Raw genomic sequence first — 56893 nt, 5'->3', positions numbered from 1 at the left:
TCGGCGACGTGCTGCGGACCAAGGACGGTTCGTTGCCCGCGCTGGTGCACACCCACCCGACCGAGACCGTCCGGGACGCGATCGAGATCCTGCACGAGTTCGGTGTCTCGCAGATGCCGGTGGTCGGCGCCGAGCCCCCGGTCCGGATCGGGGAGGTCGCCGGTTCGGTCTCCGAGCGGGATCTGCTGGACGCGGTGTTCGCCGGGTCCGCGCAGCTGTCCGACCGGGTGGACCGGCACATGGCCGCCCCGCTGCCGTTGATCGGTGCCGGGGAGTCGGTCGAGTCCGCGCAGAAGGCGTTGCAGTCCGGTGACGCGCTGATGGTGGTCGACGACGGCCGTCCGGTGGGGGTCCTGACCCGGCACGACCTGCTGGCCTTCCTCACACGCTGAGGCGCTCTACCCCTCATTCCACCGGCTCCTGACGCTCAGACTTGGGCGTTTCAGCACGTTACGGGTGGCCGAATACCTCACGCTTCGACACAGTGCGAGGGCCGATTGTCCCGAACGAGCAAAGGAGCTCAGGCATGTCGCAGGCAAGCGCGCCCGCACGGTCGTACACCCCGGAGGAGGAACAACAGATCCTCCGCGCCGACGACGGCGTCCCGGTCGGGGTGGTGCCGAAGCAACGCTGGACGCCGGGCCGGATCGTGCTGTGGGTGGCGATCTCGCTGGTCGGCGCGGTGGGCTGGACGATGCTCGCCGTGGTGCGCGGCGAGCAGGTCAACACCCTGTGGTTCGTGGTCACCGCGGTCGCGACCTACGCCATCGCGTACCGGTTCTACGCGCTGTACGTGCAGCGGCGGATCATGCGGCCGGACGACCGGCGGGCCACCCCGGCCGAGCGGGTCGACAACGGCCGCGACTTCGACCCCACCGACCGCCGGGTGCTGTACGGGCACCACTTCGCGGCGATCGCCGGGGCCGGTCCACTGGTCGGGCCGGTGCTGGCCGCACAGATGGGGTACCTGCCCGGCACGCTGTGGATCATCTTCGGCGTCGTGGTCGCCGGCGGGGTGCAGGACATGCTGGTGCTGTTCTTCTCTATGCGCCGCGGTGGCCGGTCGCTCGGCCAGATGGCCCGGGACGAGATCGGCAAGTTCGGCGGCACGGTGGCGATCATCGTCGTCTTCGTGATGCTGATGATCGTGCTGGCCGTGCTGGCGATGGTCTGCGTGAACGCGCTGGCGGAGAGCGCCTGGGGCGTGTTCTCGGTCGGCTGCACCATCCCGATCGCCCTGCTGATGGGGCTGTACCTGCGCTTCATCCGGCCCGGCCGGGTCACCGAGGTGTCGGTGATCGGCTTCGTGCTGCTGATCGCCGCGATCGTCGGCGGCCGCTGGGTCGCGGAGAGCTCCTTCGGTGAGCACCTGCACCTGTCGCCGGTCACCCTGACCTGGGCCGTGGTGATCTACGGCTTCTTCGCCGCGGTGCTGCCGGTCTGGCTGCTGCTCACCCCGCGCGACTACCTGTCCACCTTCATGAAGGTCGGCACCATCGTGGTGCTGGCGCTGGGCATCCTGCTGGTCCGGCCGATCGCCCAGATGCCGGCGGTCACCGAGTTCGCCTCCACCGGGGAGGGCCCGGTGTTCGCCGGGTCGCTGTTCCCGTTCCTGTTCGTCACCATCGCCTGCGGCGCCCTGTCCGGGATGCACGCGATGGTCTCCTCCGGCACCACACCCAAGATGGTGCAGAAGGAGTCGCAGGTCCGGATGATCGGCTACGGCGGGATGCTGATGGAGTCCTTCGTGGCGATCATGGCGCTGGCCGCGGCGGTGTCGCTGAACCAGGGCGTGTACTTCTCGATGAATGCGCCGGCCGCGATGACCGGCGGCACCACGATCGGCGCCGAGGCCGCGATATCCGAACTGGCGGTGACCGACACCGCCGGGAACCCGGTCACCATCGAGTGGGACTCCGAGGACGCCGACGGCAACCCGGTGACGCTGACCGGTGCCGAGGCGCTGGAGCAGGTCGCCGCGGACGTCGGCGAGCCCTCGGTGGTCTCCCGGACCGGTGGCGCGCCCACCCTGGCGGTCGGGATGGCGAACATCCTGCACCAGGTCGGCGGCGGTGCCGGGATGATGTCGTTCTGGTACCACTTCGCGATCATGTTCGAGGCGCTGTTCATCCTGTCGGCGGTCGATGCCGTCACCCGGGTGGCGCGGTTCCAGCTCTCCGACGCGATCGGGAACTGGGTGCCGCGGTTCTCCGACCCGTCCTGGCGGGTGGGCGGCTGGCTGAGCACTGCGGTGGTGGTCGCTGCCTGGGGTTCGCTGCTGCTGATGGGCGTCACCGACCCGCTCGGTGGCATCCGCACGCTGTACCCGCTGTTCGGGATCGCGAACCAGTTGATCGCCGCGGTGGCCCTGCTGCTGGTCACGGTGATGGTGGTCCGCAAGGGCTATGCCAGATGGGCCTGGATCCCGTTGATCCCGCTCGCCTGGGACACCGCGGTCACCTACACCGCGTCCTACCAGAAGGTGTTCTCGGACAACCCGGAGATCGGCTACTGGGCGCAGCACCGGCTGTACCGGGACCGGATGGCCGCCGGGATCGACGACCCGCAGGCGCTCGCGGACGCCCAGGCGGTGATCCGGAACACCGCGATCCAGGGCACGCTGTCGATCGTGTTCGTGCTGCTGGTGTCGCTGGTGTTCGTCGCGGCGATCCGGACCGTGGTCCGCGCGTTGCGCACGCCGGGCGGGATCGGCGACAGCGAGGACCCGGTGGCGGTCTCGGAGTTCTACGCCCCGACGCACCTGCTCGCCTCGCCCCTGGAGCGCAAGGTGGAGGCCGAGTTCGCCGAGCTGCGGCCGGAGCTGGCCGGTCGATCGGGCGGGCACTGATGACCGCGCTGGCCCGGGCGGCGCGCGCCGTGCGCTGGTACGTGCGTGAGCTGATGGGCGATACCGCCTACGACCGGTACCGCGCCCGGCACCAGGCGGTGCACCCGGCCGAGCCGCTGCTGTCGGAGCGGGAGTTCTGGCGCCGCCGCCAGAACGACCGCGCCACCGGCCCCGGCTGCTGCTGACTGACGGTGGTGGCGCCCGGCTCGCCGGGCGCCACCACCGTCAGTCCAGACCGTGCCGGGTCAGGAAGCCGTTGCCGAACACGCGCTCCGGGTCCAGCCGCCCGCGCAGCGCCCGGAAGTCGTCCCAGCGCGCCCAGCTCGCCGGGCCGTCCACCGCGTGGAACAGCTTCCCCCAGTGCGGGCGTGCCCCCAGCGGGTAGAGCGCCGCCTCGATCGCGGGCAGCACGGCCTCGACCTCCGCCTGCCGGGGCTGCCAGGTCAGGTGCAGGCCCACCCGGTCCCCGCCGGACGCGCTGCTCAGCCACAGGTCGTCCGCCGCGACGGTCCGCACCTCGGAGACCTGCAGCAGGGGCGCGATCACCGGTCCGAGTCCGCGCATCGCCTCGATCGCCGGCACCGCATTCGCCCGCGGCACCAGGTACTCCGACTGCAACTCCTCGCCGTTGGACGGGGTGAAGTCCAGCCGGAAGTGCGGCAGCCGCTGGTGCCACGGCCCGGGCACGCCGAGCTGCTCGGTGCAGTGCACCGGGTCGATGCCGGGCAGGGGATGCACCGGTCCCGGGGCGGGCCGGGCGCCGAACAGGTCGGGCCGCCGCCGGTACTCCCCGCCGCGGGGCAATCGGGTCTTGCGCCACACCTGCCGGACCGCCGGGCCCACCCAGTCGGTGAACAGGCTGACCGAGTCCGCCGATCCGGTGATCGCGTCCAGGTCGTCGAGCACCGCGGCCCAGGGCAGGTCCAGGTGCACCTCCTGCGCCACGTCGTAGGCCGGTTCGATGTCCAGCAACACCCGGACCGCCACGCCCAGCGCGCCGAGCCCGACCACCGCCCCGTCCAGCAGCCCGTCGCCGCGCCGCAGCCGCAGCAGCTCACCGTCCGCCGTCACCAGGTCCAGGCCGGCGACCGCCGCGGACAGGTTCCGGGACCGGTCGCCCGAACCGTGGGTGCCGGTGGCGACCGCCCCGCCGACGCTGATGTGCGGCAGCGAGGCCAGGTTGCCCAGCGCCCAGCCCTGCCGGTCCAGCTCCTCCGCGACCGTCCCGTACCTCGCGCCCGCCGAGACCAGGACGGTCCTGGCCTCGGCATCGACCTCGAACTGGGGCGGCAGTCCATGCAGCTGCACCAGGTCGCCGGTGGTGTCCGCCAGGTCGTTGAAGCTGTGCCGGGTGCCTAGCGCCCGGATCCGGTCGCTACCGGCCACCACGTCCTGGAGCTGCTCGATGCTGGTCGGCCGGTGCAATCGGTCGTGGTGGTAGGCCAGGTTCCCGGCCCAGGTGGTCAGCGTCATCGCCCGCCCTCTCGTTCGCCCTCGTCGGCTGCCCGACGCTAACCCGGGCCCGCCACCCCGGGCCATCGCCGCCGCCCGCGGCGATGCGTTCGCGGCCGGGGGTGCCGAGCGGGCAGGATGGACGGCGACCGTGCGCATCCGATCCCGCGAGGAGCACCCCATGTCCGCCACGCTGCCCCAGGCCACCGGTTCGTTCGGTGAAAAGCCGACCCTGACCTTCCCCGAGGGCGACGCGCCCGCCGAGCTGGAGGTGCAGGTCCTCGAGCCCGGCACCGGTGCGCTGGTCGAGGCCGGCGACGAGATCGAGGTGCACTACCTCGGCCAGAGCTGGAACGGCGGGGTGTTCGACAACTCCTACGACCGCGGCTCCTCGATCAGCTTCCCGATCGGCGTCGGCGCCGTGATCGGTGGCTGGGACGAGGGCCTGGTCGGCCAGCCGATCGGGTCGCGCCTGCTGCTGTCGATCCCGCCGCACCTGGGCTACGGCGACCGTGGCGTGCCGCAGGCCGGCATCCGCGGCGGCGATACCCTGGTGTTCGTGGTCGACATCGTCGCCACCCACTGACGCCGTGGCCACCCCGCACATCGCCGCGGAGAACGGCGACTTCGCGCCCGACGTCCTGATGCCGGGCGACCCGCGCCGTGCCAAGCGGATCGCGGAGACCGTGCTGGAGGACGCCCGCCTGGTGACCGAGGTGCGCGGCATGCTCGGCTACACCGGCACCTACCAGGGCCGGCCGGTGTCGGTGATGGGCTCCGGCATGGGCATCCCGTCGATCTCGATCTACGCCACCGAGCTGTTCCGGTTCTTCGGCGTCGAGCGGATCATCCGGATCGGCACCGTCGGCGGGATGGCGCCGCACCTCAACGTCGGCGACGTGGTGATCGGCACCGCCGCCCACACCGACTCCGACGTGCTGCGCCGGCTGGTGCCGGGCGCGTACTACTCGGCGACCCCGGACTTCGGGCTGGCCACCGCCGCGTACGCCGCCGCCCAAGGGCTCACCGACGGCGCCGGTGGTGCGGTCTACGCCGGGGCGCTGTTCAGCTCGGACTCGTTCTACAACAACGAGCCGGAGATGCGGGCCGGGCTGGTCGAGCACGGCACCCTGGCGGTGGAGATGGAGGCCGCCGGGCTCTACGCCGTCGCCGACCGCGAGCACAAGAAGGCGCTGGCGATCTGCTCGGTCTCCGACCTGCTGTTCCGGGCCGAGGAGCTGTCCGCCGCCGAGCGCGAGCGGCTGTTCGACCGTGCCGTCCAGCTCGGGCTGGCGGCGTTCGCGCAGGCCTGATCCCGCTGGTCGCGGCGCCCGGTCACCCGGTCAGGGTGGCCGGGCGCCGTCGTGTTCAGGAGCCGGTCGCGGTGGCCACGATCCGCCGCACCGCGGGCAGCAGCTGGTCGAAGGAGACCCGGTAGCGCGCGTCGTCCCCGCCATAGGGATCGACCACGTCGTCGTCGGCCGGGTCCGTCACCGGTGCCCGCCGGGCCGCGGCCAGGGGCACCGCCGCCCGTAATCGTGCGCCCGGACCCGCGCCGGCCGGGGGCAGTGCCGCCGGGTCGACCGCCGCCAGCAGCCGGGCGAACTCGCGGAGGGTGAAGGTCCGCCGCAGCGCCGCCGGGGCCAGCTCGACCACCGCGCTGCGGTGCGCCCGGGTCAGCGCCAGCACCAGATCGGCCTCCCGCGCCATCGGGGCGGTCAGTTGCCGCGCGGCGAAGCCGGCACCGTCCACCCCGGCGGCGGTCAGCAGGGCGACCATCGGCGGCTGGATCGGGTCCCCGGTCATCGCCCGCACACCCGCGGAGCCGATCTCGACCCCCGCACCGAGCCCGGCGCGCAGCAGTCGCTCGACCGCCGGTGACCGGCAGATATTGCCGGTGCAGACCGTCAGGACGCGGAACGCTCCCGGATTCTCGGGGCACGTGATCGGGGGCACCCGGCCCATGATGCACGACAGGTCCGTCCGTGACGGGGCGACCGGCGACCTACCGTCGCGGCGTGCTGCTCACGGGAGGGTCCTGGCGTGACGGCGCGGGGTGAGACCGCGGGGTCCACGGCCGTGCCGCCGGTTCGCCATGCCCGCGGCCGGGTCCGGCACACCCGGGGACGCCGGAGATCGCCCCGCCGGGCGGTGCTGTGGAGCATCGCCGGGCTGCTGGTGCTCGCCCTGGGTGCCCTCGGCTGGACCGCCGTCGACCTGTGGCGGATCAAGGGTGAGCTGACCGAGGCGGGCGACCAGATCGCCACGCTCCAGCGCCAGGTGACCGACCGGGACGCGGTCGAGGCCGCCTGGACCCTGACCACCCTGCAGGAGCACACCGGCCGGGCGCATGAGCTCAGCTCGGGCGTGCACTGGCGGCTCGCCACCGCCCTGCCCTGGATCGGCGACGACCTGGCCGCGGTCCGTACCCTCGCCGAGGTCGCCGACGACCTGTCCCGCACCGGGCTGCCGTCGCTGCTGACCGCCGTGGAGGTGGTCGACCCCGCCGACCTGCTGCTGCCAGACGGCCGGGTGGACCTGGAACCGCTGGCCGGGGTCGCCGACCAGGTGGTCGACGGCGACGCGGCGGTCCGCTCCGCCCTGGACCGGATCGAGGCGCTGGACACCGACGCGCTGCTGCCCCAGCTCGCCCAGCCGGTGCGCCAGCTGCACGACCAGCTGGCCGGCGTCGCCGGGACCACCGCCACCGCCGCCCGAGCGGTGCAGCTGCTGCCCGCCATGCTGGGCGCCGACGGTCCGCGGGACTATCTGCTGCTGGTGCAGAACAGTGCCGAACAGCGCGCCGCCGGTGGCATCCCCGGCGTGGTGCTGCTGCTCCGCGCCGAGGGCGGCACGATCCAGATCCTCGACCAGCGCTCCGGTGCCTCGGTCGCCTCCGCCGAGCCGGTGCTCCCGCTCACCGAGGCCGAGCAGGTGCTGTTCGGCACCGAGCTGGCCACCGACCTGCGCAACGTCACCTCCACCCCCGACTTCCCGCGCACCGGCGAACTGGCCGCCGCGCTCTGGCAGCAGGACACCGGGCAGCAGGTGGACGGCGTGCTCGCGGTCGACCCGGTGGTGGTCGCCGCCCTGGTCGGCGTGACCGGGCCGGTGACCCTGGCGGACGGCACCGTGCTGCAGTCGGAGGACACCGTCGAGCAGCTGCTCAGCACCGTCTACCAGCGGTTCGACGACCCGGCCGCCCAGGACGCGCACTTCGCCACTGCGGCCGCCGGCGTGCTGGACGCGGTCACCGGCGGCACCGCCGACCCGGCCGGGCTGGTCAGCGCGCTCGCCGACGCCGCCGGACAGGGCCGGGTCCTGGTCTGGTCCGGCCACCGGTCCGAGCAGGAGTTGCTGACCGGCACCATGTTGTCCGGGGCGATTGCCGGCGCCGAGCAGATCGGCATCTACCTCAACGACGGTACCCAGGCGAAGCTCGGCTACTACCTCGACACCGAGGTCACCCTCGACCCGGACTGCGCCGCCGGCGAGGTCGCCGTCACCGTGCGGCTGACCTCCACCGTGCCCGCCGATGCCGCCGACTCCCTGCCGGCCTACGTGCTCGGCGGTGACGGACCGGCCGCCCCCGGCGTGCTGCAGACCAACGTGCTGATCTACGCACCCGCCGGGTCGGGACTGTCCGGGATGCAGCTCGACGGCGCCCAGGCGGGCGGCGTCACCACCCTGCACGACGGCCGGTCGGTGTTCGCCACCACCGTCACCCTCGCCCCCGGCGACAGCACCGAGCTCACGCTCACCGTCGCCACCGACCCCGACCGTGCCCCGGCCACCGACCTGCGCGTCACCCCCGGCGCCACCGCCGCCACGGTCCACACCACACGTCCGGCGTGCTCGCCGTGAGCCGCCGTTCTCCCCGGGAAGAAGGAAGACACGATGAACATCCGACGCAGTGCCGCCGCGGTCGCCACCGCGGCCGCGATCTGTCTGCTGCCCGCCACCGCGGCGTTCGGCTACGGCAGCGACGCCTACCCGACCGGCGTCGCGGTGTCCGACACCCGCCCCGCCATCGGTGAGGAGGTGACCGTTTCGCTCCAGGGTGGCCCCGCGAACACCCTGGTGATGCTCACGATCACCTCCGAGCCCGCCTCGCACCCCGACTCGGTGATCGCCATCGCCGGCACCCGGTCGCACACCCGGACCACCGACGCCACCGGCGCCGCGTCCTGGACCGTGACGCTGTCGGCCGCCGGGACCTACCAGGTCACCATCACCGACACCGTCTCCGGCGCCGTGCTCGGCACCGACACCCTGGTGGTGACCGACGTCGCCACGGCCGACACCGCCGGCCTTGCGATCACCGGCTCCGCGGCACTGCCCGCCGCAGGTGCCGCCGCCGGTCTGGTGCTGGCCGGTGTGGGCACCGTGCTGGTGGTGCGCCGCCGCGCCGCGGCCCGCGGGCACTGACCGGGGGACTGAAACCCGGCCGGTGCGGCTGTCCGCCGCCGCACCGGCCGTACCAGGGTGGACACGGGCCCCGACCCCGTGACTGCCCCAGATCCCAACAGTGCCCGTCCCGCTCTTGTGGAGCAGGACGGGCACTGTTGGCGTGCCTGGTGGGGAACGGGCGGGCGCGGCGAGGCGGCGCTGGGGCAGTTCCCGGGGTGCGCGCGAGAGCCGCGGACCACGCACACCAGGGACGGGCCCCGATCTGAGGGCGACCAGAGCCTGCTGCTCGTGCGCTGACCCGCCCAGCGGCCGGACGGTGGAGCTGCGGGCTGCCGAGACAGACTCATACCGCGGTGTGAATGATCGCGCGGTCCGTTCGGTGACCCGGCGCGTCAGTCATGTGCCGGGTCGGGTCCACTCTCGCGCCGTTGCGAGGGGGCGGGAGCCCTCCGGGCCGGTTCGCCCGCGTCTAGCTGCCCCGCCGTTCGCCCTGCTTCGCGCCGGGCGCCGTGACGCCCAGCGGCTCGCCCGGCCAGAGTCGTGGCTCGGTGCCGTCGGACGCGGGCGGGAGGGCTGCGGGCATCGCCGGCAGCACGGGCTGTGCGGCGGTCGGCTGCGCGGGCTCGACCCCGGCGCGGCGGGAGCGGCGTCCGGACGCGGCGCGGGACTCCTGGCGCTCGGCGCGGTGGCCACCGGAGCGGCTGGCGGGTGCGGCGGGCTCGGCGGCGTAGGAGCCGTAGGCGTCGGAGTCGCCGCGGGTACGGGCCCGGTTGAGGACCACGCCCAGCACCCGGGCGCCCACCGCCTCCAGGGCGGCCAGCCCCTCGCCGAGCTGCTGACGGTGCACCCGGTGGCTCTGGGCGACCAGCAGGGTGCCCTCGGTGAGGGTGGACAGCACCACCGCGTCGGCGACCGGGAGCAGCGGCGGGCTGTCGATCAGGACCACGTCCACCCGCGCGGTGAGCTCGGCCAGCAAGGTGGACATCGCGCGGGAGCCGAGCAGTTCGCTGGGGTTCGGCGGGATCTGGCCGGCGGTGAGCACGGTCAGGCTGGTGCCGCCCCAGGGCTGCAGGACGTCGTCCAGCTGAGCGCGTCCGACCAGGACGGTGGTCAGGCCGGCCGACCCCTCCAGGCCGAGCTGGTCGGCGACGGCAGGACGGCGCAGGTCGGCGTCCACCAGGGCCACCCGGACCCCAGCGTCGGCCAGGGCCAGGGCGAGGTTGATCGTGGTGGTGGACTTGCCCTCGCTCGGCAGGCACGAGGTGACGGTGACCGAGCGCAGCGGCCCGTCCACGTCCAGGAACTGCACGTTGGTCCGCAGTCGCCGGTACTCCTCGGCCCGCCGGCCCTGGCGGTCGCGGCCGAAAACGAGCGGGTGGCGCGGGGCGTCCGGGTCGGCGGTGATCGAGCCGACCACCGGCACCTCGGTCACCCGGGCCAGATCCGACTCGGAACGGACCCGGGTGTCGAGGAGTTCGCGCAGGACGGCGATCGCCACTCCGGCCACCAGGCCGAGCAGCAGGCCGAGGACCAGGTTGGTCCGCAGGTCGGGGGAGCTGGCGCCGGTGGGTTCGGTCGCCTCGCGCACCACGGTCACCCGGACCGGCGACTCTCCGCCGGTGGTCGGCGCCTCCAGGTCGTCGATCACCTCGATGAACTGCTCGGCGACCGCGTCGGCGGTCCGGGCAGAACCGGCGGCGTCGGAGTCGCTGACGGTGATCGTGATCAGCGAGGTGTTGACCGGGGACTCGGCGCGCACCCGCGCGGCCAGCTCCTGGACATCGTCGGTGAGGCCGAGCTCGGCGATCACCGGTTCCAGGACCAGGGGGCTGCCGGCGAGGTTGGTGTAGGAGGTCACCTGCTGGCGGGTGAAGTTCGCGCCCTGCGCCAGGTCGTTGCTGGTGGTCCCGCCGCGCACCGAGACGTAGAGCTGCGCGCTGGCGGTGTACACCGGGGTGGCGACCATGCTGAGCGCGACGGCTGCCGCCAGGCCCAGGGCTGCGCAGGCGGTGATCGACCACCAGCGGCGACGGACCAGGTCCAAGTGTGCGCGCAGATCCACGACGGTTCCTCAGCTCGGGGGATGGCCCTGCTGCGGGAGGACCGCCGCGCACGGGCCGGTGCGTCCGCGATGTCCGGACGGGCGTGGTTGTCGGACCGTGCGCATCGCCGGGGTCTCGTCGCGGTCTCCCCAGAGTGGGGGATCCGTCGGCGACTCCCGACCGCTGAGTGGTGACCGGCGCTCGATGGCGGGCAGGAGTGCCATGCGCTGAGTGGTGAGGGCGTGATTCGGGGTGCGCGTTGAGTGGTGGGGAGTGGCGTCGGACGGTGGCGGACTCGCCCGAAAGGTGGATTCAGCCAGATTCGGAGGAGTACCGGGGCGGATCGCCCGCACTGCCGGTTCCGGGCCCCGCATTCGGCTCCGGCGGACCCCCGGTCGGTGACCGCCGGTCCGCACCCGTGACCGATCCCGCCGTCAGCCGGGGCGGCTCCGGTTCGACTAGCGGAGCCCTTGCCCTCCCGCCCCAGCGAGGCCCTCATGTCCCAGTCGCCCCGGTGCCCCCTCGCCGCGGAGTCCACCCGATGACCGCCCACGCCGAGCCCCGGACATCTGACCTGCAACCCGCTCCCGTCACCGTCCCGGCCGGCACGACGCCCGATCCGATCGCGGTCTACACCCGCCGGGTGCTGCTCACCGACGTCGCCGCCGTGGTGGTGGCCGTCGCGGTCGCCTACGTGATCCGGTTCGAGGGCAACGTCCTGGCCGTCGTGTCCGGCGGGTTCTCGCCGAGCTACCTCGCCCTGTCGGTGGCGCTGGCGGTGATCTGGATCGTGCTGCTCGCCGGGCTGGGCAGCCGGGACCCTCGCCTGATCGGCAGCGGGCCGGCGGAGTACCTGCGGGTGCTGCGGGCGAGCGGTTGGCTGTTCGGCGGGCTGGCGGTGTGCACCTCGGTGCTGCAGATGGAGATCAGCCGCGGGTACATCGCGCTGGCCGCTCCGCTCGGCATCGCGCTGCTGCTGACCGGTCGGTACGGCTGGCGGTGTTGGCTGCGCCGTCGCCGGCGGGCCGGCTGGGGACGCCCCGGCGTCCTGGTGGTCGGTCCGCGGGACAAGGCCGCCGACCTGATCGAGGAACTCGGCCGCGCCTCCGGGTACGACGTGCTCGGGGTGTGCACCACCTGCGACCGGACGGCCGGGGACCTGCTCGCCGGGGTGCCGGTGGTCGGTGGGCCGGACCAGGTCGCCGACGCGGCGGTGGCACTCGGCGCGCGGGTGGTCGCGATCTGCGGTGCCGACGCGATGACCGCCGGCCGGGTGCGCGATCTGGGCTGGGACCTGGAGGGCACCGGCGTGGACCTGGCGGTCGCCCCGTCGCTGACCGGGGTCGCCGGTCCGCGGATGCTGGTGCAGCCGGTGGCCGGGATGCCGCTGCTGTACGTCTGCCCGCCCAAGTTCACCGGCGCGCGCTACGTGGTGAAGTCGGTCGGCGACTGGCTGGCCGCGGCCGTGCTGGTGGTCCTGGCATCGCCGGTGCTGCTGGTGCTGGCCGCCGCGGTGAAGCTCACCTCGCCCGGGCCGGTGTTCTACCGCCAGCAGCGGATCGGCCGCGACGGCCGCCCGTTCCCGATGATCAAGTTCCGCTCGATGGTGGTGGACGCGCACAGTGCGCTGGCCGAGGTGCTCGCCGCCGAGGGCCACACCGAGATCCCGATGTTCTACAAGCTCAAGGACGACCCGCGGGTCACCCGGATCGGCAAGGTGCTGCGCACCTACTCGCTGGACGAGCTGCCCCAGCTGTTCAACGTGCTGCGCGGGGAGATGAGCCTGGTCGGCCCGCGCCCGCAGATCGACCGGGAGGTGGCGCAGTACGACCGCGCCGCCCGGCGCCGGCTGCGGGTCAAGCCCGGGCTGACCGGCCTGTGGCAGGTGTCCGGGCGCTCCGAGCTGAGCGCCGACGACGGCATCCGGGCCGATGTGTACTACGCGGAGAACTGGACGCCGCTGACCGACCTGCTGATCCTCGCCCGCACGGTGAAGGTTGTCCTGCGGGGCGACGGTGCCTACTGACCGAGGACGGGTGCTGCACGTCACCGAGTGCGCCGGTGGGGGAGTGCCCCGGGCGATCCGCGACCTGGCGGCTTACACCCCCGAGTTGGAGCACCACGTGCTCTGGCCGGTCGCCAACGGCGTGGACGGCTTCGCCTCCGCACGGGCCTGGCCGGGGCACTCGCCGTCGGCCCCCGGGCTGCTGCGGTCCGCCGTCGGGGAACTACGCCCGGACCTGGTGCACCTGCACTCGAGCTGGGCCGGGGTGTACGGGCGGCTGCGGCCGCTCGGCGTCCCGGTGGTCTACCAGCCGCACGGGTTCCGCTTCGAACGACCCGGCCTGCTCGCCGCGGCCACCCGCCCGGTGGAACGGCTGCTGGCCCGGCACACCGCGGCGCTGGTCGCGCTGTCCCCGCACGAGCACCGGCTGGCCACCGCGATCGCCCCGGCTGGGATGCCGGTCCCGGTGCTGCCGAACATCGCCTCGGTCCGGCCCGCGCTCGCCGGCGGTGACCGTTCCGGCCCGCCGCTGGTCGTCATGGCCGGCCGGGTGTGCGCCCAGAAGGACCCGGACTACCTGATCGCGGTCGCCACGGCCGCCCGGTGCGCGGCCCCGGAACTGCGGTTCCGCTGGCTCGGCGCCGGGGAGCCCGCGGCCGAGGAGCGGCTGGCCGCCGCCGGGATCGAGGTCTCCGGCTGGCTGGACGCCGGGGCACTGGCCGACGCGCTGGCCGAGGCCGATCTCTACCTGCACACCGCCCGCTACGAGGGCTTCCCGCTCAGCGTGCTGGACGCGGTCGCCACCGGGCTGCCGGTGCTGGCCCGGGACATCCCGGCGCTGCACGGCTCCTGGTTGCCGCTGGTCGGCGATCCCGAACCGGCCGCGCAGGCCGTCGTCCGGGCGCTCACCGACCCGGCCGAGCTGGAGCGGGTCCGGGCGCGCGCCGCCGCACTGGCCGCCCGGCACACCCCGCAGGCCCTGCACGACGCGGCACTGACCCTATACACGCCAATCCTGGAGAACCTCCGATGAGAGTCCTCATGCCCGGTCGCATCCTCGACCGCCACGTGGGTGGCAACACCACCTACGCCCGCCGCCTCGCCGACGGCCTGGCCGCCGAGGGGGTGACCGTCGACCGGATGCCCTACGGCCGCCACCCGCTGTTGACCGCCTACCAGGAGACCCGGACCGCCACCGCGGCCGGCGAACCCGGCGACGTCCTGCACTACACCGCCGACACCGGCCCGCTGCGGGACACCGTGCGCCCGTCGGCAGTCACCGTGCACGGGGTGGCCAGCCGCTGGGCGCCCGGAGTGCGCAGCCCACTGGCCGAGCGGATCTGGCGCGGCCGCGTCGCGCAGGCGATCCGGCACTGCGACCGGGTGCTGACCGTCTCCCAGGCGGGCGCCCGGGACGTCGCCGCCGTGTTCGGCATCCCGGAGGAGTCGATCACCGTCATCCCGCACGGCATCGACCACGCCCGCTTCGCCACGCCGGAGGTGCTGTCGCCGGAGCTGGCGGAGCGGGTGCCGGAGCGCTTCGCGCTGTACGTCGGCAACATCGAGCCGCGCAAGAACATCGCCGACCTGGTCCGTGCCTTCGACCGCCCGGAGCTGCGCGAGCTCGACCTGCCGCTGCTGATCGCCGGCAAGCCGGCCTGGGGCTTCGAGGAGGCGCTCGCCCTGATCGAGCGCACCGACACCGTGCACAACCTCGGCTTCGTGAGCGAGTCGGACAAGATCGCCCTGATGCAGCGCTGCACGCTGTTCGTCTTCCCCAGCCGCTACGAGGGCTTCGGCTTCCCGGTGCTGGAGGCGATGGCGGCCGGCGCCCCGGTGGTGACCTCCCGCGAGGGCGCGCTGGCCGAGGTCGCCGGGCCGGCCTGGGAACTGCCCGGCCTGGACCCGGCCGCGATCGCCGCCGGGGTCCGTTCCGCCGCACTCGCGCAGGAGTGGCTCACCATGTCCCGCTCGACCGGCCCGCAGTGGGCCGGGACCTTCCACTGGGAGCAGAGCATCGCGGCCCACCTGGCCGTCTACCGGGAGCTGGCCGGATGACCCGGGTCCTGGTCCTGCACGGCTACAGCGCCCACAACGCCGGGGACGGCCTGCTGGTCGACCTCACGCTCGACCTGGTGCGCGAGGCGCTGGGCAACGACGCCGACATCACCCTGATCGCCTCCGATCCGGAGTCCTTCCACGAGCGCCGGGTCGACCGGCTGCTCTGCTCCCAGCCGACCCGCCGCGGCTGGGACCCGGACTACCGCCGCGCCCTGCGCCGGATCCGGGATTACGACCTGGTGGTCGCGGTCGGCGGCGGCTACCTGCGTGCCGGGCACCCGGTCGAGACCGCCAAGATGGCCCTGGTGCACGGCCCGCAACTGCTGGCCGCGATCCGCCGCGGCTCCGGCACCGTGTACCTGCCGCAGAGCATCGGCCCGCTGCGCTGGGTGCCGCCCCGGCTCACCGGCCGGCTGATGTCCCGGCTGGACGCCGTCCTGCTCCGCGACCCGCGCAGCATCGCCGAACTCGGCAACCGCCCGGTGCTGCACCGGGTCCCGGACCTGGCGATCAGCGCCGGTTCCTACGCCCGCCGCGACCCCGGGCAGATCGACCCGATGCCGATCCTGTCCGTCCGCGCGGTCCGCGGCGAGGTGCCCGGCCCGATGCACCAGCTGGCCGACGCACTCGGCGAGTTCGACGGCTACGTGCAGAGCGCGGTGCGCGGGAACGACGACACCGGCCCGATGGACTCTCTCGGTCCGCGCCGGGTGGTCGGCCGCGCCGAGCTGGTCAATCCGCCCGCCTCCGCACCCCGCCGGGTGGTGGTCGCCATGCGGCTGCACGGCGCGCTGATGGCACTGGAGGCCGGGCACTACGTGATCCACACCGCCTACGAGCGCAAGGGCTTCGGCGCCTTCGAGGACCTCGGGCTGCCGGAGTACGTGCACAACAGCCGTGACCTCAACCCCGAACTGGTCGCCGCCCAGGCCCGGGCGCTGCTGACCGACCCGCGGGTCCGGGAGGAGTACGACGACCGGCTGATGGCGCGCCTGGAGCGGATGCCGTGGGTCCGGGTGGAGCTGGTGGAGCGGCTGCGGGCGGCGGCGGGGCGGCGACAGCGGTCATGACGATGCTGCGGTCCGGTCCTCGGCCGACCGCCCCGGCGAACCCCGTCGAGCCCGACGGCGGCCCGGACGCGGCGACCCTGGAGCTGAGGCTTCCCTGGTGGGCGATGCCGATGGTGCCGGTCGTGCTGCTCGCCCTCGGCGTGGCCTGGTGGACGTTGCGTGCTCCGGACAGCTACTTCGCTGTCTGGGAGGTGAACCGGGTGTTCGGGCCCGAGCACATGCGACTCCAGGTGGTCGGGGTCGCCGCCCTCGTGCTGGGCTTCGTCCTGGTCACCGGTCGGGACGGCCTGGTCCGGCACTGGACGGTGCGCATCCCGGCGAGGGCCGCCCGGGCACTGCAACGGCTCGAACTCTGGCTCGCTGTCCTGGTGATCGCTGCCTACGTGATCTGGGTCGGTTCCGCCGCGCTCGGCGGCGCCACGGTGGACCACGTCGCGGCGGTCCTGGCGGGGGAGCCCGGATCGGTGACCGCCCTCAAGCGGGTAGCCCGCCCGATCACCGGACTGACGACCTTCACCCAGTTCGCTCCGGTGGCGGTCACGCTCTCGGTGCTGCTGTGGCGGATCGGGCGATCACGACGCCGCTGGGCGATCCCGGTGATGCTGCTGCTGGCCCTCGGGCGCGCCCTGCTCTACGCCGAGCGGCTGGCCCTGATCGAGTTGGCGGTTCCGGTGGTGCTGCTGCTCGCGATGACCGTCCCGGCGCACCGGCGCGGACGGCGGATCGCGATCGGCCTGCTGCCGGTGGCGGCCGTGCCGGCGTTGTGGGGTCTGTTCGCCGTCTTCGAGTCGACCCGGAGCTGGACGTCGCACGCCGACGGTGGTCGCGGCACCTTCACCGAGTACGTGACCGCCCGGCTGCTCGGCTACTACGGCACCGCGGTGAACAACAGCGCGGTCTACCACGATGCGGTGGCCGACCGGACACACCTGATGTTCTACCCGGTCGAGGGGATCTGGGACATGCCTGTCGTGGGCAGCCTCGCGCGCGTCCTGCTGGGCGACCCGTCGTTCGGCGGTGTGAGCGTGCCGGACTGGTGGATGGGCCTGATGGAGCAGCAGAACAACCCCGAGTTCGTGAACACCGGGACGTTCGTGGTGGTCGCCGGAGACGTCGGCGTGGCCGGTCTGGTGCTCTGCTGCGCCGCGCTCGGGATGTTCCTCGGAGTCGTCGTCCGGCGGATGGTGCGGGGCGGTCCGGTCGCGCTGATCGTCTTCGCCGTCTCCTATGTCGGCCTGCTCGAGATCATCCGCCTGCCCTACTTCGGGCAGGGCCGGTTCCTCGTGACCCTGCTCGGGTGCCTGCTGGTCGCCCTGGTGCTCCGGCGCGCGACCGGGAGCTCGGAGGTGCGGCGATGAGGCTTCCCGCCGGACTACGCCGGGCCAGCATGTGGTTCGGCCTGACCGACCAGGCTCTGGTCAGCCTCGGTTCGGTGATGGTCGTCATCGTCGGTGCGCGGGCGCTGACCGCGCCGCAGATGGGTGCCCTGTCCGCTGGGCTGGTCACCGGGCAGACTCTGGTCGCCGTGCTGCGGGGCCTGATCGGCGAACCGCTGATCCTGCTGCGGGGACGTGAGGCGGGGGAACCCGATCACCCGGACCGGGCGGCACTGGCCGCCGCGGTGCTGCTCTGCCTGCCGTTCCTCCTGCTCGGGCTCGTGCTGCTGCTGGTCGGTGGGTCGGATGCCACCCGGGCGATCGGTGTGGCGCTGATGGTGTTGCTCGGTCCCGTGGGCCAGGACGCGATGCGGCACGGATGGCTGCGCACCGCCGCGGTCGGCCCTCTGGTCCGTTCGGACGTCCTGGTGGTGGCGGGTCAGGTCGCCGGGATCGCCGTTCTGGCGCACTGGACCGGCGATCCCGTGCTCTGCGTGCTGGCCTGGGGCGGAGCGCCACTGATGGTCACGCTCGCTCGGTGCGTGACCCTGCGCCTCCCCTTGTCCGTCCGGCAGGCGCAGGTGTGGTTCGCCGCCGCCTGGCGCTCGGGATCGGCGTTCGTGGTGGAAGCGATCGTGGGCGCGGTGTCGCAGTGGGCGGCGATGGCCTTCGTCGCCCTGTCGGCGTCTCTGGCAGACGTCGGGGCGTTCCGGTCACTGATCACCGTCTTCGGCGCCACCAACGTGGTGTTGGCCTTCTTCCGTTCCTCGGTGACTGCCTGGATGGCCGACCACCCCGGCGATCGGCGCGCGGAGCGGCGAGCGATCGGCGCGATGCTGGCGCTCTCGTTCCTGGTGGTCGGGGCGATGACTGCCGTGTTCGCGCTGCTGCCCGACTCCTGGGGGGTTGCACTGCTCGGTGACACCTGGTCCTACGCTGTCGTGCTGATCTGGTGGTGCGGGCTCAGCCGGCTGGCCGCCGCCATCGCTGTGGTGCCCGGGGTGGTGCTGCGCGCCCGCCGTGTCACCTGGCAGGCCACCCGGGTTCGCTCCGTCATGGGCCCGGTGACCATCGCGTGCGCAGGGGCGGGGGCTGCCCTCGGCGGGGCGCGTGGTGCGTTCGTCGCGCTGACGATCGCGTCGCTGATCACCGCCGCTTCACTCAGCGGTCTGGCGGCGCGGATGTCCCGGGCCGACACGGTGCCGGGCCGGTGACTGTGTCCCGGACCGGAGTCGCGCTACTCGCTCTGGGGCTGGCGCTCACCGGCGGCGCGCTGGTGCTGGGCAGCGCGAACAGCACCGGCGAGCCCGGCCCGGGCAGCATCGACGACCCGCACCAGTACGCGGAGGTGCTCACGGATGCGGTGGCCGCGGTGCGGGCCGGACACGACCTTCCGGTCCTGGCCCGATCCGCCTGCGCCGCCGACGCGGCGGTCACCCGGGCCGACGGCCTGATCGGCGCGGATCTGGTGCACGCCCCGCTCGACGATGTGCTGTCGGACTGCGGGGCTGCCCTCGCCGCGGAGAACCTCAGCCGCACTGCAGCCGCGCCGGATGACGTGGTGCAGGCCTGGCTCGCCTCACCCGGGCACCGGGACAACCTGCTCGACCCGGAGCTGACCGGCGCCGGAGTCGGCTGCGTGCGCGACGGGGACGAGCTGCTGTGCGCGCTGGTGCTGACCGGGGACTGAGCCTCGCACCCCAGGCCTCATCGGCCCGCGCGCGGGGCAGCGCCGCCCGCGAAGCCGCGAACACACCTCCGCACCCGGGAGGGCCGGCCACCGCGCCGACGCCTCCGCTGCTTGGCTCGAAGCGCCTCGTGCACCCTGACCTGCGCTGATGCGACGGGGCTCCATGTCATCACTCCGAGGGGATCCGCGATGCGGCAGACCACCGTCCCACCCGTTCCGACCCGGCGCCGGAGACTCCGGCCGCTGTACGCCGCCCTGGTCGCGGCGACCCTGACCGTCCCGCTCGCAGCGGGGGCCTCCGCCACCGAGCCGGCCCAGCTCCTGGGCGGCGACGACATCGTGGCGCCGTCGTCGCCGGCCGGCCGTTCGGCCGCGATCGCGCCGCTGTCGGCCCCGGTTGCCCCCACCGACCAGGGCTTCTCCCTCGTTGACCCGGCGATGGTGGAGAACTACTCGCACTACACCGTGGCGCTGGTGGCGGAGCCCGACGAGGCCTACGACATCACGGAGCTGCGGGACGAGATCGCCGAGGCGATCGAGGTGGTCAACTCCACCGGCTACGTCACCCTGACCCTGGCCGATGAGACGCTCGACCCGATCGAACCGGCCGGGTTGGACGGCGATGCACCGCGGGGCACCATCGCGGTGGAGGCGGAGCCCGCCAACTCGGTCTGCGGCAGCTCCACGACCGTGCTCGGCTGCGCGCGGCCGGAGTTCGGCTGGTACCGGACCGACGGGGCATGGGGTTCGGACAAGGGACGGGTGTGGGTCGTCCCGCCGGGCTTCGAGACCGACTCGGTGACCGCGCGGCAGCTGTTCGTCCACGAGTTCCTGCACGTCCTCGGTCTGGGGCACTACAGCACGGAGTACCAGGGCGAACTGCAGGTGATGTACGAGTACATCCACCGGGACGGTTTCGGTGCCGGGGACCTCAACGGGCTCGCCTGGCTCGCCGCCAACCGTTCCTCGGCGGTGATCGGGGACGTGCAGTTCGAGGCCCTGTCCGCAGACCAGGTCCGGGTGTCCGGCTGGGCGCTGGACCAGAAGGCGAGCACGGCCATCGAGGTCTCGGTCACGGTGAACGGACAGGCCGTCACCCGGAGCACCGCCTCGTCGACCTACACCGGGCTGAACGCGGAGCACGGTCGAGGCGATCGCCACGGCTTCGACCTGACGGTCCCGGTCGGGTCGGAGGGGCAGCAGGTCTGCGTGGTCGGGCACGGGATCTGGGAGCACGACCAGGACGTCACCCTCGGCTGCACCGACCTCGGCGTGACCGTCTCGCCCACCGAGCTGACCATGGTCGGTTACTCCCGCACCGCGGTCGTCGATGTGACCACCGCGGGGGATGCCGAGTGGTCGGTGGCATCCCTGCCGGAGTGGCTGTCGGTCGGAGGAACTGCCAACGGCAGGCTGACCCTCCGCAGCGCGCAGAACATCGGGCCGGCCCGCACCGGCGAGGTCGTGGTCCGTTCCGGGGACCGCTACGCCGCGATCACGGTGACCCAGCGCGCGGACCACTGCGGTGGCAACGAGCCCGGTGACGCATGCGACCTGACGCTGCCGACGGCCGGGTCGGTCACCATCGACGGCACGATCGAGACCTCGGGTGACATCGACACCTACGCCTTCGTCCCGCCGGTGTCCGGGGAGTGGATCGTCAACACCGGCTCGGCGACCAGCGGGTTCACCCCGATGAGCCGGGTCAGCGCCACCCCGGATGGTGACGAGCAGATCGGCACCAGCCGCCGAGCCGGGAACGGGTGGGTGAACGAGGCGGAGCTGGTCGCCGGGACCACCTACTACCTGGTGGTCGAGCGCTACGAGAGCGCCGGCGGGGGCGGTGACTTCACGGTCGCCGTCACGGCGCCGGAGCTGATCACCGTGTCCGACACCGAGCTGCTCATGGTCGGCTATGCCCGCACCGCGGTGGTCACGGTGGCGGGCCAGGGTGGTGCGCCCTGGACGGTGGTGTCGGCACCCGAGTGGACCCGGACCAGTGGGTCGGGGATGCAGCTGACCATCTGGACCACCCAGAACATCGGTGCCGCCCGTACCGGCGAGGTGGTGGTGGAGTCCGGTGGGCAGCAGGCGGTCATCACCGTGACCCAGCGTGCCGACCAGTGCGGGGGCAACGCCGCGGGCGACGAGTGCGACTGGGCGCCGGCGGCCGATCAGGTCACGCAGCTGACCGGGACGCTCGAGACCTCCGGCGACATCGACACCTACCGGTTCACCGCGCCGGCGGACGGGGAGTGGACCTTCACTGCGGACACCGCCTCGGCCGGATTCACCCCGCAGGTGCGGGTGACCACCGAGCCGGGTGATGTCGGCCCGATCGGTGCCGGTCAGGCCACGGCCACCGGCTGGGTGCACACTGCCGACCTGACCGCCGGCCAGACGTACTACCTGGTGGTCGAGCGCCACCAGAGCACCGGTGGGGGCGGGGCCTTCACGGTCACCGCGGCACCGCCCGGTCGCTGATCGACCAGGCACAGGAGCGGCCGGGTGATCTGCCCGGCCGCTCCCGTGCGCGCTCAGTCGCCCAGCACCCGCCGCAGCCGCGACTTCTTCCGGTTCTCCCGCACCACCCAGGCCACGTCCGGGTCGGCCACGTTCTCCAGCGCCAGGAACCGCGCCACCCCGGGCTCCGGGGCACCGGCGACCGCCACGCTCCAGCAGTAGCCCAGCCCCTGGCGCAGGGTGCGCACCGCGGGGTCGCGGCGGTGGTCGGCGGGGACGGCGACCAGGCCGTCGGTGGCGGCGGCGCAGGCGTCCAGGGCGGCGACGGCGGTGTCCGGGTCCTTGAGCAATCGGGGTTCGCAGATCCCGGCGATCGCGGCGCGGCGGACCAGCGGGTCGTCGTCGTGGGACCAGGTCTGCACCAGCGCGCGCATGGCGGCCGGGTCGGCGTCGCCCAGGCGTTGCAGCGCCATGGCGGTGGCCTCGCGCACCCGCCAGGAGTCGTCGGCGGCGCGGGTGTGCAGCAGGGCGGCGACGTCGTGGCCCTCGGCGATCAAGCGGCCCAGGGTGGCGGTGCCGCAGGAGCGCAGGTACTCGTCCGGGCGGTCGGCCAGGTCGAGCGCCAGTGCGGGGGTGGCCTCCTCGACCAGGGCGGCGATCAGCTCGAGGTTGCCGCGCGGACCGGGCAGGCCGGAGTGGGCGGTCAGGTAGCCGGGGACCTCGGACTCGGGCAGTCCGCGCAGCGCCGCGCGGTGCTGGTCGGTCTTCATGGTGGTGACGGTAGACCCGGGTCCGGGCGCCGTGGGGGGACGCCGGACCCGGGCCGGGGTGCTCAGGCGGAGGCGACGCCGTCCACCGGGCGGGGGCAGGACACGCCGGTCCCGCCGAGACCGCAGTACCCGTTCGGGTTCTTGTCCAGGTACTGCTGGTGGTAGTCCTCGGCGTAGTAGAACCGCCCGGCGTCCTCGGCGCTGCGGATCTCGGTGGTGATCTCCCCGAAGCCGGCCGTGCTCAGCCGCTGCTGGAACGCCTCGCGGGTCTCCTGGGCGGCGGCGGCCTGCTCGGGGGTGGTGGTGTACACCGTCGAGCGGTACTGGGTGCCGGCGTCGTTGCCCTGCCGGAAGCCCTGGGTCGGGTCGTGCGCCTCCCAGAACGCCCGCAGCAGGTCGGCGTCCGAGATCACGGTGGGGTCGTAGGCCACCAGCACGACCTCGGCGTGACCGGTCAGGCCGGTGCACACCTCCTCGTAGGTGGGGTACGGCGTGAAACCGCCCTGGTAGCCGACCGCGGTGCTGACCACGCCGGGCAGCTGCCAGAACACCCGCTCCGCACCCCAGAAACAGCCGAGGCCGAGCACGAGGGTCCGGGTGCCCTCGGGCCAGGGGCCCTGGATCGGGGTGCCGAGCACGGTGTGGGTGCTGGGCACGTGGTAGGCGTAGGCGTCGCGGCCGGGCAGGGCGCGCTCCGGGGTGACCATGGTGGTCTTCAATGCGGAACCGAACAGCCAGTTCATGGGGGCTCCCCTCCTCGCGGGTCCGTGTCGCTCAACCGGCGGGCTTGCCGTGTCATTCCCCCGCCGAGCGCCTAGCCTGTGCGGGTGACGAACGACGAGCAGGACTGGTCCGAGGCCGGCTTCTCCACCCGCGCGATCCACGCCGGTCAGGCACCGGATCCGACCACCGGAGCGGTGGTGCCGCCGATCTATCAGGTGTCCACCTACGCCCAGGACGGGGTCGGCGGGCTGCGCAACGGCTACGAGTACTCCCGTTCGGCGAACCCGACCCGCACCGCGCTGCAGGAGGCGCTGGCGGCGGCGGAGCGTGGCGGGGCGGCCTTCGCCTTCGCCTCTGGGCTGGCCGCCGAGGACACCCTGCTGCGGGCGGTGCTGCGGCCCGGCGACCACGTCGTGGTGCCGGACGACGCCTACGGCGGGACCTACCGGCTGATCGCCCGGGTGTTCGGCCCGTGGGGGATCGAGCACACCCCGGCCGACCTGTCCGACCCGGAGGCGGTCGCCGCCGCGATCCAGCCCGGCCGGACCAAGCTGATCTGGGCCGAGACGCCGACCAACCCGCTGCTCGGCATCGCGGACATCGCCGGGCTGAGCGGCCTGGCCCGCGGTGCCGGCGCGCTGCTCGCGGTGGACAACACCTTCGCCACTCCGTACCTGCAGCAGCCGCTGGCGCTCGGGGCGGATGTGGTGGTGCACTCCACCACCAAGTACATCGGCGGGCACTCCGACGTGGTCGGCGGCGCGCTGGTCGTGGCGGACGGGGCCCAGCTCCCGGTCGGGCTGACCGGTCCGTCCGGCGGCACCGCCCTGGCGGACGCGCTGGCCTTCCACCAGAACGCCTCCGGTGCGGTGGCCGGACCCTTCGACGGCTGGCTGACCCTGCGCGGGTTGAAGACGCTGGGCGTGCGGATGGACCGGCACTGCGCGAATGCCGCGGCGGTGGCCCGGTTCCTGGTCGAGCGGGACGACGTGCCCGCGGTGATCTACCCCGGCCTGGAGTCGCATCCGCAGCACGAGCTCGCCGCCCGGCAGATGACCGGCTTCGGCGGGATGGTGTCCTTCCGGGCCGGCAGCGCCGAGCGGGCGGCCGAGATCTGCGCCCGCACCCGGGTGTTCACCCTGGCCGAGTCGCTGGGCGGCGTCGAGTCGCTGATCGAGTTGCCGGCCCGGATGACGCACGGCTCGGTGGCCGGCACCGCGCTGGAGGTGCCGGACGACCTGGTGCGGCTCAGCGTCGGGATCGAGGACGAGGCCGACCTGATCGCCGACCTGACGCGGGCGCTCGGACAGTGACCCCGCGCCGCCCCGACCCCCGGCCCCCGGTGCTGCACGAGGGCGACCTCGCCACCGGGCACACCCCGCGGGGCTGGTCGGCCGAGCAGTCGGTGACCCCGGCGGTGCGGGCGGCGGCGTCCTGGTCGTGGCGGTTCCTGCTGATCGCCGGGGCGGCCGCGGTGACGCTGTGGCTGATCGGCTACTTCCAGGTGATCGTGGTGTCGGTGGCCGTGGCGCTGCTGCTCACCGTGCTGCTCACCCCGGTGGCCGCCTTCCTGCGCCGCCGGCTGCACTTCGGCCGGACGCTGGCGGCGATCACGTCGGTGCTGGCGTTGCTGGCGGTGGTCGCCGCGCTGGTCGCCCTTGCCGGGCGGTCGATCGCCAACGGCTTCGGCGACCTGAGCGACCAGGCCTCCGAGGGCGTGGACAAGCTGCTGGACTGGCTGGCCGAGAGCCCGCTGCAGGTCACCTCCGATCAGGTGAACCAGCTGGTCGAGCAGGGCCGCGAGCAGCTGCAGGAGAACGCCAGCAGTGTGCTGTCCGGCGCGTTGTCGGTGACCACCACGGTCGGGCACGTCGCCGCCGGGGCGCTGATCTCCCTGTTCTGCACCTTCTTCTTCCTCCGCGAGGGGCGGGTGGTGTGGTCCTGGCTGGTCGGCCTGCTGCCGCGCCGGGTGCGCGAGCGGGTGCACCAGGCCGGCCGCCGCGGACTGGTCACGCTGAGCGCCTACACCCGGACCCAGATCCTGGTGGCCTTCGTGGATGCGGTGGGCATCGGCATCGGCGCGGCGATCCTGCGGGTGCCGCTCGCGCTGCCGCTGGCCACGCTGGTGTTCGTCGGCTCGTTCATCCCGATCGTCGGCGCGATCGTCACCGGCGCGGTCGCCGTGCTGGTCGCGCTGGTCGCCCACGGGCCGGTGGTGGCGCTGATCATGCTCGGGGTGGTGCTGCTGGTGCAGCAGTTGGAGGGTCACATCCTGCAGCCGTTCCTGATGGGCCACGCGGTGTCGCTGCACCCGGTGGCGGTGCTGCTGGTGGTCACCGCCGGGTCGATGGCCGCCGGGATCGTCGGGGCGCTGTTCGCGGTGCCGATCGCCGCGGTGCTGAACACCGTGGTGCTGTATCTGCACGGTCACGACAAGTTCCCCCAGCTCGGCACGGATGATCACGTGTCACAACGACCACCACGGGAGGCGGTCGCCGAGTGAGCCTCCTCGACGACGTCCGGGATGCCGCCCGGCTGCTGGAACCAGTGGTCACCCGCACCCCGGTCGAGTACTCCCGCGCGCTGAGCGAGATCGCCGGCACCGACGTCTACCTCAAGTGCGAGAACCTGCAGCGCTCCGGCTCGTTCAAGGTCCGCGGCGCCTACGTGCGGATGGCCCGGCTGTCCGCGGCCGAACAGGCCCGCGGGGTGGTCGCCGCCAGCGCCGGGAACCACGCGCAGGGGGTGGCGTTGGCCGCCGCGCAGCTTGGCATCGACGCGGTGGTGTACATGCCGATCGACGCCGCCCTGCCCAAGATCGCCGCCACCCGGCAGTACGGGGCCGAGGTCCGGCTGCACGGCCTGACCGTGGACGAGGCGCTGGCCGCCGCCCGGGCCGAGGCCGAGCGGACCGGCGCGGTGCTGATCCACCCCTTCGACCACCTGGATGTCGTCGTCGGGCAGGGCACGCTGGCGCTGGAGATCGTGGAGCAGGTGCCGCAGGCCGCCACGGTGCTGGTGCCGGTGGGTGGCGGGGGACTGGCCGCCGGGATGCAGGCCGCGCTGGCCGAGCTGCGACCGGACGTCCGGGTGATCGGCGTGCAGGCCGCCCGGGCCGCCGCCTACCCGGCCTCGCTGGCCGCGGGTGAACCGGTGACCGCCGCCGAACTGCACACCATGGCGGACGGGATCGCGGTCGGCACCCCGGGCGCGGTGCCCTTCGAGCTGCTGCACCGGTACGGCACCGAGGTCCGTACGGTGTCCGAGGAGGACCTGTCCCGGGCGCTGCTGCTGGTCGCCGAGCGGGCCAAGCTGCTGGTGGAGCCCGCGGGTGCCGCCGGGGTGGCCGCGGTGATGGCCGGGGGTGCCGGGGCGTTCGCCGGGCCGGTGGTGGTGCTGCTGTCCGGCGGCAACATCGACCCGCTGGTGCTGCTGCGGGTGGTCCGGCACGGGCTGGCGTCCTCCGGGCGGTACCTGGCGCTGCGGGTCCGGCTGCACGACAGCCCGGGTGCGCTGGCCGGGCTGCTGCGGGAGCTGGCCAAGCTCGGCGCGAACATCATGCACATCAACCACACCCGCACCGGGATCGACCTGGACGTCGACGAGGCCGAGGTCGAGCTCCAGGTGGAGACCAAGGGGCCGGAACACTGCGCCGGCGTGCTCGCCGGGCTGCGCGACCACGGCTACCGGCTGTCCGAACTCTGACGAAGGCCCGCCCCCCGACGAGCGGGGAACGGGCCTTCGTGGTGCGGTGCTCAGCCCTCGAAGGGCTTGGCCGCCAGGATCTTCACCGGGATGTCCTTGCCGTTCGGCGCGGTGTACGACGTCGAGTCGCCGACCTTGTGGCCGTTGATCGACGCACCCAGCGGCGAGGTCGGGGAGAACACGTCGATGTCCGCGGTCCCGGCGATCTCACGCGAGCCGAGCAGGAAGGTCATCTCATCACCGGCGACCTCGGCGGTGACCACCATGCCCTGCTCGACCACGCCGTCGTCCGGCGGCGTGCCGATCTGCACGTTGCGCAGCTTGGCCTTCAGCTCGCGGATGCGGGCCTCCTGCTTCGCCTGCTCCTCGCGCGCGGCGTGGTAGCCGCCGTTCTCCTTCAGGTCGCCCTCGTCACGAGCGGCGGCGATGCGCTCGGTGACCTCGGCGCGACCCGCACCCTCGAGGTGCTCCAGCTCCGCCTTGAGGCGGTCGTAGGCCTCCTGCGTCAACCAGGTGGTGGCCTGCGTCGTGTCGGTCACGTCCCACTCCTTCCAGCACGGGCCCACCCAGGTCCGGGTGTGCTCGAGAATGCGCCCCGTCCGACGTGCGTGCGTGTCCGCGACGGGTGGGAACGGGTGCTCCGCCTCACGGTCGCATCGACGGTCACGTCGGACCGAGGCGGCGTCTTGAATCGGCAAGCATAGCAATCGAGCTGCCGCGACGCTCGGACCGACCGGTCAGGCGGGCTCACAGCCGTGGACGGCGGCGGTGACGGCGGCCTCGGCGGTCGGGATGGTCGCGGTGACCCGGGTGGTGCGCTCCTGGGACGGTCCGACGGTGATCTGCTGCACCCCCACCTCGGCGTGGCTGGCGCTGAGGGCCTGCACCCGGCAGACCGCGACCTCGCCCGGGTCCTGGATCACGTCGAAGGTGATCTCCACCGCGGTGGACCCGTCCACCCGGTAGCCGACGTCGTTCCAGCGCACCGCGGTGCCGGCCGCGCCGAGCCCGATCCAGATCACGATCCCGAGGCCGATCGCCGCCAGGATCGCGATGCCGATCCGGGCCGCCCGGCGCCGCTGCGGGGACTGCGGGGGTCCGTACCGGCCGGCGGGCGGCGAGGCGGTGGTCACGGGCGGCTCCGTTCGGTTCGGTCCTGTCGGACGGATGAGTGATCATTGTCCACTGTCGGGTCCGGACCCGACGACGCGACCAGAAGGAAGCCACGGAACGTGACCGAGCAGCTCCGCCTGATGGCGGTCCACGCCCACCCGGACGACGAGTCGAGCAAGGGTGCGGCGACCACCGCCCGCTACGCCGCGGAGGGGGTGGACGTCCTGATCGTCACCTGCACCGGCGGCGAGCGTGGCGACATCCTCAACCCGCACTACCCGGCGTTCAGCGGTACCCCGGAGGAGATGGGCGAGATCCGCCGGGCGGAGATGGCCGCCGCGGCCGCCGCGCTCGGGGTCCGGCAGCAGTGGCTGGGCTTCGTCGACTCGGGGCTGCCCGAGGGTGATCCGCTGCCGCCGCTGCCGGAGGGCTGCTTCGGGCTGCTGCCGCTGGAAGAGGCCTCGGCGCCGCTGGTGCAGGTGGTCCGCGAGTTCCGGCCGCAGGTGATGACCACCTACGACCCGACCGGCGGCTACCCGCACCCGGACCATGTGATGACCCACCGGGTGGCGTTCGAGGCGTTCCACGCGGCCGGCGACCCGGAGCGCTACCGCGGCACCGGCGAGCCCTGGACCCCGTCGAAGCTCTACTACAACCACGGCTTCTCGATGAAGCGGCTGCGCACGGTGCACGAGGCGATGATCGCCCGCGGCATCGAGTCCCCGTTCGGCGAGTGGGTGGAGTCCCGCGCCGCCAAGGAGATGCCGGAGCGCGAGGTCACCACGCTGGTGCCGGTCGCCGACTACTTCGAGCAGCGGGACGCCGCACTGCGGGCGCACGCCACCCAGATCGACCCGGAGGGCTTCTTCTTCGGCATCCCGCGCGACCTGGAGCGGGAGGTGTGGCCCTGGGACGAGTACGAGCTCGCCGAGTCCCGGGTGCCGACCACCCTGCCGGAGGACGACCTGTTCGCCGGGCTGCGGGGCCGGGCATGAGCGGCCTGGCCGTCGCGCATGGCGCGCTGTTGCAGGTCTGGGCCGAGGTCAGCCCCAGCCCCAGCCCGTCGGTGACCGAGATCCCGCCGGAGGACCAGACCTCGCCGGGGCTGCTCGGCTTCCTGGTGACCTTCGCCGCGGCGCTGGCCGTGATGGGGCTGGCGTACTCGATGGTGCGCAAGATGCGGAAGGTGGAACGGCGGGGGCGTCAGCTGGAGGAGGAAGAGGCCGCGGCCGCGGCTGCCGAACAGGCCGGCACCACCGCCCCGACAGCCCCGGACACGACCCCGGAGTCGGAGGGGCGCTGATGCCCGACCGCCCCGCGCCGCCGGCCCGTCCCGCCGTCCGCCTCACGGTGGGCCAGCTGCGGGTGAGCGACGACCACGCCGCCAACCGGGAGACGGTCCGCCGGGCGATCGACACCGCCGCCCGGGCCCACGCCGACCTGCTGGTGCTGCCCGAGTACGCCGCCGGCTTCGACCCGCGCGGCACCGGCCCGGAACACGCCGAACCGCTGGACGGCCCGTTCGTCACCCTGCTGCGCGAGCAGGCCGCCCGGACCGGGGTGGCCGTGATCGCCGGCACGGTGCTGCCCGGCGACGGGGAGCGCGCGGTGAACGCGGTGGTGGCGGTGACCGGCGACGGCGAGCTGGCCGGCGTCTACCGCAAGGTCCACCTGTACGACGCCTTCGGCCACCGGGAGTCCGACCGCCTGCTGCCCGGGCCCGCGGACGCGCCGCCGCTGGTGCTGGACGTGGCCGGGATGAGCGTCGGCGTGATCACCTGCTACGACCTACGGTTCCCGGAGTCGGCCCGCCGGGTGGTGGACGCCGGGGCGCAGGTGCTGGTGGTGCCGGCCGCCTGGGCGCCCGGCCCGCTGAAGGAGATGCACTGGCGGACCCTGGCGACCGCCCGGGCGATCGAGAACACCGTCGTGGTCGCCGCGGTCGGCCAGGCCGGTCCGGGCACCACCGGCCGGTCGCTGGTGATCGGCCCGGACGGCGAGACCGGGCTGGAGCTCGGCGACCAGCCGGAGCTGCGGACGGTCGACCTGGACCCCGGGCTGCTGGCGCAGGTCCGGCAGGGCAACCCCTCGCTGGCGAACCGCCGCTACCGGGTCGTCCCCGCCTGAGACGGGTCGGCTCAGTTCAGCACGGCCATGGCCACTGCGATGAAGTGGCAGCCGATGCCGACCACGGTCAGCGCGTGGAAGATCTCGTGGAAGCCGAACCAGCGCGGGCTGGGGTTGGGCTTCTTCAGCGCGTAGACCACCGCGCCCACGGTGTAGGCCAGCCCGCCGGCGATCACCAGCCAGACCACCGCCGGACCCCCGTTCGGCGCCCGCCAGAACGACGGCAGGAACCAGACCGCCACCCAGCCGAGCGCGATGTAGACCGGGACGTAGACCCAGCGCGGCGCGTTCAGCCAGAACACCCGCGCCAGCACCCCGCCCAGTGCACCGATCCAGACGATCAGCAGCAGCGTCCGGGCGGTCGCGGTGGGCAGCAGGGCGACCGCCAGCGGGGTGTAGGTGCCGGCGATCACCAGGAAGATGTTGGTGTGGTCCAGCCGGCGCAGCACGGCGGCGGTCCGGGGCGACCAGGTGCCGCGGTGGTAGACCGCGCTGGTGCCGAACAGCATCATCGCCGCCAGGCCGAAAACCGCGCAGGCCCAGGTCAGCGCGGTCGTCGGGGCCAGCACCACCAGCACGACGGAGGCGACCGTCACCAGCGGGAACATGCCCGCATGGATCCAGCCGCGCAGCTTCGGCTTGATCGCGGTGGCGAGCTGATCTGCGGTCTCGGCGACCTTCACGGCTGACCTCCTGGTGGGGTGTGGATCGACGACGCGACGAGCGTAACTTACGGCACCGTAGGTTCGTGCGGTCTGCACGATTCCTCCCCGCGGGGCACGTCCGCCACGCCGGGATCGGGCGCGTGCTCCCGGTACGGTGATCCCCGTCCGATCCGACCCTGTCGAGGAGCCGCCACCGTGCGTCTGCCCCACCCGCTGTACGGGTTGTACGAGCGGCGGCTCGCCTCCTCGTTGCCCCGGGAACAGCTGCCCCGGCACATCGGCGTGATCCTGGACGGCAACCGCCGCTGGGCCCGCAGCCTGGGCGAGTCCACCGCCACCGGGCACCGGCGCGGCGCGGACCGGATCGCGGACGTGCTCGCCTGGTCCGAGGAGATCGGCGTCGAGGTCGTCACGCTGTGGATGCTGTCCACCGACAATCTCAGCCGGGACCCGGAGGAGCTGACCCCGCTGCTCGGCATCATCGAGGATGCGGTGCGGGAACTGGCAGCCACCCGGCGCTGGCGGTTGCAGGCGGTCGGGTCGCTCGACCTGCTGCCGGAGAGCACCGCGCAGGTGTTGCAGGACGCCGAGGCGGCGACCACCGACATCACCGGCCTGCACGTCAACGTGGCGATCGGCTACGGCGGGCGGCGGGAGATCGCGGATGCGGTGCGGTCGTACCTGCGCGAGCGGGCCGCCGACGGCGCCACCCTGGACGAGATCGCCGCCAGCTTCGACGTCGAGCACATCGCCGACCACCTGTACACCAAGGGCCAGCCCGACCCCGATCTGGTGATCCGCACCTCCGGGGAGCAGCGGCTGGGCGGGTTCATGCTCTGGCAGAGCGTGCACACCGAGTTCTACTTCTGCGAGGCCTACTGGCCGGACTTCCGGCGGGTGGACTTCCTGCGGGCGATGCGCGACTACGCCGCCCGGGACCGGCGCCGCGGAAAATGACGGCCAGGTGAAATCCTCGCTGTGAGCCGCGACACACCGGGGCCGGATCACGGGGCTGTGGGCGGGCAGGCTTAGCGTCGCCCCAACGGACGGCACCAGCCGTCCCCGGGAGGCCAGCCCATGGAGCATCCGAGCTCTGCGGAGGAGGGCCGGATCCGGCCCGACTCCTGGGCCGCCCGCCCTCATCCCGCCGCCGCTCGTCCGCCGGTGCGTTGCCGGGTGGGCGAGGGAGGCCCGATTCGGCGCTGGTAGCAGCGGCGCCGGAGGGAGTCAGCCGTGGTCAGCACTCCGGGTACCCGGACCCACGTCCTCGACACGTCGGTCCTGCTCTCCGACCCGCGGGCGGTCCGCCGCTTCGCCGAACACGACGTCGTCCTCCCGCTGGTGGTGATCACCGAGCTGGAGGCCAAGCGCCACCACGCCGAGCTCGGCTTCTTCGCCCGCGCCGCCCTGCGCATGCTGGACGAACTCCGGCTGGAACACGGCGGGCTGGACGCCCCGATCCCGATCGGCGACCAAGGCGGCACGCTGTGGGTCGAGCTGAACCACACCGACCCCGATGCGCTGCCCGCCGGCTTCCGGCTCGGGGACAACGACTCGCGCATCCTCGCCGTGGCCGCGAACCTGGCCGCCGAGGGCAAGGACGTCACCGTGGTGTCCAAGGACCTGCCGATGCGGATCAAGGCCTCCGCCATCGGGCTGCGGGCCGAGGAGTACCGGCACGAGCTGGCCGCCGAGTCCGGCTGGACCGGGATGGACGAGCTGCAGCTGACCGAGCAGCAGATGGCCGACCTGTGGGAGCACGAGTCGCTGCCGCTGGTCGGCCTGGACGGCACCGGGCGCGACGACCTACCCGCGCCGGTCGACCTGCTCTGCCACACCGGGCTGGTGCTGCACAGCCCGCGCGGGTCGGCGCTGGGCCGGGTGACCGCGGACAAGCACATCCAGCTGGTGCGCGGCGACCAGGACGTGTTCGGGCTGCACGGGCGGTCGGCGGAGCAGCGGGTGGCGATCGACCTGCTGCTGGACCAGGAGATCGGCATCGTCTCGCTCGGCGGCCGGGCCGGCACCGGCAAGTCCGCGCTGGCGCTGTGCGCCGGGCTGGAGGCGGTGCTGGAGCGCCGGCAGCACCGCAAGGTGATGGTGTTCCGGCCGCTGTACGCGGTGGGCGGCCAGGAGCTCGGCTACCTGCCCGGCAGCGAGGCCGAGAAGATGAACCCGTGGGCCCAGGCGGTCTTCGACACCCTCGGCGCGCTGGTCAGCCGCGAGGTGGTCGAGGAGGTGATGGACCGGGACATCCTGGAGGTGCTGCCGCTGACCCACATCCGCGGGCGCTCGCTGCACGACGCCTTCGTGATCGTGGACGAGGCCCAGTCGCTGGAGCGCAACGTCCTGCTGACCGTGCTGTCCCGGATCGGCCAGAGCTCGCGGGTGGTGCTCACCCACGACGTGGCCCAGCGGGACAACCTGCGGGTCGGCCGGCACGACGGGGTCGCCGCGGTGGTGGAGACGCTCAAGGGCCACCCGCTGTTCGGGCACGTCACGCTGACCCGTTCCGAGCGGTCGCCGGTGGCCGCCCTGGTCACCGAGATGCTGGAGGGGCTGGAGCTCTGAGGCCGGTGGGGTCGCCGTCGTCCGGGACCGCCTGGATGACGGCGATCTCCGCCTCGGCCACCAGGTCGGCGGTCTCGGACGCCGGGTCGCCGTCCTCGGTGGCCGGGGTGCCCGGCCGGGCCGCGGCCACGGCGACCAGCACGCCGACCAGGGCGCCCATCAGGGTGTCCAGCACCCGGTCCGCACCGAGGCCGAGCGGCTGTGCGCCGGAACCGATCGAGGTCATCAGCAGCGCCATCGGGGTGATCGTGAGCATGGCCAGCCCGTAGTGCCGGGCGACCACCACCTCGGTCACGGTCTGCAGGATCACCACCAGCACCGCCACCGCCCAGAACGGCAGCTCCGCTCCGAGCAGCGGGATCGCGATCGCCGCGCCGCCGACCGTGCCGAGTCCGCGCTGGATCGCCCGCTGGCCCATGTGGTGGATGTCCCGGCCGTGCAGCACGGCGGTCGCCCCCATCGCCGCCCACGCCGGGTGCCCCCAGCCCGCGAGCGTCGCCACGGTGCCGGCGACCAGCGAGCCGCACAGCACGATCCCGGCTGCGGACAACACCGACCGGTCGGCGCCCCGGATCAGGTCACGCGGTCGCGGCCGGGTGCCCAGCGGCAGTCGCCGGATCCGGCGGAGCATAGCCCCGGCGTTGCACACCAGCACCGCGATCCCGGCGCCGAGCAGGGTGGTGAGCGTCCGCTCGCCCACGGCCGTGACCGCGGGCCCGGTCAGCGGCGCCATCCCGGCACCGGCGGCGAAGATCACGATCGTGCCGCCGGGCGGGCCGGTCCGCAGCAGCGCGCAGGCCGCGGTGGCCAGGGCGGCGATCGCCGCGATCGCGATCAGCAGCAGCGCCGCGGGCGCACCGAGGGCGGTCAGCGTCGCGCACAGCGTCACCGAGGCGGTCAGCGACAGTCCACCCAGGGTCATCAGCCGCCAGCGCCAGGGGTACGGCTCGTCCCGGCCGAACAGCGAGGCCAGCGCGCCCAGCGAGGCGAACCCGGCCAGCTCGGCGTGCCCGATGAGCGCCACGACCAGGAAGGCCAGCGTCACCGTCACGCCGCAGCGCACCGCGCCGCCGAGGGTGCCGGAGGCCCGGTTCAGGCGCAGCGCGGCGCGGAACTGGTCGGGGTGGGCGAGGTCGCGGATCAGGGTGAGGCGGTGGGACACGAGGACTGATTCTACCCTGGTGTTTTACCTGTGAAACACCGGTCGGTAGGCTGGCCGGGTGGACTACGTCGACCGCCTCCGCGCCGAGTGGGCGCGCACCCTGCCGGAGCTGGACACCGCCCCCGCCGAGGTCGTCGCCCGCATCTCCCGGATCGCGTCGCTGCTCACCGCGCACATCGACGAGGCGCTGGCCGGTTCCGGGCTGACCCGCACCGAGCTCGACCTGCTCAGCGCCCTGCGCCGTGCGGACCGCCCGATGCGCGCCAGCGAGGTGTCCACCGTCACCCAGGCCTCCGGCGCCGCGATCACCAAGCGCGGGGACGCCCTGGAACGCGCCGGGCTGATCCACCGCACCGTGCCCGACCGCGACCGCCGGGGCGTGCTGCTGTCCCTGACCGAGCAGGGCCGGGCGACCGTCGACCGGCTGATCCCGGTGCGCACCGCCGTGGAGCGGGAGGCGATCGACGGCCTGGACTCCGAGGAGCTCGATCACCTCGCGGGGCTGCTGTCCCGGGTGCTGGTCCGCGTCGACCGGCACGGCTGACCGCGGGCGGGTGAATCTGCCGTCTCACCCGGCGGATCGCTCAGCTGGGGTACCGGGGGGCCGATGGGTGCGGCATCCACGCGGGTGACGGGGGACCCTGCGACACCGACACCGCCCTGGAGACCCCCGTGCGTCTGCGTACCTCCCTGCGTGCCCAGCTCGTCGCCACCGGCGCCGGAGCCGTCGTGGCGACCGCCGTCCTGCTGACCGCGATCGGCGGGTGGCAGGTGGCCGGTCTGGCCGATGACGCCGGCCGCAATGTCGACCGGCTGACCTCCGACTCGATGTCCCAGACCACCCAGCAGGCGGTCACCCTGGTGAGCACCCAGGTGGAGACCGTGACCGAACGGATGGCGGGCAACCTCGCGGTCGCCGAACAGCGGTTCGCCGCGGCCGGGCCGGTGTCCTTCGCCGAGCCGGAACACTGGACCGTGACCGACCAGGGCACCGGTGACGTCCGGGAGGTCGATCTGCCCCGGTTGCAGGTCGGCGGCACCTGGCTCGGGCACACCACCGACCCGGCGGCCGTGGTGCCGGTGGTGGACGACATCGCCGGCCTGCTCGGTGCGGCGGTGACGGTGTTCCAGCGGGTGGACGAGGAGGGCACCATGCTCCGGGTCGCCACCAGCGTCACCACGGCGGACGGGCAGCGGGCGATCGGCACCGCGATCGGGGCGACCAACGCCGACGGCAGCCCGAATGCGGTGGTCGCGGCGCTGCTGTCCGGGCAGCCGTATCACGGTACGGCGCAGGTGGTCGGGCAGCCGTACGTGACCGCGTACGCCCCGATCCAGGTCGACGGCCAGGTGGTCGGCGGGCTGTTCGTCGGGGTGCCGCAGGCGGAGGTGGACGCGCCGCTGCGGGAGGCGCTGGCGGCGGTGACCGTCGGGGAGCACGGCTACCTGACCGTGGCCGACGCCGATGGGAACTGGGTGGTCGCTCCGCCGGCGGACAACCCGGTGCAGCCGGCGGACCTGGTGGCGGACACCGACACGATCCGGGTGGGCGACGCGACCGTGCAGCTGGCGGCCTACGAGCCCTGGGGCTGGACGGTCGCGGCGTGGGGCTTCGACGCGGATCTGCGGTCGGTGTCGGCGGATCTGGCGGCGGGCTCCCGGACGTTGGTGGTCACGCTGCTGGTCGCCGGGTTGCTGGTCGCGGCGCTCGCGGTCGCCCTGGTGGTGCTGCTGTCCGGCCGGATCGTGGCCCGGGTCGGCCGGTTGACCGCGGCGCTGCGGCGGGTGGCGGACCGCGACCTGTCGGTGCGGGTCACCGGTGAGGGCCAGGACGAGATCGGCGCGATGGGCACCGCGCTGGGCGAGGCGATCGACGGGATGCGCGGCGCCCTGGCCCGGATGCGCTCCGGTGCGGATGCGGTGCGCTCGACCGCCGGCCGGCTGGACGGGTCCTCCGGCACGCTGGAGCAGGCGGCGGGGCGGACCGTGTCCCGGGCGGAGGGCGCAGCGGGCAGCGCCACCGTGGTCAGCGGGGAGGTGCAGACCGTCACCGCCGCGATGACCGAGATGCGCGCCTCGATCGAGTCGGTCGCCAAGGACGTCAGCTCGGCCTCGGACGAGGCGACCCAGGCGGTGGGGGTGACCGCCGAGGCGGCGGCTGCCGCGGACCGGCTGGCAGCGTCGAGCTCCCGGATCGCGGCGGTGCTGGACTCGGTGACCGCCATCGCCGGGCAGACCCACCTGCTGGCGCTGAACGCGAGCATCGAGGCGGCACGGGCCGGGTCGGCCGGTGCGGGCTTCGCGGTGGTCGCCGGGGAGGTCAAGGACCTGGCCCAGCAGACGTCCAGCGCGCTGGGCACCATCGCCCCGGTGCTGGAGGCGGTCACCGCGGACGCGGCGGACGTGCAGGCGTCGGTGGCCCGGATCTCGCGGGCGATCAGCACCGTGGACGAGTTGCAGGGCGCGGTGTCGGCGGTGGTCGAGGAGCAGGCCGCCACCACCTCGGAGATCGAGCGGAACCTGGTGGTGGCGGCCGAGAGCTCGGTGGACATCGCCGGGTCGGCCGCCGACGTCGCCGAGGCGGCCGGTCAGGCCTTCGACGGGGCGGCCGCGGTGCGGCAGGCCGTGGTGGACCTCGGTGGGGTGGCCGCGGAGCTCGCGGCCGGCGCCCAGGCGTTCACCCTGGAGACCGCCGGCCGCTGAGCGGGCGTCAGCGGGCGGGGCGGGTCATCCGCAGCAGGTCCAGGGCCTGGTCCAGCTGCTCGGTGCTGATCTCGCCCCGCCCGACGTACCCGAGGTCGATCACCGCGTCCCGGACCGTGAGCTGGTGCGCCACCGCGTGCTTGGCGATCTTGGCGGCGGCCTCGTAGCCGACCACCCGGTTCAGCGGGGTGACGATCGACGGCGAGGACCCGGCATAGGCCCGGCCGCGCTCCACGTCGACCTCCAGGCCGTCCAGGGTCTTGTCCGCCAGCACCCGGGCGGCGTTCGCGATCAGCCGCTCGGACTCCAGCAGCGCCTGGCCCATCACCGGGATCTGCACGTTCAGCTCGAAGCTGCCGCTGGCCCCGGCCCAGGCGACCGTGGCGTCGTTGCCGACCACCCGGGCGCAGACCATCAGCACCGCCTCGCAGATCACCGGGTTCACCTTGCCCGGCATGATCGACGACCCGGGCTGCAGGTCGGGGATCCGGATCTCGGCCAGGCCGGTGTTCGGGCCGGACCCCATCCAGCGCAGGTCGTTGCAGATCTTGGTCAGGCTGACCGCCACGGTGCGCAGCGCCCCGGACAGTTCGACCAGCCCGTCCCGGGCACCCTGCGCCTCGAAGTGGTCGCGGGCCTCGGTCAGCGGCAGGCCGGTGTCCTCGGCCAGCAGCTCGATCACCCGCTGCGGGAAGCCCGCCGGGGTGTTGATTCCGGTGCCCACCGCCGTCCCGCCCAGCGGGACTTCGGCCACCCGGGGCAGCGCGGCCCGGACCCGCTCGATGCCGTAGCGGACCGCCGCGGCGTAGCCACCGAACTCCTGGCCGAAGGTGACCGGGGTGGCGTCCATCAGGTGGGTGCGGCCGGACTTCACGTCCCCGGCGTGCTTGGCGGCCAGGCGCTCCAGCGCGGACGCCAGGTGGTCCAGGGCCGGCACCACGTCGTCGACCAGTGCGGCGGTGGCGGCCACGTGCACCGAGGTGGGGAACACGTCGTTGGAGGACTGCGAGGCGTTGACCTGGTCGTTGGGGTGCACGTCGGCGCCCAGCGATCGGGTGGCCAGCGTGGCCAGCACCTCGTTCATGTTCATGTTCGAGCTGGTCCCGGACCCGGTCTGGAACACATCCACCGGGAAGTGCGCGTCGTGCCGCCCGTCGGCGACCTCGTCCGCGGCGGCCACGATCGCCTCGGCGACCGGGGCGTCCAGGATGCCCAGTTCGGCGTTGGCGCGGGCGGCGGCCTTCTTCACCCGGGCCAGCGCCGCGATGTGCCCGCGCTCCAGCCCGGTCCCGGAGATCGGGAAGTTCTCCACCGCGCGTTGGGTCTGGGCGCGGTACAGGGCGTGGACCGGGACCCGGACCTCACCCATCGTGTCGTGTTCGATCCGGTACTCGGTGGCGGCGTCATCGGCGTTCGAGCTCATGGCGGGCCATCCTGCCATCCGATCAGGACTCCGGGGTCTCGCCGACGTCACCGATCGCGGAGGTGAGATGCGCGACCCCGTCGGTCAGGGTGTACTCCACGCCGACGACGGCCACCCGGCCCTGGTCGATCGCCTCGGCCAGCGACACCGAGTAGCCGCGCAGCATGTCCACGGTGTGCCGGACGTGCTCGTGGCCCAGCTCGGCGGCGGACACCTTGGTCAGGTCGGTCTGCCCGCCGTTCGGGTCGTGCGCCAGCGAGACGATGGACGGGATCACCCGGTCCACCACCGCCCGGACGAAGCCGCGGGCCTGCTCGCCGGTGGTCAGGGCCGCGGTCGCGGCGGCCACCGCCCCGCAGGACTCGTGGCCGAGGACGACCACCAGCGGGGCGCCGAGCACCTCCACGCCGTACTCGATCGAGCCGATCACGGTGGTGTCCAGCACGTGCCCGGCGGTGCGGACCACGAACAGGTCGCCCAGACCCTGGTCGAAGATGATCTCCGAGGCCACCCGGGAGTCCGAGCAGCCGAACAGCACCGCGAACGGGTGCTGGGAGGCGACCACCTCCGCGCGCCGGTCGATGCCCTGGGAGGGGTGCTCCATCTCCCCGCGGACGAAGCGGTCGTTGCCCTCACGGAGCGCGGTCCAGGCCTGGGTCGGGGTCAGCTGCGACATAGGCCCATCGTCCCACCATCCACCGAATGCTCCGGTCGCAGGGTCGCTCCGGTGGCACACAGCAACCGCACGGGGTAGCACTGGTCCCAGGCGAATGCGCCGCACATCCGGACGACGAGGCAGGTGAACGGTGCAGAGACGGTCGAAGTCGATCGCCGCGGCAACGGGGCTGGTGCTGGCGGCAACGCTGGCCGCCTGTGCCCCCTCCGACGACACGCCGGTACTGACCTGGTACACCAACCCCGATGCCGGGGGACAGGCGGACCTGGCGCGCCAGTGCACGGAGGCGTCCGACGGCGCCTACCGGATCGAGGTCTCCGTGCTGCCCCGGGAGGCGAGTTCGCAACGCGAGCAACTGGCCCGGCGGCTGGCGGCGTCGGACTCCTCGATCGACCTGATGAGCCTGGATCCCCCGTTCATCCCCGAGCTGGCCAACGCCGGTTTCCTGGCGCCGGTGCCGGACGACGTCGCCGAGCGGGTCAGCCAGGACGTCGCCCAGGGTGCGCTGGCCGGTGCGAGCTGGGACGGGGAACTGGTGACCGTCCCGTTCTGGGCGAACACCCAGCTGCTCTGGTACCGCACCTCGGTGGCCGAGGCGGCCGGGCTGGACATGTCCCAGCCGGTCACCTGGGACCAGGTGATGGACGCCGCCCGCGACCAGGACAAGATCCTCGGGGTGCAGGGCATCAAGGCCGAGGCGTACACGGTCTGGATCAACGCGCTGGTCGAGTCCGCCGGCGGGCAGATCGTCGAGACGCCGGAGGCGGACGCCGAGGACATGAAGCTGGGCCTGGAGTCGGACGCCGGACGGGAGGCGGCCCGGATCATCGGCGAGATCGGCCGCGACGGGCTCGGCGGCCCGGGCCTGCCGACCCAGGACGAGAACGCCTCGCTGTCCCGGTTCCAGGGTGACTCCGGCTCGTTCATGGTCAACTGGCCGTTCGTCTGGCCGGCGATGCAGGCCGCGGTCGAGGACGGCACGCTGGACCAGGCGGTGCTGGACGACGTGGGCTGGGCGATCTACCCGCAGGTCAACGAGGGCGAGGACGCGGCACCGCCCTACGGTGGGATCAACCTCGGCGTCGGCGCGTTCAGCAAGCACCCCGACCTGGCCTACCAGGCGGCCGAGTGCATCGTGCAGCCGGAGAACCAGGCGGCCTACTTCGTCACCAACGGCAACCCGCCGGCCAACACCACTGCCTACGACGACCCCGAGGTGCAGGACACCTTCCCGATGGCGGACCAGATCCGCCAGTCGCTGGAGCAGGCGGCTCCCCGGCCGCAGACCCCGTACTACAACGAGGTCTCCCAGGGACTGCAGGAGACCTGGCATCCGCCGGCGTCGGTGAACCCGGACACCACGCCGGAGACCTCCACCGACTTCATCATCGCCGTGCTGCGAGGGGAGCGGCTGCTGTGACCACCACATCGACGACGACGGCCCCACCGTCCCGGCCCGACCGGGCCAAGGCCGGCAAGCCGCGCAAGTCCGACCGGGCCCGGGCCGAGGCGCGGCTGGGCTGGCTGCTGGCCGGACCGGCGTTCGTGGTGATGCTTGCCGTCACCGCCTACCCGATCCTGCAGGCGGTCTACGAGTCGCTGTTCCGCAACCGGCTGACCGCCCCGGGCGACCGGGCGTTCATCGGGCTGGGCAACTACGGCGTGATCCTGACCGACTCGCTGTTCTGGAAGTCGCTGGCGGTGACCACCGGGATCATGGTGATCACGGTGGTGATCGAGGTCGTGCTCGGCTTCGCGCTGGCGCTGGTGATGCACCGGGCGGTCAAGCGGCTGCGGGGTCTGCTGCGCACCGCGATCCTGGTGCCCTACGGCATCATCACCGTGGTCTCCGCCTTCGCCTGGTTCTACGCCTTCAGCATCGACTCCGGGTACGTGAACAGCTGGTTCAGCTGGCTGCCGGGCATCGACCAGGACCTGAACTGGTTCGCGCACATGGGGACCAGCCTGTTCGTGATCATCGCCTCCGAGGTGTGGAAGACCACCCCGTTCATCTCGCTGCTGCTGCTGGCCGGCCTGGCGCAGGTGCCCGGTGACCTGGAGGAGGCGGCACAGGTGGACGGCGCCACCTCGTGGCAGCGGATGAAGCGGGTCGTGCTGCCGAACATGAAGGCCGCGATCATGGTCGCGGTGCTGTTCCGGGCGCTGGACGCGTTCCGGATCTTCGACAACGTCTTCATCATGACGAACGGCGCCAACAACACCGAGGTGCTGTCGCTGCTCGCCTACCGGACCTCGATCGGCCGGTTGGAGATCGGCCTGGGGTCGGCGATCTCGGTGCTGCTGTTCGTCTGCGTGATCATCATCTGCTTCATCGCGATCAAGGTCTTCAAGGTGGACCTCGCGGGTGCGAGAGGGGAGCGCTGATGGGCGGCGCACTGAGCGGCAAGCAGAAGGTCGCCTGGGCGGCGATCACCGTGGGCGTGCTGGTGTACGCGCTGTTCCCGGTGGTGTCGATCCTGGCCACCTCGTTCAAGCTGCCCAGCGACCTGAACACCGGCAACTTCCTGCCGACCACCTGGACGCTGACCAACTACGAGCAGATCCTCGGCCCGGACGGCTCCGCGCAGGACCTGTTCCTGTCCGCGCTGCGCAACTCGGTCGGCATCTCCCTGATCGCCACGCTGATCTCGGTGATCCTGTCCACGCTGGCCGCCTACGCGATCGCCCGGCTGGAGTTCCCCGGCCGCAAGCTGATCCTGACCACCGCGCTCGGGGTGTCGATCTTCCCGGTGATCTCGATCGTGACCCCGCTGTTCAACCTGTGGCGGACGATCGGGCTATACGACACCTGGGCCGGACTGGTCATCCCGTATCTGTCCCTCACGCTGCCGATCTCGATCTGGACCCTGACCGCGTTCTTCCGGCAGATCCCGTGGGAGCTGGAGCAGGCGGCGCAGGTCGACGGGGCGACCACCTGGCAGGCGTTCCGCAAGGCGATCGTCCCGCTGGCCGCCCCCGGGGTGTTCACCACCGCGCTGATCGCGTTCTTCATCGCCTGGAACGACTTCGTCTACGGCATCTCGCTGACCTCCACCGAGGCCGCCCGGCCGGTGCCCGCCGCGCTGGCGTTCTTCTCCGGCGCCTCCCAGTTCGAGGACCCGACCGGCGCGATCTCCGCGGCCGCCGTGGTCGTGACCATCCCCGTCGTCATCCTGGTGCTGCTCTTCCAGCGCCAGATCGTGTCCGGGCTGACCCAGGGCGCGGTCAAGGGCTGACGCCCCGCCGCGGAAGGAGAATCCACATGGCATCCATCACCCTCACCGACATCGTCAAGAAGTACGGCGACGGCTACCCGGCGGTGAACGGCGTCAGCCTGGACATCAAGGACGGCGAGTTCGTCATCCTGGTCGGCCCGTCCGGCTGCGGGAAGTCGACCCTGCTGCGGATGATCGTCGGCCTGGAGGACATCACCTCCGGCGAACTCAAGATCGGCGACGAGGTGGTCAACGACCGGGCGCCGCGCGACCGGCACCTGGCGATGGTGTTCCAGAACTACGCGCTGTACCCGCACCTGACCGTGTTCGAGAACATCGCGTTCCCGCTGCGGCTGCAGAAGGGGCAGTTCACCGAGGAGCAGATCAAGGAGCAGGTGGAGTTCGCCGCCGACACCCTGGAGCTGCGCGAGCACCTGGACCGCAAGCCGGCCAACCTCTCCGGTGGGCAGCGGCAGCGGGTGGCGATGGGCCGGGCGATCGTCCGGGACGCGCGGGCCTTCCTGTTCGACGAGCCGCTGTCCAACCTGGACGCCAAGCTGCGCGGCCAGATGCGCACCGAGATCGCCCGGATGCAGCGCCGGCTGGGCACCACCACGGTCTACGTCACCCACGACCAGACCGAGGCGATGACCCTGGGCGACCGGGTCGCGGTGCTGCGCAAGGGTGAACTCCAGCAGGTCGCCAGCCCGCGGGCACTGTACGAGCAGCCGCGCAACCTGTTCGTCGCCGGGTTCATCGGGTCGCCGCCGATGAACTTCCTGCCCGGGCAGATCGAGGGCGACCGCCTGACCCTGCCGTTCGGCGAGGTGCCGATCGACGACCGGCTGCGCACGGCGATCGGCGACCGGAACCTGGTGATCGTCGGTCTGCGCCCCGAGCACGTCGAGGATGCCAGAGTGCTGGACGACGCCAAGCGCGACTCCGGCGCGGTGTTCACCGCCGAGGTGGACGTGGTCGAGTGGCTGGGCGCCGAGCTGTACGCCTACATCCCGTTCGAGACCCACGACGACGTCGCCCAGAAGCTGGAGGAGCTGGACCGCGACCTGGACGGCGAGGGGATGCGCACCCAGATGGTGGTCGCCCTGGGCTCGGAGAGCCGGGTCCGGGACGGGTCGCAGGCCGAGCTCTGGTTCGACCCGCGCCGCCTGATGATCTTCGACCCGGAGTCCGGGGAGAACCTCACCTACGACGACTCCGAGGCTTCGCGGATCGACGGCGAGACCGAGGAGGACCGCCGCGCAGCGCTCGAACGCGCCCACCGTGAGGCGGAGCAGAAGCAGGGCGATGGGTCGGAGGTGGCAGGGGGGCAGCCGACCGGGCGGCATCGTCAGGCGTCCTGACACCGGACGTCACCCGGGCGCCGCCCACCCCGTGCTGGGGCGGGCGGCGCCCAGGTGTGCGGGGGCCCGGTCGGCGCTCGGCAGCCGGCGCTCGGCAGCCGCGTGTGGGGGTCCGGCGCCGACGTCGTCTGCGGGGCTCACGAACTCGGCGCGGATGCCACGAACTCGCCCGCCGCAGCCCGAGCCCCGGGAGCCGCCGAGTCCCGCGCTGCTCCACCGACCATGCCCGGCCCCGGGCCTTGCTCCACCGCCCACGCCCGGCCCCGGGCCTTGCTCCACCGACCACGCCGCGCCCCCCGGACACTGCTCCGCGTCGAGAGTGCACGAATGCACGCCTCAGCGGGCGGGAGGCGTGCATTCGTGCACTCTCGGCGAGACGGGGACCGGCGGCGCGGTTGTGCGCGTCAGGGTCAGCTGCGCCAGGGTCAGGCGCGCCAGGGTCAGGCGCCGGGGGCGCGCGCGGACGGCTCGGAGGGCCCAGCCGGGGACAGGCGGGCGGGCGGCGCCCAGGTGTGCGGGGCGGGGCGCCCGGCCGACGCTCGGCAGTCGAGTGCGGGGGTCCGGCGCCGACGTCGTCTGCGGGGCTCACGAACTCGGCGCGGATGCCACGAACTCGCCGCGCGCCGGGCGCCCGGGGGTCAGTCCAGCTCGGCGGCGGTGGGCGGGTTGGCTCCGGTGCGGGAGACCGTGATCGCGGCGATCCGGACGCAGCGGACCAGCACGTCCTGCACGGTGTCCAGCTCGATCGCCTGCAGGGCCTCCCGGCGGTCGGCGCCGACCAGCCCGGCGGACCACAGGCCGTCGATCAGCCCGGACATGAACGAGTCCCCGGCCCCGACGGTGTCCGCCACGGTCACCCGTGGCGCGGTCACGGCCAGTTCCTCGCCACCGGCGGTCACCGCCAGCGCACCCTCGCCACCGAGGGTCACCACCACCAGGCCGGGACCGCGGCGGGCCCAGTCGCGGGCGATCTCCTCCACCGGCACCCCGGGGTGCAGCCAGGCCAGGTCCTCATCGGACACCTTGACCACGTCGGACAGGGCGATCAGGTGCTCGACCAGCGGCAGCGTCCGCTCGGCGGTGTCCATCAGTGCCGGGCGCAGGTTCGGGTCGTAGCTGATCGTGGCGGTGTCCCGGTGCTCGGCCAGCAGCGCGGCGACCTTCGCCCCGCCAGGCTCCAGCACGGCCCCGATCGAGCCGGTGTGCACCACCACCGGGCGGCCGACGTCCACCGCCGGCAGGTCCCAGGTCAGGTCGAAGTCGTAGCTCGCCGAGCCGTCGGCGTCCAGGTGGGCGGTGGCCAGCGGGGTGCGCTCCGGGCCGCCGTCACCGGCCAGCACCCGGACACCGGAGTCGGCCAGGTGGGCGCGGACCAGGTCACCACGCTCGTCGTCGGCCAGCCAGGTCAGCAGCGCGGCGTCCCGGCCGAGCCGCGCCAGGCCGAGGGCGACGTTCGCGGGGCTGCCGCCGGGGTGTTCGCTACGGGTGCCGTCCGGGCGGACGACGGCGTCGACGAGGGCTTCGCCGACGATCAGGGCGGTGTCGGTCACGGGGTTCTCCAAATCAGCGTCGTTGCCGGGTGGGAGCAGGGGGTCGTCCGGTCAGTCGCCGGCCGGCCCCGACCGTTCCGGCCCGTCGCCGTCGGCCTCGCGCGCCGCATCCAGTCGCTTGCGGGCACCGTCCAGCCACTCCTGGCACCGGGCCGCCAGCGCCTCGCCTCGCTCCCAGAGCGCCAGGGACTCCTCCAGTCCGGCGCCACCGGCCTCCAGCCGGGAGACCACGGCGACCAGCTCGTCCCGGGCCTGCTCGTAGGACAGCTCTGCCACGTCGGTGCGCTCGCTCACGGTGTCCATCTAACCAACCTCCGGGGACGCGGGGCGACGCTTCGCCGGAGCAACCGCCAGCACGGTGGCCATCAGTTCGCCCTGGGCCACCCGGATCCGCAGGCTGTCCTTGGCGGCGACCGAGGTGGCGTCGCGCACCACGGTGCCGTCCGAGGTCTGCACCACGGCGTAGCCGCGTTCCAGGGTGGCGGCGGGGGACAGCGCCCGGACCTGGGCGGCCAGTGCGGTCACCTGGTGGCTCGCGCTGGTCAGTGAGTGGTCCAGGCAGCGGCGGGCGGAGTCGCGCATCCGGTGCAGCTCGGCGGTGCGGTCGTCGATCATGGTCTGCGGCCGGGCCAGCACCGGACGGGACCGGAGCTGGGCCAGGCCGTCGGTCTCCCGGCGGATCCGGTGCTCGATCGCCGCGCGGATCCGGTGGCGGGCCTGACCGACCCGGGCCCGCTCCTCGCCAACGTCCGGCACGATCCGCTTGGCCGCGTCGGTGGGGGTGGACGCGCGGTAGTCGGCGACCAGGTCCAGCAGTGGGCTGTCGGTCTCGTGCCCGATCGCCGACACCAGCGGGGTGCGGCAGGCGGCGGCCGCCCGGACCAGCGCCTCGTTGCTGAACGGCAGCAGATCCTCCACCGCACCACCGCCGCGGGCGACCACGATCACCTCGACCCGGGGGTCGGCGTCCAGCTCGGCGATCGCCCGGGACACCTGCGGCACCGCGTTGGCACCCTGCACGGCCACCTCGCGGATCTCGAACTCCACCTGCGGCCAGCGGGCCCGGGCGTTCACCACCACGTCGTGCTCCGCCTTGGACTCCCGGCCGCAGACCAGCCCGATCACCCGGGGCAGGAACGGCAGGGCGACCTTGCGCTCGGCATCGAACAGGCCCTCGGCGGCCAGCACCCGCTTGAGGTGCTCGATCCGGGCCAGCAGCTCGCCGACCCCCACCGCCCGCACCGCGTCCGCGCTGAGCTGGAGGGTGCCGCGCTTGGTCCAGAACGTCGGCTTGGCGTGCACCACCACGTGGGCGCCCTCGGTCAGCGGGGTGGTCGCGGCGGCCAGCACCCCGGCGGGCATCGACACCGGCAGCGACATGTCCACATCGGTGTCGCGCAGGGTCAGGAAGGCGATCCCGGCGCCGGGGCGGCGGTTGAGCTGGACGATCTGCCCCTCGACCCACAACGGGGACATCTTCGCCACGTAGTCGGCGATCTTCGCGGACAGCAGCCGGACCGGCCACGGCTGCTCGGCGGTGGTGTCGAGGGCACGGGCCGGCAGCGCGGCGGGTGCGTCGTTGCTGGGGGAGGACACCCGCTCACCTTGCCATGCGGGGACGACACGGTCCTGCACTCAGTGCCCGATCAGCTCCACCCCGCGCAGCGCCGCGGAGTCGATCACCCGGTGGTCGCCGCCGGGCTTGGTGGGGACGTCGTCGGAGCCGAAGCCGTCCAGGACCACCCCGGCCTCCGCGCCGGCGAGCACCTGCTCCTGCTTGCGCCGCCGGGACTCGATCCGCCGGATCGTGACCGGCCGGGCACCACCGGGCAGCCGCAGCTCGGCCGACTGGCCCCGGGTCATCACCCCCGACGTCACCCGCCCGGTGAGCACGTGCCCCACCGCGGTGATCGTGAACAGGTCCTCCACCACGAAGGTGAACGGCTGCTGCGGCTGGAGGTCGACGGTGCGGCGGCTGAACAGACCCATGGCCGGGCAGCCTAGCGAGCGCTGCGCCGCGGCCGGGTCCGTGCGCCGGTCAGCGGCCCAGTGCCTCGTCCGGGCCAGGCGTGGTCTCCAGTTGCCCTACCTGTTCCCCGGCGACCAGCTCCGGTGCCGACACCACCGACAGCCGCCGGTCCACGCTCGGTGGGGTGTCCAGGCCGTGGTCCACCACCCGCAGATCGCTGAACCGCCGGGCGCTCACCAGCACCCGGGATTCCAGCGAGGCCACCGCCTGGTTGTAGGCGGTCGCCGCCGCGTCCAGGCTCCGGCCGACCTTGCCCAGGTGCCCGCCGAAGGTCGCGATCCGCCCGTGCAGCTCCTTGCCCAGATCCAGCACCGCCTGCGCGTTGTCCGCCAGCGCGTCCTGCTTCCAGGCGTAGGCCACCGTCCGGAGCAGGGCGAGCAGCGTCATCGGCGTCGCGATCACCACACCCTGCTCGAAGGCCCGCTCCACGATCCCCGGGTCCTGGTCCAGCGCCGCGTGCAGGAACGCCTCAGCCGGCACGAACATCACCACGAACTCCGGTGCCGGCCCGAACTGGTCCCAGTACCGCTTGGCCGCCAGCTGGTCGATGTGCCGCCGCAGCTGGGTCGCATGGGCGGCCATCCGCCGGTCGCGCTCGGCCGGGTCGGTCGCCTCCACCGCCTCCAGGAAGCCGAGGAACGCCACCTTCGCGTCCACCACGATCCGCTTGCCACCGGCCAGGTGCACCACCAGGTCCGGTCGCAGCGCGCCGTCGTCGGTCCGCACCTGCTCCTGCTCGACGAAGTCGACGTGCGGCAGCATCCCCGCGGCCTCCACCACCCGCCGCAGCTGCACCTCGCCCCAGCGCCCGCGCACCTGTGAGGCACGCAGCGAGGTGGCCAGCCGGGTGGTCTGCTCGCGCAGCTCGGTGGCCTCGATCCGCATCAGCCGGACCTGCTCCCCGATCGCCGCGCTGCCCTCGGCCCGCGCCTGCTCGGCCGCCCGCAGCTCCGCGCGCACCGCGTCCAGCGTCCGGGCCATCGGGTCCACCATCGCCCGGACCGCCTGCTCCCGTTGTGCCAGTTCCCCGGACTGCTCCTGGTGCCGGGCGGCCAGCGACTGGTGCGCCAGGGCCAGGAACTGCTCCGAGCTCTGGTTCAGCGCGTCGGCGGCCAGTGCCCGGAATCGCTCGCCGTCGTCCGGCCGCGCGGTCTCCGCCACCGCGCGCCACCGGGCGGCCTCCACCTCGGCCCGGCGCAGCCGCGCGGCGGAGCGTCCGGCGGCCAGGAGCCAGCCGAGGGCGAGCCCCACGAGGAGCGCCCCGGCGAGTGCGAGCACGAGTCCGGTGTCCATGACCGGAAGATTGCCAGTCGCCACCGACACGCCCGCCCCTATGCTGGGCCGATGGAGCCGGAGCCCGCGCTGTCCCTCCAGGGACTGTGGAAGACCTTCGGCGCGAAGACCGCCGTGGCGGGCATCGACCTGGCGGTCCCCGCCGGCTCGTTCTACGGCCTGGTCGGACCGAACGGCGCCGGCAAGACCACCACCCTGTCGATGGCGACCGGCCTGCTGCGGCCGGATGCCGGGCGGGTGCTGGTGCGCGGGCAGGACCTGTGGGCGGACCCGCCGGTGGTCAAGGCCGGGATCGGCGTGCTGCCCGACGGCGTGCGGCTGTTCGACCGGCTCACCGGCGCACAGCTGATCACCTACGCGGGGCTGCTGCGCGGCCTGGACCGGGACACCGTGCGCGATCGCACCGCCGACCTGCTGCGCACCTTCGACCTCACCGCCGACGCGGACACCCTGGTGGTCGACTATTCGGCGGGGATGACCAAGAAGATCGGCCTGGCCTGCGCCCTGGTGCACGCCCCGCGGGTGCTGGTGCTGGACGAGCCTTTCGAGGCGGTCGACCCGGTGTCCGCCGCGAACATCCGGGACATCCTCGCGGCCTATGCGGCGGGCGGCGGCACCGTGGTCGTCTCCTCGCACGTGATGGACCTGGTGCAGCGGATGTGCGACCGCGTCGCGGTGATCGCCGCGGGCCACGTCCTCGCGCAGGGCACCGTCGACCAGGTGCGCGGCGACGCCTCGCTCGAGGACCGGTTCGTCGAGCTGGTCGGCGGCCGCCGCACGGAGGGGGCCCTGACGTGGTTGCGCACCTCGTCCGACTGAAGCTGACCCTGCTGCGGAACGGCCTGACGCGCAGCGGCTGGAAGCTGGTCGCGTTCCTGCTGTCCGTGCTCTACGCGCTGTTCCTGCTGGCGCTCGCGGTGGTGGGGCTGATCGCGCTCGGTGTGCACGACGACCCGGAGCTGACCCGCTCGGTGGTGGTGCTCGGCGGGGTGCTGCTGGTCGCGGGCTGGTGGCTGCTGCCGCTGGTCGCCTTCGGGGTGGACAGCACCCTCGATCCCGAGCGGTTCGTGGTGTTCGCCCTGCGTCGCCGGCACCTGCTGACCGGACTGTCGCTCGCCGGCCTGGTCGGTGTGCCCGGCGCCGCGACCGTGGTGCTCGGCGCCGCGTCGGCGCTGGCCTGGTGGCGGTATCCCGTTGCGCTGGTCGCCGGTGTGCTGGGCGGCGCACTGGGGGTGGCGATCTGCGTGATCGGCTCCCGGGCACTGACCACGATGCTGGCGCCGCTGGTCGGCGGGCGCCGGTTCCGCGAGGTCGCCGCCGCGCTGGCGATCGTCCCGCTGCTCCTGCTCGGCCCGATCCTGCTCGGCGCGACCGCCGGACTGCAGACGGTCGCCGGTGCACTGCCCGAGATCGGGATCGTCGCCGGCTGGACCCCGCTCGGGGCACCGTGGGCGCTGGGTGCCGACGTCCAGGCCGGTGCCTGGCTCGCCGCCCTCGGCAAGCTGGCGGTCTGCGGGGCGACGCTCGTGGTCCTGGTCGGCGTCTGGGACCGGGCGCTGTCGGCGGCCCTGGTGCGTTCGCCCGGCGGCACCGGCCGGGTGGCGCGCAGTGTGGGCCTGGGCTTCTTCGACCGGTTCCCGGCGACCCCGACGGGTGCGGTGGCCGCGCGCAGCCTCACCTATTGGCTGCGTGACCCTCGGTACGCCGCCGCGGTGGCCGTGGTGCCGGTGACCGTCCTGTTGCTGTGGTTCCTGGGCAGCAGCGGCCCGCTGCTCGGCGCCGGCGCCATGGTGGCGTTCATCATGGGCTGGTCGCAGTCCGCGGACATCTCCTACGACGACACCGCGTTCTGGACCCATGTCGCCGCGCCGGTGGACGGCCGGGTGGACCGGGCCGGACGTGCCCTGGCCGGGATGATCGTCGGCGGCGTGGTGGTGCTGGCCATCGACCTGCTCGTGCTCGGCGTCTCCGGCCGCTGGGCGGACGCCGCCCCGGTGCTCGGTATGTCGCTGGGGGTGCTGGCGGTCGGCGTCGGGGCGTCCTCGATCTACTCCGCCCGGGTCGTGTTCCCGGTGCCCAAACCCGGGGACAACCCGTTCTCCACCCCGCAGGGCTCCTCGCTCGCGGTGACGCTCACCCAGTCGCTGGGCATGCTGCTGCTGCTCGCCGTCTGCTCGCCGACGATCGCCCTGGGCATCGCCGCGATCGTCACCGGGCACCCGCTGTTCCAGGTGCTGACCCCGGTGGTCGGCCTCGGCACCGGCGCGGCGGCGCTGATCGTGGGCGTGCGGGTCGGCGGCCGGCTGTACGACCGGCGGGCCCCGGAGCTGCTGGCGTCGATCCGCTCGTTCGCCTGACCTCTGCACCGGGGGCGGCCCTGAGGGGTCAGCGCGCCGTCGTACCCGCCAGATCCGCTCGGGAGCGGGCCTCGTCACGCATCCGGTCGGTGCGGACCGCGGCCGGGGTGTGCTCGAGTCGGGGCCGGCCCACCTGGTGGTGGCGGTTGCGGCGGGCACCCGCCGGGCGCGGGGTCACGGGGAGCGCCGCTGCGCCCACTGCCAGGGCGGACTCCTCGGGATCCTCCGGGGAGGGCTTCATCGCGTAGGCGCAGGCGCCCACCGCCAGCCACAGCAGCGGCACGGACAGATCCGGTTCGGCGACGACCTTCGCGACGATCAGGCCCAGCAGGCCCATCGCGACCGGCTTCCACTCGGGACGCCGGGACGCACCGATGATCACCTTCCCGAGGAACACGGCCAGGAGCACCGTGCCGAGCAGTCCGGTGGTGCTGACCACCAGCGCGGCGAAGGACGACGGTCGCGACGTGCCGAGCCCGGACCCGAGCGTCCAGGTGTTCCACATGATGTCGATCGACATCCAGTTCGACGCGGTGCGTGCGGTGTACGAGTCGGTGACCAGCTTGCCGCCGATGGTCCCGGACAGGCTGTCGCGGACCGGGTTCGGGACGACGAGCACGATCGCGAGCAGGATCGGGACGAGCGCCGCCAGTGGGTGCAGTCGCGCCCCCCTGAACAGGAACCGGAACCCGTAGAAGCAGACGGCGATGCCCACCAGGATCACGACGGACGCGGCGCCCGTACCGGTGCCGCTGTACAGGAGATTCACCGCCGCGAGCAGGCCGACGGTGGCGATCCCGAACCGTCGCCAGCCGCGGACCACCTGGACCCGGTACGCGCAGTAGGCCAGCGCGCCGATCGAGAAGGTGGCCAGATACGACGGCTCGAAGAAGATGCCGTAGTGCCGGGTGTCGTACAGGTTGAACTCGCCCGCCCCGTAGGAGCGGAAGATGCCGTCCATGAACGCGGTGCCCGGCAGCAGCCGGATCGCTGATAGGACGGTGCCGAGGGTGATCGCCGGCGTCAGGAGGCCGCTGCTCAGCGTGCGGCGCTGCGCGAGGTACAGCACCACACCGGCGGCGAGCACGAGGTAGCCCGCCTGGGCCACGACCGAGATCGAGAAGGCGAGCGGCGTCGGGTCGAGGACCTGCTCGTCGATCCCGCCCCGCGGGTCGAGCACCGGCACCCCGGCGAAGACCACGGGCGACACCGCGGTGACCAGCAGTGACCAGGCCACGAACCAGCCGAGGATGCGCAGCGCGGTCACCCGGGTGTGCCACCCCCGGGCCCAGGTGACGAACGCGATCGTGCTCGCCACCAGCGCGACCAGGTAGAACGGCGGCACGCCGTTCCCGCTGATCGAGACGGCCGCGGTGCGCATGAACGGTGCGGACGCCGCCAGCAACCACACCAGGTGCCGGGGCGCGGTGAGGAGGACCGCGGCCAGCGCGGCGACGGTGACGATTCCTACAACCGTTATCGACATCATCCCCAGAATACCAGCGGGCTCCTGGGACCTACGGTGGGACCGCACCGCGCAGGGGCCGCTCCCCGTAGGATGACCTTCCGTGGCACTCACCATCGGCATCGTCGGCCTGCCCAACGTCGGCAAGTCCACCCTCTTCAACGCCCTGACCCGCGCGCAGGTCCTGGCGGCGAACTACCCGTTCGCCACCATCGAGCCCAACGTCGGCGTGGTCCCGCTGCCCGACCCGCGGCTGCACACCCTCGCGGAGATCTTCGGCAGCCAGAAGATCCTGCCCGCGACCGTGTCGTTCGTCGACATCGCCGGCATCGTCAAGGGCGCCAGCGAGGGCGAGGGGCTGGGCAACCAGTTCCTGGCCAACATCCGTGAGGCCGACGCGATCTGCCAGGTGACCCGTGCCTTCGCCGACCCCGACGTCGTGCACGTCAACGGCAAGGTCGACCCCAAGGACGACATCGAGACCGTCGCCACCGAGCTGGTGCTGGCCGACCTGCAGACCCTGGAGAAGGCGATCCCGCGGCTGGAGAAGGAGGTCCGCGGCAAGAAGGCCGACCCCGCCGACCTCGCCGCCGCCAAGGCCGCCCAGCAGGTGCTCGAGTCCGGCACCACCCTGTTCCAGGGTGCCAAGGCCGCCGGGCTCGACCTGGCCGAGATCGCCCACCTGCAGCTGATGACCGCCAAGCCGTTCATCTACGTCTTCAACACCGACGACGCCGGCCTGGCCGACACCGCCATGCAGGACGAGCTGCGCGCCCTCGTCGCCCCCGCCGACGCCATCTTCCTGGACGCCAAGTTCGAGTCCGAGCTGGTCGAGCTGGAGGAGGACGAGGCCCGGGAGATGCTCGCCGAGAACGGTCAGGAAGAGTCCGGCCTGGACCAGCTCGCCCGGGTCGGCTTCCACACCCTCGGCCTGCAGACCTACCTCACCGCCGGCCCCAAGGAGTCCCGCGCCTGGACCATCCACCAGGGCTGGACCGCCCCCCAGGCGGCCGGTGTCATCCACACCGACTTCCAGAAGGGCTTCATCAAGGCCGAGGTGATCTCCTTCGACGACCTGGTCGAGGCCGGGTCGGTCGCCGCCGCGCGCGCCGCGGGCAAGGCGCGGATCGAGGGCAAGGACTACGTGATGGCCGACGGCGACGTGGTGGAGTTCCGCTTCAACGTATAATTTCGCCAAAGCCGCTCAATTCGCCATGCTGGGTGATGGAGCACCGTGCGGTGCGTTACTTGGCTCCAATCCGGGTGCTAACCTGCGGACATTTCTTCGTTGTCGTCCGGGCAGGGGTGCACGTGCTCACAGGGGAAGACCTCAAAGACTGGGATTGGTTGCCGGGGGCCGCCGGTGAGATTGCGGACTATCTCCGCCGGCTGCTGACCGAGGGCGCGATCGATGCGCACGACGTGTCCGCCCGGCACAAGTCGATCCAGTCGTTCCAGGACAAGTGCGCGCGCAAGGCCTACGACGACCCGCGCCGGCAGGTCACGGACTGTGTGGCGGCTCGGATCATCACGTACTCGATCACCGACCGGAACAAGGTCTGCGAACTCATCCGCTCCCGGTTCGAGCTCAGCGAGGACCGCATGCCCGGCGAGGAGAAAGAGGAGCGCCGGCGTGGATACGACTGTGTGCATCTGATTGCCACGGGCGAGCGGTCTGGTGCGTCAACGGGATGGCTGGTCGGCGGCGGCGATCTCGCCCACTACTTCGAGCGCTTCGCGGGACTCGAGATCCAGGTCCGGACGGTTGCCGCACACGCCTGGGCCGAGTTCGAGCACCACGTGCGCTACAAGGGGGTCGAGTATGCGGCGATCGGCGAACGCGACCAGGTGACGATCGACTGCCTCTTCGGGGTGGCCTCGGATGCACGCCGGGCGTTGGACGAGACCTTCATTGCGATCGCGCACATCCTCTCCAATCCGGCCGGGGGCCCGGTGATCGAGCCGACAGCCTCCGACGTCCCCACGGACGATCCGGGAGGCACGGGGACGACAGCGGTCGACGCCGGAAGCCTGCGCGCATTCCTGACCGAGCGCTTTCCCGACGACGAGGACGCGACGGAGGCCGGATACGACTTCGCCTGCCAGTTGGTCCGCTCCTGCGCCATTGAGTCTCTCGAGTCGCTGTCCGAGAAGCTCGACGGCATCGACGGCCACCAGGTACGGAGTCTGATGGCGACCGCGACCAGGGTCACCCGGGTCCGTCGTCTGGACGATGAGCTTCTTGCGGTATACGGCGAGGAGTACATCGCCAACACCGGCGGTATCGGTTCGGGCGACTGGGTCAGCGCTCGCCCGGAGAAGTTGCGGTGGCGGTACGACCGTCTCCGGCAGAAGGTGAATGTCTACGAGATCGTCGGCCGGGACTGCCCGCCGGACCTGCGCGGTGTCCGGCTGTCGGCGGCGGGAGCGGTGCGGGAGCTCGCGCGGGTCCTCGCCGACCGGCATGGGACGCGCACGGTCGTCGTCGAGGGAGTGGTCGCGCTCCAGGATGACGCGCCGGGTGGAAGGCGGATGCGATGCGTGGAGTCCGGACGCGGACCGATCTGGGTGGCCGGCGACCTCGCCCGCGACACGGCAGACGAGGCGATCCTGGAGTTGCTGAGTCGGCGGAGTGATCTGTCGCTGTCGGTGACGAGATCCGGCGTCGCGATGGCACCCGGCGGCCCGGGCACTCGTTGACGACCACGGCGCGGGCGCGATGAGACTGTGGTCGCGGGACGGCGCCTGCCTGGAGATGTACCCCACCGGCTACCAGTACCCGGATCCCCCTCCCGGAGCCGTGTGGCCGCACCCCTGGTTCTGGCACGACTGCAACTGGGTGATGGTCGGCGGCGAGATCGAACTCGCGAACGGGGACCACTGGTCGTTCCACGATCCCTGCATGACCGCCTCCGAAGCCGAGGACTTTGCCGAGTGGCTGCACGCAGTGGCCGTCTGCCCGGGCTCCGGCGGGACGCTTCCCGGCCGGATGTCGTTCATCGAGCCGCTGTTCACCTTCGACGTCGTGTCCGTACGTGGCGGCGAGATCGCGCTGCGCGTCAAGCTCACCCACGAGGCACTCCCTGCCGGTCCCGACCGCTACACCCGACGGCCCGTGGTGTATGAGCTCTGGATGGATCGACGCGTGGTCGACTGGGCCGCCGACGAGTGGCGGCGCGCTCTCGCTGCCGTCCCCCCGCGGTGGTGGTGACACGTCGGCCGATCAGGCGAACGCGGGCCCATCCGGGTCGGTAGTGACCCGCAGCCGGCCGTCCTCGATCCGGGCGGGCTCGACCCGGGTCACCCACTCGATCCGCAGCGCGCCGTACAGGTGCGGGTAAGTCTCGCCGCCGCCACCGTCCTCGTCGAGCACCCGGGTCCCGGCGCGTTCCACGGCGTCGCGGTCGATGGTGAGCACGCACAGGGGTTCGGCCACGTCGGCGTAGACGAACTCGGCCATCGGGGCGAGCTGGTGCGGGGCGGAGCAGTGGATGAACCCGACCTGGTCCAGCGTCCGGCCCAGGGTGGACTGCCGATACACACCGGCCCGGCGGGCGGCGTCCCACTCGGTGCGCAGCGCGAGGTGCTGGATCGCGGTCACCACTGCACCTGCGCCGCCGGCACCGCCCGGACCTCCTGCCCGGGATACCGCAGCCCGCCGAAGTAGTGGTCGTGCTGGGCGATCACGTCCTCGGCCCGGACCGTCCCGGCGGCGGTCCGGACGTCGCAGGTGGTGTGCGCGTCGGTGACCCAGGTGATCCCGTACCCCTCGGCGGCCGCCCGCTGCGCGGTGGTGCGCACGCAGTAGTCGGTCTGGGCGCCGCAGAGCACCAGGTGGTCCGCATCGCCGAGCGCCGCCGCCAGGTCGGTGCCGGCGAAGGCGTCCCGGTAGGACTTGGCGACCACCGGCTCGCCGGGCAGCGGGTCGAGCGCCGGGTGGATCCGCCAGCCGTCCGAGCCGGCCTCCAATCCCGGGCCCTGGTGCTGGACCCAGACCACCGGCGTGCGCGCGGTGCGCGCGGCGGACAGCAGCGTGCGGATGGCGTGGAGGGCCGATTCCACCCGGACGCAGCCGTCCAGCACGTCCACCTGGACGTCGATCACGACCAGGGCAGTGGTCATCAGCCGACCGCGCGGACGATCAGCTCGGCGATCCGCTGTTCGTCGTCGGGGCCGAGCGAGGTGATCGCATACGAGTTCGGCCACATGTTCCCGTCGTCCAGCGCGGCGACGTCGTTGAAGCCGAGGGTGGAGTAGCGGGCCTTGAACTTGCTGGCGGGCTGGAAGAACAGCAGCACCTTGCCGTCCTTGGCGTAGGCGGGCATGCCGTACCAGGTGCGGTGGCTGAGGGTGGGTGCGTGCTCGACCACCAGGGCGTGGATCTTCTCCGCCACGACCCGGTCCTCGTCGGGCATCTCGGCGATCTTGTCCAGCAGCTCCTGGGCAGGGTCGCCGGAGGCGCCGGAGCGCTTGGACTTGCGCACCTCCGCCGCCCGCTCCTTCATCGCCGCCTTCTCCTCGGCAGTGAAACCCTCGACCTGCTCGTCGCGTGCGGCGTTCATGGTGGT

The 56893-nt window shown here is 73.0% G+C and carries 54 protein-coding genes (1 of these 54 only partly in view); 34 read left to right on the top strand and 20 right to left on the bottom strand.

Annotated features, from left to right (window positions below; translation table 11 throughout):
• The 3 genes from HGA03_RS00785 to HGA03_RS00775 all read left to right on the top strand — a co-directional run.
• On the top strand, positions 1–392 hold the 3' portion of the coding sequence (locus HGA03_RS00785; protein ID WP_168628320.1) for a cystathionine beta-synthase. The gene continues 1006 nt to the left of window position 1, outside the view; 392 of the gene's 1398 nt are visible here — the last part of the coding sequence; its start codon lies beyond the left edge, outside the window; the stop codon is at positions 390–392.
• A gap of 134 nt (positions 393–526) precedes the next feature.
• The gene (locus tag HGA03_RS00780) at positions 527–2848 is read left to right on the top strand and encodes a carbon starvation CstA family protein (RefSeq protein WP_168628319.1); all 2322 of its coding nucleotides are present in this window, start codon (positions 527–529) and stop codon (positions 2846–2848) included.
• Positions 2848–3033, top strand: a complete 186-nt coding sequence (locus HGA03_RS00775) for a CstA-like transporter-associated (seleno)protein (RefSeq protein ID WP_168628318.1) — start codon at positions 2848–2850, stop codon at positions 3031–3033. The genes HGA03_RS00780 and HGA03_RS00775 overlap by 1 nt, the downstream gene beginning before the upstream one ends.
• A gap of 40 nt (positions 3034–3073) precedes the next feature.
• Here HGA03_RS00775 and HGA03_RS00770 read toward each other — a convergent pair whose 3' ends face one another.
• A complete protein-coding gene (locus HGA03_RS00770; protein WP_168628317.1) occupies positions 3074–4321 on the bottom strand; it encodes an FAD-binding protein in 1248 nt (415 codons plus the stop codon).
• Between the two features lie 160 nt (positions 4322–4481).
• On the opposite strand from HGA03_RS00770, the gene HGA03_RS00765 reads away from it, so the two are divergent.
• Both HGA03_RS00765 and deoD read left to right on the top strand, forming a co-directional pair.
• Positions 4482–4886, top strand: coding sequence for an FKBP-type peptidyl-prolyl cis-trans isomerase (locus HGA03_RS00765; RefSeq protein WP_168628316.1), 405 nt, complete (start codon positions 4482–4484; stop codon positions 4884–4886).
• Between the two features lie 4 nt (positions 4887–4890).
• Positions 4891–5613 carry a purine-nucleoside phosphorylase gene (gene deoD / locus HGA03_RS00760; RefSeq protein ID WP_168628315.1) on the top strand — a complete coding sequence of 241 codons (723 nt, stop codon included), beginning with the start codon at positions 4891–4893 and terminating at the stop codon, positions 5611–5613.
• 55 nt (positions 5614–5668) lie between these two features.
• Here the strand turns inward: deoD and HGA03_RS00755 are convergent, their stop codons facing one another.
• On the bottom strand, positions 5669–6256 hold the full coding sequence (locus tag HGA03_RS00755) for an arsenate reductase/protein-tyrosine-phosphatase family protein (protein WP_239073473.1): 588 nt from the start codon (positions 6254–6256) through the stop codon (positions 5669–5671).
• 195 nt (positions 6257–6451) lie between these two features.
• Between HGA03_RS00755 and HGA03_RS00750 the strand changes: the two genes are divergently transcribed.
• A complete protein-coding gene (locus HGA03_RS00750) occupies positions 6452–8164 on the top strand; it encodes a DUF4012 domain-containing protein (protein ID WP_168628313.1) in 1713 nt (570 codons plus the stop codon).
• A gap of 33 nt (positions 8165–8197) precedes the next feature.
• On the top strand, positions 8198–8728 hold the full coding sequence (locus HGA03_RS00745; RefSeq protein WP_168628312.1) for a peptidase: 531 nt from the start codon (positions 8198–8200) through the stop codon (positions 8726–8728).
• 451 nt (positions 8729–9179) lie between these two features.
• Here HGA03_RS00745 and HGA03_RS00740 read toward each other — a convergent pair whose 3' ends face one another.
• Positions 9180–10772, bottom strand: a complete 1593-nt coding sequence (locus HGA03_RS00740) for a tyrosine-protein kinase domain-containing protein (protein WP_168628311.1) — start codon at positions 10770–10772, stop codon at positions 9180–9182.
• Between the two features lie 521 nt (positions 10773–11293).
• On the opposite strand from HGA03_RS00740, the gene HGA03_RS00735 reads away from it, so the two are divergent.
• From HGA03_RS00735 to HGA03_RS00700, 8 genes are all read left to right on the top strand, one after another.
• Positions 11294–12778 carry a sugar transferase gene (locus HGA03_RS00735; protein ID WP_168628310.1) on the top strand — a complete coding sequence of 495 codons (1485 nt, stop codon included), beginning with the start codon at positions 11294–11296 and terminating at the stop codon, positions 12776–12778.
• Between the two features lie 10 nt (positions 12779–12788).
• On the top strand, positions 12789–13790 hold the full coding sequence (locus HGA03_RS00730) for a glycosyltransferase (protein ID WP_168628309.1): 1002 nt from the start codon (positions 12789–12791) through the stop codon (positions 13788–13790).
• Positions 13787–14815, top strand: a complete 1029-nt coding sequence (locus tag HGA03_RS00725) for a glycosyltransferase family 4 protein (protein WP_168628308.1) — start codon at positions 13787–13789, stop codon at positions 14813–14815. The genes HGA03_RS00730 and HGA03_RS00725 overlap by 4 nt, the downstream gene beginning before the upstream one ends.
• A complete protein-coding gene (locus HGA03_RS00720; protein WP_168628307.1) occupies positions 14812–15888 on the top strand; it encodes a polysaccharide pyruvyl transferase family protein in 1077 nt (358 codons plus the stop codon). The genes HGA03_RS00725 and HGA03_RS00720 overlap by 4 nt, the downstream gene beginning before the upstream one ends.
• Positions 15885–17246 carry a hypothetical protein gene (locus HGA03_RS00715; RefSeq protein WP_168628306.1) on the top strand — a complete coding sequence of 454 codons (1362 nt, stop codon included), beginning with the start codon at positions 15885–15887 and terminating at the stop codon, positions 17244–17246. The genes HGA03_RS00720 and HGA03_RS00715 overlap by 4 nt, the downstream gene beginning before the upstream one ends.
• The gene (locus tag HGA03_RS00710) at positions 17243–18478 is read left to right on the top strand and encodes an MATE family efflux transporter (protein WP_168628305.1); all 1236 of its coding nucleotides are present in this window, start codon (positions 17243–17245) and stop codon (positions 18476–18478) included. The genes HGA03_RS00715 and HGA03_RS00710 overlap by 4 nt, the downstream gene beginning before the upstream one ends.
• A complete protein-coding gene (locus HGA03_RS18580) occupies positions 18475–18954 on the top strand; it encodes a CAP domain-containing protein (RefSeq protein ID WP_168628304.1) in 480 nt (159 codons plus the stop codon). The genes HGA03_RS00710 and HGA03_RS18580 overlap by 4 nt, the downstream gene beginning before the upstream one ends.
• A 189-nt stretch (positions 18955–19143) precedes the next feature.
• On the top strand, positions 19144–21438 hold the full coding sequence (locus HGA03_RS00700) for a BACON domain-containing protein (protein ID WP_168628303.1): 2295 nt from the start codon (positions 19144–19146) through the stop codon (positions 21436–21438).
• A 53-nt stretch (positions 21439–21491) separates the two neighbouring features.
• Here HGA03_RS00700 and HGA03_RS00695 read toward each other — a convergent pair whose 3' ends face one another.
• On the bottom strand, positions 21492–22187 hold the full coding sequence (locus HGA03_RS00695) for a HEAT repeat domain-containing protein (protein WP_168628302.1): 696 nt from the start codon (positions 22185–22187) through the stop codon (positions 21492–21494).
• 62 nt (positions 22188–22249) lie between these two features.
• Positions 22250–22930 (bottom strand): peptide-methionine (S)-S-oxide reductase MsrA, encoded by a 681-nt coding sequence (gene msrA, locus HGA03_RS00690; RefSeq protein ID WP_168628301.1) that lies wholly within the window; start codon positions 22928–22930, stop codon positions 22250–22252.
• 84 nt (positions 22931–23014) lie between these two features.
• On the opposite strand from msrA, the gene HGA03_RS00685 reads away from it, so the two are divergent.
• From HGA03_RS00685 to ilvA, 3 genes are read left to right on the top strand one after another with little or no spacing between them, the layout of a single operon-like run.
• A complete protein-coding gene (locus HGA03_RS00685; protein WP_168628300.1) occupies positions 23015–24223 on the top strand; it encodes a cystathionine gamma-synthase in 1209 nt (402 codons plus the stop codon).
• Positions 24220–25413, top strand: coding sequence for an AI-2E family transporter (locus HGA03_RS00680; protein ID WP_373307645.1), 1194 nt, complete (start codon positions 24220–24222; stop codon positions 25411–25413). Before HGA03_RS00685 ends, HGA03_RS00680 begins: the two co-directional genes overlap by 4 nt.
• Positions 25410–26615: a threonine ammonia-lyase gene (ilvA, locus tag HGA03_RS00675; protein WP_168628299.1), complete on the top strand. Its 1206-nt coding sequence runs from the start codon at positions 25410–25412 to the stop codon at positions 26613–26615. The genes HGA03_RS00680 and ilvA overlap by 4 nt, the downstream gene beginning before the upstream one ends.
• 50 nt (positions 26616–26665) lie before the next feature.
• Here ilvA and greA read toward each other — a convergent pair whose 3' ends face one another.
• Positions 26666–27154, bottom strand: coding sequence for a transcription elongation factor GreA (gene greA, locus HGA03_RS00670; RefSeq protein WP_168628298.1), 489 nt, complete (start codon positions 27152–27154; stop codon positions 26666–26668).
• A 198-nt stretch (positions 27155–27352) separates the two neighbouring features.
• The gene (locus tag HGA03_RS00665; protein ID WP_168628297.1) at positions 27353–27748 is read right to left on the bottom strand and encodes a DUF4307 domain-containing protein; all 396 of its coding nucleotides are present in this window, start codon (positions 27746–27748) and stop codon (positions 27353–27355) included.
• A gap of 120 nt (positions 27749–27868) precedes the next feature.
• Here HGA03_RS00665 and mca point away from each other — a divergent pair, with 120 nt between their 5' ends.
• From mca to HGA03_RS00650, 3 genes are read left to right on the top strand one after another with little or no spacing between them, the layout of a single operon-like run.
• Positions 27869–28723 (top strand): mycothiol conjugate amidase Mca, encoded by an 855-nt coding sequence (mca, locus tag HGA03_RS00660; protein ID WP_168628852.1) that lies wholly within the window; start codon positions 27869–27871, stop codon positions 28721–28723.
• Positions 28720–29031, top strand: a complete 312-nt coding sequence (locus tag HGA03_RS00655; RefSeq protein ID WP_168628296.1) for a hypothetical protein — start codon at positions 28720–28722, stop codon at positions 29029–29031. The genes mca and HGA03_RS00655 overlap by 4 nt, the downstream gene beginning before the upstream one ends.
• Positions 29031–29855, top strand: coding sequence for a carbon-nitrogen hydrolase family protein (locus HGA03_RS00650; RefSeq protein ID WP_168628295.1), 825 nt, complete (start codon positions 29031–29033; stop codon positions 29853–29855). The genes HGA03_RS00655 and HGA03_RS00650 overlap by 1 nt, the downstream gene beginning before the upstream one ends.
• A gap of 11 nt (positions 29856–29866) precedes the next feature.
• Here the strand turns inward: HGA03_RS00650 and trhA are convergent, their stop codons facing one another.
• Positions 29867–30538 (bottom strand): PAQR family membrane homeostasis protein TrhA, encoded by a 672-nt coding sequence (gene trhA / locus HGA03_RS00645; protein WP_239073472.1) that lies wholly within the window; start codon positions 30536–30538, stop codon positions 29867–29869.
• A 177-nt stretch (positions 30539–30715) separates the two neighbouring features.
• On the opposite strand from trhA, the gene HGA03_RS00640 reads away from it, so the two are divergent.
• Positions 30716–31477, top strand: a complete 762-nt coding sequence (locus HGA03_RS00640; protein ID WP_168628294.1) for an isoprenyl transferase — start codon at positions 30716–30718, stop codon at positions 31475–31477.
• 276 nt (positions 31478–31753) lie between these two features.
• Positions 31754–33091 (top strand): RNA 5'-3' helicase PhoH2, encoded by a 1338-nt coding sequence (phoH2, locus tag HGA03_RS00635; RefSeq protein WP_168628293.1) that lies wholly within the window; start codon positions 31754–31756, stop codon positions 33089–33091.
• Here phoH2 and HGA03_RS19500 read toward each other — a convergent pair.
• A complete protein-coding gene (locus HGA03_RS19500) occupies positions 33060–34253 on the bottom strand; it encodes an FUSC family protein (protein WP_168628292.1) in 1194 nt (397 codons plus the stop codon). The genes phoH2 and HGA03_RS19500 overlap by 32 nt on opposite strands.
• Positions 34254–34311: 58 nt before the next feature.
• Here HGA03_RS19500 and HGA03_RS18570 point away from each other — a divergent pair, with 58 nt between their 5' ends.
• The gene (locus HGA03_RS18570) at positions 34312–34797 is read left to right on the top strand and encodes a MarR family winged helix-turn-helix transcriptional regulator (RefSeq protein WP_168628291.1); all 486 of its coding nucleotides are present in this window, start codon (positions 34312–34314) and stop codon (positions 34795–34797) included.
• Positions 34798–34925: 128 nt separating this feature from the next.
• Entirely contained in the window at positions 34926–36956 is a 2031-nt protein-coding gene (locus HGA03_RS00620) for a methyl-accepting chemotaxis protein (protein WP_168628290.1), read from the top strand.
• A 7-nt stretch (positions 36957–36963) separates the two neighbouring features.
• Here the strand turns inward: HGA03_RS00620 and HGA03_RS00615 are convergent, their stop codons facing one another.
• Together HGA03_RS00615 and HGA03_RS00610 are read right to left on the bottom strand one after the other, a co-directional pair.
• A complete protein-coding gene (locus HGA03_RS00615; RefSeq protein WP_168628289.1) occupies positions 36964–38379 on the bottom strand; it encodes a class II fumarate hydratase in 1416 nt (471 codons plus the stop codon).
• Positions 38380–38401: 22 nt separating this feature from the next.
• Complete coding sequence (locus HGA03_RS00610) at positions 38402–39055, bottom strand: carbonic anhydrase (protein WP_168628288.1); 654 nt, start codon at positions 39053–39055, stop codon at positions 38402–38404.
• 130 nt (positions 39056–39185) lie between these two features.
• Between HGA03_RS00610 and HGA03_RS00605 the strand changes: the two genes are divergently transcribed.
• Genes HGA03_RS00605 through HGA03_RS00590 form a run of 4 tightly spaced genes read left to right on the top strand, consistent with a single transcriptional unit; the run spans position 39186 to position 43631 of the window.
• The gene (locus HGA03_RS00605) at positions 39186–40475 is read left to right on the top strand and encodes a sugar ABC transporter substrate-binding protein (RefSeq protein WP_168628287.1); all 1290 of its coding nucleotides are present in this window, start codon (positions 39186–39188) and stop codon (positions 40473–40475) included.
• Positions 40472–41440: a carbohydrate ABC transporter permease gene (locus HGA03_RS00600; protein ID WP_168628286.1), complete on the top strand. Its 969-nt coding sequence runs from the start codon at positions 40472–40474 to the stop codon at positions 41438–41440. Before HGA03_RS00605 ends, HGA03_RS00600 begins: the two co-directional genes overlap by 4 nt.
• Positions 41440–42291 carry a carbohydrate ABC transporter permease gene (locus HGA03_RS00595; protein WP_168628285.1) on the top strand — a complete coding sequence of 284 codons (852 nt, stop codon included), beginning with the start codon at positions 41440–41442 and terminating at the stop codon, positions 42289–42291. Before HGA03_RS00600 ends, HGA03_RS00595 begins: the two co-directional genes overlap by 1 nt.
• A gap of 26 nt (positions 42292–42317) precedes the next feature.
• A complete protein-coding gene (locus HGA03_RS00590; RefSeq protein ID WP_168628284.1) occupies positions 42318–43631 on the top strand; it encodes an ABC transporter ATP-binding protein in 1314 nt (437 codons plus the stop codon).
• Positions 43632–44269: 638 nt separating this feature from the next.
• On the opposite strand, the gene HGA03_RS00585 is transcribed toward HGA03_RS00590, so the two are convergent.
• The 5 genes from HGA03_RS00585 to HGA03_RS00565 are packed head-to-tail and all read right to left on the bottom strand — an operon-like array spanning position 44270 to position 48503.
• The gene (locus HGA03_RS00585) at positions 44270–45181 is read right to left on the bottom strand and encodes a carbohydrate kinase family protein (RefSeq protein WP_168628283.1); all 912 of its coding nucleotides are present in this window, start codon (positions 45179–45181) and stop codon (positions 44270–44272) included.
• Between the two features lie 51 nt (positions 45182–45232).
• A complete protein-coding gene (locus tag HGA03_RS00580; protein ID WP_168628282.1) occupies positions 45233–45484 on the bottom strand; it encodes an exodeoxyribonuclease VII small subunit in 252 nt (83 codons plus the stop codon).
• Positions 45485–46777 carry an exodeoxyribonuclease VII large subunit gene (gene xseA, locus HGA03_RS00575; protein ID WP_203767161.1) on the bottom strand — a complete coding sequence of 431 codons (1293 nt, stop codon included), beginning with the start codon at positions 46775–46777 and terminating at the stop codon, positions 45485–45487.
• 39 nt (positions 46778–46816) lie between these two features.
• A complete protein-coding gene (locus HGA03_RS00570; RefSeq protein ID WP_168628280.1) occupies positions 46817–47170 on the bottom strand; it encodes an EF-Tu/IF-2/RF-3 family GTPase in 354 nt (117 codons plus the stop codon).
• Between the two features lie 49 nt (positions 47171–47219).
• Entirely contained in the window at positions 47220–48503 is a 1284-nt protein-coding gene (locus tag HGA03_RS00565; RefSeq protein ID WP_168628279.1) for a DNA recombination protein RmuC, read from the bottom strand.
• Positions 48504–48554: 51 nt separating this feature from the next.
• Here HGA03_RS00565 and HGA03_RS00560 point away from each other — a divergent pair, with 51 nt between their 5' ends.
• Positions 48555–49322 (top strand): ABC transporter ATP-binding protein, encoded by a 768-nt coding sequence (locus HGA03_RS00560; RefSeq protein WP_168628278.1) that lies wholly within the window; start codon positions 48555–48557, stop codon positions 49320–49322.
• Positions 49298–50860 (top strand): hypothetical protein, encoded by a 1563-nt coding sequence (locus tag HGA03_RS00555; RefSeq protein WP_168628277.1) that lies wholly within the window; start codon positions 49298–49300, stop codon positions 50858–50860. Before HGA03_RS00560 ends, HGA03_RS00555 begins: the two co-directional genes overlap by 25 nt.
• 28 nt (positions 50861–50888) lie before the next feature.
• Here the strand turns inward: HGA03_RS00555 and HGA03_RS00550 are convergent, their stop codons facing one another.
• Entirely contained in the window at positions 50889–52346 is a 1458-nt protein-coding gene (locus HGA03_RS00550; RefSeq protein ID WP_168628276.1) for a hypothetical protein, read from the bottom strand.
• An 82-nt stretch (positions 52347–52428) separates the two neighbouring features.
• Here HGA03_RS00550 and ychF point away from each other — a divergent pair, with 82 nt between their 5' ends.
• From ychF to HGA03_RS19680, 3 genes are all read left to right on the top strand, one after another.
• Positions 52429–53514, top strand: coding sequence for a redox-regulated ATPase YchF (ychF, locus tag HGA03_RS00545; protein ID WP_168628275.1), 1086 nt, complete (start codon positions 52429–52431; stop codon positions 53512–53514).
• A 122-nt stretch (positions 53515–53636) separates the two neighbouring features.
• Positions 53637–55025 carry a hypothetical protein gene (locus tag HGA03_RS00540; RefSeq protein ID WP_168628274.1) on the top strand — a complete coding sequence of 463 codons (1389 nt, stop codon included), beginning with the start codon at positions 53637–53639 and terminating at the stop codon, positions 55023–55025.
• 19 nt (positions 55026–55044) lie between these two features.
• Positions 55045–55536, top strand: coding sequence for a WapI family immunity protein (locus tag HGA03_RS19680; RefSeq protein ID WP_425591859.1), 492 nt, complete (start codon positions 55045–55047; stop codon positions 55534–55536).
• Between the two features lie 12 nt (positions 55537–55548).
• Here HGA03_RS19680 and HGA03_RS00530 read toward each other — a convergent pair whose 3' ends face one another.
• From HGA03_RS00530 to HGA03_RS00520, 3 genes are read right to left on the bottom strand one after another with little or no spacing between them, the layout of a single operon-like run.
• Entirely contained in the window at positions 55549–55926 is a 378-nt protein-coding gene (locus tag HGA03_RS00530; protein ID WP_168628272.1) for a DUF952 domain-containing protein, read from the bottom strand.
• A complete protein-coding gene (locus HGA03_RS00525; protein ID WP_168628271.1) occupies positions 55923–56447 on the bottom strand; it encodes a cysteine hydrolase family protein in 525 nt (174 codons plus the stop codon). The genes HGA03_RS00530 and HGA03_RS00525 overlap by 4 nt, the downstream gene beginning before the upstream one ends.
• Positions 56447–56887 carry an iron chaperone gene (locus HGA03_RS00520; protein WP_168628270.1) on the bottom strand — a complete coding sequence of 147 codons (441 nt, stop codon included), beginning with the start codon at positions 56885–56887 and terminating at the stop codon, positions 56447–56449. Before HGA03_RS00520 ends, HGA03_RS00525 begins: the two co-directional genes overlap by 1 nt.
• Positions 56888–56893 lie beyond the last annotated feature (6 nt).

Origin of the sequence: Cellulomonas denverensis, assembly GCF_012396125.1 — a bacterium.
Lineage (GTDB): Bacteria > Actinomycetota > Actinomycetes > Actinomycetales > Cellulomonadaceae > Cellulomonas > Cellulomonas denverensis.
The sequence above is the reverse complement of the archived record's forward strand: the minus strand, read 5'-3'. Positions and strand labels throughout refer to the sequence as shown.

Excerpts from the sequence above, each read along its gene's own strand:
- HGA03_RS00765 (WP_168628316.1), top strand. The coding sequence starts at position 4,482 with ATGTCCGCCACGCTGCCCCAGGCCACCGGTTCGTTCGGTGAAAAGCCG.
- HGA03_RS00710 (WP_168628305.1), top strand. The coding sequence starts at position 17,243 with ATGAGGCTTCCCGCCGGACTACGCCGGGCCAGCATGTGGTTCGGCCTG.
- HGA03_RS00650 (WP_168628295.1), top strand. The coding sequence starts at position 29,031 with ATGCCCGACCGCCCCGCGCCGCCGGCCCGTCCCGCCGTCCGCCTCACG.
- HGA03_RS00775 (WP_168628318.1), top strand. The coding sequence starts at position 2,848 with ATGACCGCGCTGGCCCGGGCGGCGCGCGCCGTGCGCTGGTACGTGCGT.
- HGA03_RS00550 (WP_168628276.1), bottom strand. The coding sequence starts at position 52,346 with ATGTCGATAACGGTTGTAGGAATCGTCACCGTCGCCGCGCTGGCCGCG.
- HGA03_RS00610 (WP_168628288.1), bottom strand. The coding sequence starts at position 39,055 with ATGTCGCAGCTGACCCCGACCCAGGCCTGGACCGCGCTCCGTGAGGGC.
- HGA03_RS00745 (WP_168628312.1), top strand. The coding sequence starts at position 8,198 with ATGAACATCCGACGCAGTGCCGCCGCGGTCGCCACCGCGGCCGCGATC.
- HGA03_RS00615 (WP_168628289.1), bottom strand. The coding sequence starts at position 38,379 with ATGAGCTCGAACGCCGATGACGCCGCCACCGAGTACCGGATCGAACAC.
- HGA03_RS00560 (WP_168628278.1), top strand. The coding sequence starts at position 48,555 with ATGGAGCCGGAGCCCGCGCTGTCCCTCCAGGGACTGTGGAAGACCTTC.
- HGA03_RS00590 (WP_168628284.1), top strand. The coding sequence starts at position 42,318 with ATGGCATCCATCACCCTCACCGACATCGTCAAGAAGTACGGCGACGGC.
- HGA03_RS00655 (WP_168628296.1), top strand. The coding sequence starts at position 28,720 with ATGAGCGGCCTGGCCGTCGCGCATGGCGCGCTGTTGCAGGTCTGGGCC.
- HGA03_RS19680 (WP_425591859.1), top strand. The coding sequence starts at position 55,045 with ATGAGACTGTGGTCGCGGGACGGCGCCTGCCTGGAGATGTACCCCACC.
- HGA03_RS00715 (WP_168628306.1), top strand. The coding sequence starts at position 15,885 with ATGACGATGCTGCGGTCCGGTCCTCGGCCGACCGCCCCGGCGAACCCC.
- HGA03_RS00735 (WP_168628310.1), top strand. The coding sequence starts at position 11,294 with ATGACCGCCCACGCCGAGCCCCGGACATCTGACCTGCAACCCGCTCCC.
- HGA03_RS00565 (WP_168628279.1), bottom strand. The coding sequence starts at position 48,503 with ATGGACACCGGACTCGTGCTCGCACTCGCCGGGGCGCTCCTCGTGGGG.
- HGA03_RS00570 (WP_168628280.1), bottom strand. The coding sequence starts at position 47,170 with ATGGGTCTGTTCAGCCGCCGCACCGTCGACCTCCAGCCGCAGCAGCCG.
- HGA03_RS00525 (WP_168628271.1), bottom strand. The coding sequence starts at position 56,447 with ATGACCACTGCCCTGGTCGTGATCGACGTCCAGGTGGACGTGCTGGAC.
- msrA (WP_168628301.1), bottom strand. The coding sequence starts at position 22,930 with ATGAACTGGCTGTTCGGTTCCGCATTGAAGACCACCATGGTCACCCCG.
- HGA03_RS00695 (WP_168628302.1), bottom strand. The coding sequence starts at position 22,187 with ATGAAGACCGACCAGCACCGCGCGGCGCTGCGCGGACTGCCCGAGTCC.
- HGA03_RS00580 (WP_168628282.1), bottom strand. The coding sequence starts at position 45,484 with ATGGACACCGTGAGCGAGCGCACCGACGTGGCAGAGCTGTCCTACGAG.
- mca (WP_168628852.1), top strand. The coding sequence starts at position 27,869 with ATGGCGGTCCACGCCCACCCGGACGACGAGTCGAGCAAGGGTGCGGCG.
- HGA03_RS00520 (WP_168628270.1), bottom strand. The coding sequence starts at position 56,887 with ATGAACGCCGCACGCGACGAGCAGGTCGAGGGTTTCACTGCCGAGGAG.
- HGA03_RS00720 (WP_168628307.1), top strand. The coding sequence starts at position 14,812 with ATGACCCGGGTCCTGGTCCTGCACGGCTACAGCGCCCACAACGCCGGG.
- HGA03_RS00725 (WP_168628308.1), top strand. The coding sequence starts at position 13,787 with ATGAGAGTCCTCATGCCCGGTCGCATCCTCGACCGCCACGTGGGTGGC.
- HGA03_RS00700 (WP_168628303.1), top strand. The coding sequence starts at position 19,144 with ATGCGGCAGACCACCGTCCCACCCGTTCCGACCCGGCGCCGGAGACTC.
- HGA03_RS00780 (WP_168628319.1), top strand. The coding sequence starts at position 527 with ATGTCGCAGGCAAGCGCGCCCGCACGGTCGTACACCCCGGAGGAGGAA.
- HGA03_RS00595 (WP_168628285.1), top strand. The coding sequence starts at position 41,440 with ATGGGCGGCGCACTGAGCGGCAAGCAGAAGGTCGCCTGGGCGGCGATC.
- HGA03_RS00770 (WP_168628317.1), bottom strand. The coding sequence starts at position 4,321 with ATGACGCTGACCACCTGGGCCGGGAACCTGGCCTACCACCACGACCGA.